We start from the raw sequence: 55,586 nt of genomic DNA on the forward strand, positions 1-55,586 counted from the left end.
TGTCGGGCACGTCGAGCCATGTCCTCGGCGGCCAGGTGGGCGACGTGTTCCTGCTCGCCGCCACCGACACCACCGGCGGCCTCGTGTTCGTGCTCGTCGACCGCGACCGTCTCGAGGTGACCGACCTCCCCAGCCACGATGTGGTGCGCCGCAACGCCGAGATCACCGTCGACGGCCTCGAACTCGCCGACGGTGATGTGCTGGAACTGGATTCGCGGCGCGTCCGCGACATCGCGGCGACGCTGTTTGCGGCCGAGGCCGCCGGTCTCGCGGACTGGGCCACCACGTCCGCCGCCGATTACGCGCGGGTGCGTCAGCAGTTCGGTCGGGTGATCGGCCAGTTCCAGGGCGTCAAACACAAGGCCGCCCGCATGCTCGCCCAGGCCGAGCAGGCCCGCGTCACCGCGTGGGACGCCGCCCGTGCGCTGGGCGAGGACGTCGACGCGGCCGAGGCCTCGCTGGCCGCGGCCGTCGCAGGCGCGGTGGCACCGGAGGCGGCGTTCCAGGTCACCAAGGACTGCATCCAGATCCTCGGCGGCATCGGCTACACGTGGGAGCACGACGCGCACCTGTACCTGCGCCGCGCGCAGTCGCTGCGGATCCTGCTGGGGTCGACGGCGTCGTGGAAGCGTCGGGTCGCACAGCTGACGGTCGAGGGTGCCCGCCGTGTCCTGAGCGTGGAGCTGCCGCCGGAGGCGGAGCAGATACGCGCCGACGTCCGCGCCGAGCTCGCCCCGGCCACCATTCTCGCGGGCGCCGAGCGCAAGGCGTACCTCGCCGAGAAGGGTTACACCTCACCGCATCTGCCCGCTCCGTGGGGCAAGAGCGCCGATGCCGTCACCCAGCTCGTGATCGCCGAGGAACTCCGCGGCGCCGACCTGGTGCCGCACGACATGATCATCGGCAACTGGGTGATCCCGACGCTGATCGCGCACGGCAACGCCGAGCAGATCGAGCGGCTCGTTCCGCCGTCGCTGCGCGGTGACATCGTGTGGTGTCAGTTGTTCTCGGAGCCGGGCGCGGGTTCCGACCTGGCCGGTCTGGCGACCAAGGCCACCAAGGTCGACGGAGGATGGAAGCTCACCGGCCAGAAGGTGTGGACCTCGATGGCCCGCGAGGCCGACTGGGGCATCTGCCTGGCCCGCACCGACGCCGACGTCCCCAAGCACAAGGGCCTGTCCTACTTCCTGATCGACATCAAGGGCAGCGGCCTCGACATCCGCCCGCTGCGCGAGATCACCGGCGAGGCCCTGTTCAACGAGGTGTTCTTCGACGACGTCTTCGTCCCCGACGAATGCCTGGTCGGCGAGCCCGGCGACGGCTGGAAGCTGGCCCGCACCACCCTCGCCAACGAACGGGTGTCCCTGTCGAACGACTCCTCCCTCGGCTCGGGTGGCGAGGCGCTGCTCGACCTGGCCGCCGAGATCCCGGGTGGGCTCGATGCCGAACAGATGACCGTTCTCGGCAAGGTGCTGTGCGACGCGCAGTCCGGTGGCCTGATGGGCCTGCGCACCACCCTGCGCTCCCTCACCGGCGCCCAGCCCGGCGCCGAATCGTCCATCGCGAAACTGCTCGGCGTCGAGCACATCCAACAGGTGTGGGAGGTCGCGATGGACTGGGCAGGCCCACGAGCCCTGCTCGGCGAGCAGGACCGGATGTCGAGCACGCAGATGTTCCTGAACTCGCAGTGCATGTCCATTGCGGGTGGTACCACCAATGTGCAGCTGAACATCATCGGCGAGCGAATCCTGGGTCTCCCCCGAGACCCCGAGCCCGGAAAGTAGCAACAGTTATGAATCGCACCTTCGTTGTCGGCGTCGGCATGACCAAGTTCGAGAAGATCGAGAGCCGCGACTGGGAGTACCCGGACATGGTGTCCGAGGCCGTTGGCGCCGCACTCGCGGACGCGGGCGTCTCGTACGACCAGGTGCAGCGCGCCGCGGTCGGCTACGTCTTCCAGCCGTCGTGCGCCGGCCAGCGGGCGCTGTACGAGACGGGGCTGACCGGAATCCCGATCGTCAACGTCCACAACAACTGCGCCACCGGCTCGAATGCGCTCATGATGGCGCGCGAGTGGGTGCAGGGCGGCATCGTCGACGTCGCGCTCGCAGTCGGTTTCGAGAAGATGACCAAGAAGTCGCTCGTCGGCGACGGCACCGTGCCGAAGGTCTCCACGCTCGACGATCACCTGAAGATCATGACGGCCAAGCACGAGTGGGGCCGCGGTCCCATGACGGCGCAGCTGTTCGGCAACGCCGCGCTCGAGCACATGGAGCGCTACGGCACCACCGTCGAGCAGATCGCGTCCGTGGCGGTGAAGAACCACAAGCACTCCGTGAACAACCCGTACGCACAGTTCCGCGACGAGTACACGCTCCAGCAGGTACTGGACGACAAGATGATCCATGCGCCGCTCACCCGCTCGCAGTGCTCGCCCACCTCGGACGGTGCGGGCGCCGCGATCGTCGTCAGCGAGCGCTTCGTGCGTGAGCACGGCCTCGAGGACCAGGCGATCGAGATCGTGGCGCAGGCGCTCACCACGGACACCGCGGAGGCGTTCGCCGAAAGGTCGATGATCGACGTGGTCGGCGCCCCGATGACGCGGGCCGCGGCCGAGCAGGTGTTCGCCGAGTCCGGTCTCACCATCGAGGACGTCGACGTCATCGAACTGCACGACTGCTTCGCGATCAACGAGATCATCACGTACGAGGGCCTCGGCCTGTGTGGTGCGGGCGAGGGCGGCAAGCTCGTCGAGTCCGGCGCCACCACGTACGGCGGCCAGTGGGTGGTCAACCCGTCCGGTGGTCTGATCTCGAAGGGGCATCCGCTGGGTGCCACCGGCCTGGCGCAGTGCGCCGAGCTGACCTGGCAGCTGCGCGGCAAGGCGGATGCCCGCCAGGTCGACGGCGCCCGGGTGGGCCTGCAGCACAACCTCGGTCTCGGTGGCGCGTGCGTGGTCACGCTGTACCGGGCCGGGACCATCTCGAAGGAGTCGTAGTCAGCATGCCGATCGATGTGGCGGCCGCGCTGGCCGCCGAACCCACCGTCCGCGAGGCCAACTGGACCGAGCGTGACGTGTTGCTCTACCACCTGGGCCTGGGTGCCGGCGTGAACTCGCTGGATCCGGCCGAGCTCGGCTGGGTCTACGAGAAGGGCCTGCGGGTCCTGCCGACGTTCGCAATGGTCGCGGGCCAGGGCATCTCGGCAGGCAACCTGAGGCCTGCCGGGATGAACATGCCGGGCATCGACATCGATCTTCGGAAGATCCTGCACGGTGGTCAGTCGCTGACGCTGCACGCTCCCATCCCGACGTCGGGCGCGGCGCGGGTCTCCTCGCGTGTCGCCGACGTGTGGGACAAGGGCAAGGCCGCGGTCGTCGTGCTCGAACAGTCCGCCACCGATCTGGACGGAAACCCGTTGTGGACCACGAGAATGCAGATCTGGGCTCGCGGTGAGGGCGGATTCGGCGGCAACGCAGGACCCGAGGTCACCACCGCGGTACCCGAGCGCGCGGCCGACCGGGTACTGGTCTCGCCGACCAGCACGCAGCAGGCCCTCGTGTACCGCCTCAGCGCGGACATGAACCCGCTGCACGCCGACCCGGCGTTCGCGCGGATGGCCGGCTTCGACCGGCCCATCCTGCACGGGCTCGCCTCGTACGGCATGGTCTGCAAGGCGATCGTCGACGGCGTCCTCGGCGGCGATCCCGCCCGGGTGCGGAGCTACTCGGTCCGGTTTGCCGGCTCGATCTACCCGGGTGAGACGATCGAGACCTCCGTCTGGCAGGACGGAGACCGGTTGACGCTGCTCGCGACCTGCCCCGAACGCGACGGAGGGCCGGTCCTCACCCACGCGACGATGGAGATCAACTGATGGACGCCGGTAATCACCCCACCGTCGAAAGTCATTCCGACGGTACGGTCCTGACGTCCGCGCCGCAGGACACCCCGGTGGACCGGGCCACTGCGGCGGCCCGGCGGGTGCTGGAGGCCCTGCTGCTGACCGATCGGGCCAACGCCAACCTCGAGCGGGTGGCCGAGGAGCTCAACGGTATCGCCGAACACCTCGAGCAGCACGCGCCCGAGGTCAGGGAGCGGATGGTGGACATGTGGAGCGGCGAGGGCGTGACCCGGCACGACCCGGTGACCGGGCCGGAGAACGCGATCGCCCCGCCGCTGGTGCTCGCCGGCATGGCGGACGGCTCGGTGCGGGGCGAGGTGACTTTGACGATCCCGTACCAGGGCCCACCCGGCTGCGTGCACGGCGGCGTGTCCGCACTGCTGCTCGACCACACGCTCGGCGTCGCCAACGCCTGGGCGGGCAAGGACGGCATGACCGCGCAGCTGAACGTGCGCTACCACCGCCCCACCCCGCTGTTCCGGCCGCTGACGGTGCAGGGGCGCCAGGAATCGGTCGACGGCCGCAAGATCCACACCGTCGGGAGCATCACCGCCGACGGCGAGGTGTGCGTGTCCGTCGAGGGCCTGTTCATCGACAAGAAGGTGCCGCGACCGCGGTAGTCGGCGGCGCCGCCCGTGAGTCCTTTTGGCCCCGCAGCGGACCGGAAGGACTCACGGGCGCCGAAGGCGCAATTAGCTGCCGGAGAGGCTGCCTGCGTCGATGCCGAGCAGGGTCAGGACCGCATTCGGCGCGCCCGGGGTGCCGAGGACCGTGCTGCCGAGTCCGAGCGCGGAGGAGCCGAGAGCGATCGGCGAGCCGACCAGGACGGGCTTGTAATCGAAGGCCGGCTTGCCCAGGTTGGTCGGGTTGATGCACACACCGAGCGCGACGTAGATGCCCGCTGGGAGACCGTTGACATGGTACGTCTTGCCCCGAGCCAGCGCGTTGGTCACGTCGAGCGACGGACCCCACTGGAACAGCGCCGGGTCGATCTGATCCAGCGGCGGGAGCTGGCCGCTCACCACGCCGGGCAGCAGCGGGATCGCCTTCTCGGCGTTCAGCAGCGCGGTCGTGCACACGGTGAGCAGGTGGTCGAGGCCGGCGTGCGGGTCCTGCAGGTTGATCGTGAGGTTGCTGCCGTCGAGGGTGGTGGTCATCGTCGGCTTCTGCACGGTGGGAGCGGCGGAGGCCGTTGCCGGCATCGCCAGCATGGTCACCGCCACGGCCGCGGTGGCCACCGCCCCGGCCAGCGTCCGCATCCGGCGGCCCCGTGATCTCGTCGTCGCTTCGTTGCCCATCTGCCCCATCCCTTCCGAGCGGAACCGCTCGATCAACCCGAGTCACGCACAACGCGGGTGAGGCTAGCGACGCGGACCGGTCCAGTCACAGAAATCTCCAGGACTGTGCCGATTCGACGCCGGAATCAGTCGATGCCGGGTTCGAGCGCGCCGGCCAGCAGCTGCGCCAAGTGCACGCCCGACCTGCCTGCCAGCTGTTCCGCTTGGGTGCGGCAGGAAAAACCGTCCGCGAGCAGCGCCGTGTCCGGGTCCGCCGCCCGCAGGGCGGGGAGCAGACCGTGCTCGGCCACCGCGACGGACACCTCGTAGTGCCCCTTCTCCATGCCGAAGTTCCCGGCCAGGCCGCAGCACCCGGCGACCTCCCGCACCTCGGCACCCGCCCGAGCCAGCAGCGCTCGATCGACCGCGAAGCTCATCACCGCGTGCTGGTGGCAGTGCGGCTGCGCGACGATCCGGACCCCGTCGAGGCCGGGCGGCGACCACGGGTTGCCTTCGGCATCGGTTGCGGTGGTGAGGAATTCGGCCAGGGTATGTGTGGACGCGGCGACGAGTGCCGATCGGGGATCGTCCGGGAGCAGCTGCAGCAGGTCGGACCGCAGCACCGCGGTGCACGACGGCTCGAGGCCGATGATGGGGCGACCCGCCTCGAGGTGTGGCTGCAACTGGTCCAGCGTGCCGAGCAATTGTCTTCGGGCGCCGTCCAATTGGCCGGTGCTGATCCACGTGAGCCCGCAGCAGGCCGACCGTCGGGTGATCAGCACCCGATAGCCGGCGTCCTCGAGCAGGGCGACCGCCGCCCGACCCACCGCGGGGGAGAAGGCCTCGGTGAAGGTGTCGATCCACAACAGCACCTCGCGGCCGGATCCCGCGGGCGCGGGCCGTCGCCGCCACCAGCGCCGGAAACTCTGGTCGGCGAACCGGGGGACCTCGCGCCGCGGGTCGAGGCCGGACATCCGCAGGCCGGTCCGGCGCAGCGGACCGATTGCGCTCGCCGCGTTGACGATCGACGGCAGCCGCCCGCCGATCCGCGACCACCGCGGCAGCATCCCGAGCACGTAGTGGGTGCGGGGGCGCGGCCGGCGCCGATACCGCCGATACAGCACCTCCGACTTGTACGCGGCCATGTCGACCCCGGCCGGGCAGTCCGAGCCGCAGGCCTTGCAGGACAGGCACAGGTCGAGGGACTCCTCCAGTTCCGGCGAGCCGAAGCCGCCCGTCACCAGCGACCCGTTGATCGTCTCCTGGAGCACCCGGGCACGGCCGCGGGTGCTGTCCTTCTCGTCACCGGTCGCGAGGTACGACGGGCACATGAAACCGCCCGAGCCCGAGGTGTCCGCGCGGCACTTGCCGATACCGACGCAGCGATGGGCCGCCATGCTCAGGTCGCCGCGGTCCTCGGCCAGCGCCAGGCCCCCGGCGAAGGGGACCGGCGGCGCCTGCGCCACCCGCAGGGCGGTGTCCACGGGCGCCGGGTCCACCAGCACGCCCGGGTTTAGGACGTTGCCCGGATCGAAGACCGCCTTGAAGCCGGCGAACGCGGACAGCGCCGATTTCGAGTACATCAGCGGAAGCAGTTCGGAGCGGGCGCGACCGTCGCCGTGCTCGCCGGACAGCGAGCCGCCGTGACCGGCGACAAGAGCGGCGGCGTCGAGGAGGAAGGACCGGAAGCGTTGCGGGGCACCGGCGATGGGCAGGTCCAGTCGCACGTGGACGCAGCCGTCACCGAAGTGCCCGTACAGCAGTCCGTCGACCCCGTGCCTGCCGGTCAGCTCCGCGAAGTCGCGCAGGTAGGCGCCGAGGCGATCCCTGGGGACCGCGGCGTCCTCCCAGCCGGGCCAGGCGGGTTGGCCGTCGACGGTCCGTCCGGCCAGCCCGACGCCGTCCGCGCGAATCCGCCACAGCGCGGCCGATTCCGGGCCGGTCGGCACGATGCGGCTGTCCACGGCGCCGGCGCCGCGGCTGATCTCGGCAGCCCTCGCCACTGCCTCCGCAGGTGTCGAGCCGTCGACCTCGACGAACAGCCAGCCGGCGCCGCGGGGCAGGTCGGGAACCGCGCCCGCGCCCTTGTGCCTGCGGACCACATCGACCAGCCGGGCATCGATGCCCTCGATCGCCAGCGGACGGCCGGTCAGCACCTCGGCGGCGGCGTCCGCGGCTGCCGGCATGTCGGGGTAGCCGAGGACCGCGAGCGCGGTGGCGGCCGGAATCGGCACGAGCCCGACCGTCGCGTCGAGGATCAGGCCACAGGTGCCCTCGGAGCCGACGAGGGCACGGGCGACGTGGTGCCCGCGCTCGGGAAGCAGGTGCTCGAGCCCGTACCCCGACCCCTGTCGCTCGAAGCGGCCCAGTTCGGTGCGGATCACCGCGAGGTTGTCGGCGACCAGACGGTCGAGTCCCGGCGCGGCAGAGAGGTCATCGGCCAGGCGCCGTTCCGCCCCGGTGCCGTCGAGCATCCGGAGGGCATGGACGTTGTCGCCGGTGCGACCCCACGCGACGGCCCGAGGTCCGCAGGCGTTGTTCCCGATCATCCCGCCGAGGGTGCAGCGGTCCTGGGTGGACGGGTCGGGGCCGAACCGCAATCCGTGCGCCGCGGCCGCCCGCTGGAGCGTGCTCAGCACCACCCCCGGCTGTACGACCGCGGTCCGCCGGTCGGGGTCGAGCGCCACGATGCGGTCGAGGTGTCGGCTGAAGTCGAGGACCAGCCCGGACCCGATCGCGTTGCCCGCCACCGAGGTTCCGGCCCCACGAGCGGTCACCGGAAGGCCGTGGGTGCGGCCGACGTCCAGGACCGCGGCCACGTCGTCCTCGGAGCGGGGAAACACCACCACGTCAGGTACGACACGGTAGTTGGAGGCATCGGTGCTGTACTCGGCTCGGCGCCGGGTGCTCGCGTCCACCTCGCCCGCGACCCGCGCCCGCAGCGCGACGAGCGCCGAGGTCAGATCGTCGGTACCGCTGATCTGCGACACGTGCCGATACTACGGCCCCCGAGCGGCCACCTGCCAGTTCCCGGAGACCCGGTCGAATGATCGAGGCAGGCACATTAATTCGATGCACCGTGCTGGGAGTCGAAATCGGAGAAGTCCGTCCAGCGCGCCGAGTGCCATGCAAGATGGCAGCCGCAGCTCTGCTGCTCCCCGTTGTCCAGGACCCAGAGCCCGGGCAACCCGACACGAAAGGTCATGCAGTGAGGACATCCCGCAAGAGCATCGCCCGTGCCGGCGCCGTCACCGGATTAGCCGCCGTCGCCCTGCTCGCGAACCCCGCGCTCGGTTCCGCCGCGGTCGCAGGTACCGCCGCCGTGCACACCGAGGGCCAGAGGGTCGTCGTGGATTTCGCCGGCATCAGCTCGCCGAGCCTGCTGGTGTGCTGGGTTCAGGTGAAAAACCCCATGGGGGACCTCCTGGAGGGTAATCCGGCCCCGCTGACCGGAAACCCGGGCGCGGGCACGTACCGGTCGCCTGCGCTCGCGGACGGGACCTATCGGGTCGAGGCGCTCTGCGCCGACGGGGACGGCCTGACCTTCCTCACTCCCTTCGGTGGGGAGCGGGTCGTTCTCGGCGAGGCTTCGGGCAGCAGCGGTAGCGCCTCGGGCAGTGCGGACTCCCCGTCAGGTAGCTGATCAGTCGCGCCGGCCGCTGCCGCGCGGCGAGCCGCGACTGCAATTCGACCAGCCGGTCGGTGCCGTCGCGGCTGCCGCGCGGTCCGGTTTCGAGCCTCCGGCGCTCTCGTGAGGAAACGGTGTGGTTCAACGAAATCTGTTGTTAAACAGTATATCTGGACGATTTGGACGAAAAGGTCCGATCGTTCGAGAACGAGGCATCGGATGGCGTGGCGAGGTGCATGATGTCAGCTGTCATGCCTGCTCGTGCTCCATCGGAACAGGCCCCTCGTCAATAAATGGACACACTGTGAAGACATCCCGCAAGAGCATTGCCCGCGTCGGTGCCGTCGTCGGATTCGCCGCTCTGGCCCTGTCCGTCAATCCCGCGCTCGGTTCCGCAACGGTGGCCGGTTACCTGCACGCATGGACGATGCCTAACGGCACCATCAAGGTGGAGCTCACCGAAGTCAGTTCTCCGACGCTGGTCGGATGCCATGTCGACGTGACCGAGCTCCTCGGAAGGTATTCGACCCGTGGCGAGGTGGTGGTGACCGGAAGCCCGGGCGTCGGCACGTACATCTCGCCGGTGCTCAACGGGGACTGGAAGTACAACGTCAGCGCGACCTGCGTCGATGCGGACGGTGCGACGGAACTCGCTGCCAGCCCGGACACCCCTCGGATGGGTTCTGCTGATTCGGTCGGCATGTATGTGGAGTCCGTCGGATCTCTGTTCGGCAGCTGATCGCCCGCCGAGCGTGCCGCATGGTCCCGGGGTCCGCTACCGCGCGGCCAGCCGCGACTGCAGTTCGGCCAGCGGGTCGGTGCCGTCGCGGCGGCCGCGCGGGCCTGCGGCCTCCGGCGTGATCATGCGGCCCTCGTCCGAGCGGGTCCACTCGCGCACGGCCCAGCGCTCCGTGATGGCCCAGCGACCCTCGCGCCGCTCCATCAGGTCGACGTAGCGTGACCCGCTGGTGAAGTCTCCGAAGTCGGGATGGCCCCAATGGGTCGCCGCAAAGTAGGACTCGCTGATCGCGCGGTCGCCGTGCAACTCGACGAGATGGTTGCCGATGGTGTGCATGGTGCCGCCGAACAGTGCGAGCTTCGGGCGCACCCAGGCGATGAACTCCTCGACCCCGCCGTCGAAACCGGTGTGGTGGTCGACGCCGTCCGGGTGGTAGGCGCCCCGCACCAGGTCGAAATCGAGTCGGTCGATGCCGCGGCAGTAGCGCATCACCACCTCGTAGATGGCCTGCTTGTCGAGGAGGTCATCGAGGGCCGATGATCCCGACCGGGTGGGTATGGATTCGTCCGTGCCTGTCACGCCATCCTCCTAGGGTTCGATCTTGCCGCGGGCCATCTTGCCGGTCGCGTTGCGCGGCAACGGGTCCGTTGTCAGCCGCCATCGCGTCGGTACCTTGAAATAGGACAGCCGCTCGGCCGCGAACCGGCGCAGCTCGTCCTCGTCGGCGGTGGCGCCCTCGGCGAGGACCACCACCGCGGCGACCTCCTGCCCGAGATCGGGGTGCGGCGCCCCGACCACCGCGCACTCGACGACATCGGGGTGCTCGTCGAGGGTCTGCTCGATCTCGGTGGGGTAGATGTTCTCGCCGCCGCGCAGGATCAGGTCGGAGCGCCGTCCGGTCAGCCGCAGCCTGCCGTCCTCGATCTTGCCGAAATCGCCTGTGCGCAACCAACGGTCGTCGGTGATCGCGGCGGCGGTGGCCTCGGGGTTCTCCCAGTAGCCGAGCATCACGAAGGGGCTGCGCACGCAGACCTCGCCCTCCACGCCGTCGGGCAGGCGCGTCCCGAGCGGATCCCGGATCTCCAGCGCGACCGTGATGATGGGGCGGCCAAGGGTGCCGGGGAACTGTTCGATGTCTATCGGGGTGGCGACGGCGATGGCCGTGCTGCACTCGGTGAGGCCGTAGCTGTCCACCAGGGCGTCGCGGGCGAACGGAACCTCGCGGCTCAGCCGCTCCTTGAACGCCACGGACGACGGCGCTGACGCCAGCGAGAACGAGGTCATGGACGAGGTGTCGTACTTGCGCACGTTCCCGTGGTCGATGAGCCGAGATGCCATGGTGGGCACGGCTCCCCAGTTGGTGACCTTCTCGCGCTCGATCATGCCGAGCACCCGGTCGGCGTCGAACGAGCCCTGGTACATGATCACGGCGCTGCCGGTGGCGAGTCGGGGGACCGCCAGGTTGTGCAGGCTGGCGATGTGGAACAGCGGTGACGTCAACAGGTAGCGGAGGTCGCTCGGCTCCCGGTATTCCTTGCCCGCGAAGGCCGCTGCCAGCGCGTCGCCGAACCGGTGATAGTCGACAACCGCCAGCAGGTTTCGCTGGGAATGCAAGGCACCCTTCGGTTTTCCGCTGGTTCCGCTCGTGTACAGGAGCACAGCCGGGTCGTCCTCGGTGACGTCGGTCCTTGGCAGTTCCGCGTCGGGGTGCGCGGCGATCAGCCGGGGCAGGTCCGTCTCCATGGTGATCACCGGGATGTCGGTGTCGACCTCGGTCATCAACGTGGCCCGCTTCGCGTCCACGATCAGTGCCTTGGGGGTGGAGAGCCGCAGCCCGTACTCGATCTCCCTCGGCACCCACCACGCGTTGAGCCCGACGGTGATGGCGCCGAGGGTCTGCGTGGCCCAGAAGGCGACCACCCACTCGATGGTGTTGGCGGCGAGAATCGCGACCCGGTCGCCTCTGCCGATTCCGTATTCGTCGCGCAGGGCCACGGCCAGCGACGCGACCGCGGCGGCGTGCTCGGCGAACGACATCCGGCGGTCCTCGGTGACCAGGTAGTCGCGGTCGCCGTAGGCGGCCGACGCGGACACCAGCTCGCCCACGGCCCAGCCCCGATTGACCATCACCGGCATCCGCGTGCCGAGCACCTCTTCCTCCGCGATCTCGAACGGTCCGCCGGGGCCCGTCAGCCGGGCCATGACGGCGGCGAGAAATTCCTGGGGATCGGTGGCAGTGGTCATCGAAGGTGCCTTTCTGCAGCTATTGAACTGCACGGAACATCTCACGGGAAGGGGTGGGTCCGAAGCGCATTTCCACTGACCGGGACTTCGGTCGTCGACCGAGAAGGGCCTGGATAGCGTCGGGGAACATCGCTGCACGAGGAGTGTCATGACCACCGATCTCGGTTCGCCCAAGATTTCCGCCCCGGATCCGCTCGCGCCCGCCAAGCTGGGCCCGCTGACGCTGCGCAACCGCGTCATCAAGGCCGCGACCTTCGAGGGCCTCACCCCCAAGGGCTTGGTCACCGACCAGCTGATCGACTTCCACCGCCGCCCGGCCGCGGGCGGCGTGGGGATGACGACGGTCGCGTACTGCGCGGTCGCCCCGGACGGACGCACCTCACCCGGCCAGATCCAGTGGACCGACGAGACGATGCCTGGCCTGCGCAGGCTCACCGACGCCGTGCACGCCGAGGGCGCGGCGGTGTCCGCGCAGATCGGCCACGCCGGACCCGTCGCGGCCTCGAAGTACATCGGCCACCCCGCGCTCGGGCCCTCGCGTCAGTTCCGGATGACCACTCAGAACTTCTCCAAGCCGGCGACCAAGGCGGACATCGCCCGGATCACCGAGGGACACGCCAACGCGGCCCGCCGCGCGGTGGAGGCCGGGTTCGACGCCGTCGAGATCCACTTCGGCCACAACTACCTGATCAGTTCCTTCCTCAGCCCGAAGGTCAACAAGCGCAAGGACGAGTACGGCGGGTCGCTGAAGAACCGGGCCCGGTTCGCGCTGGAGACGGCCCGCGCGGTGCGCGACGCCGTCGGCGACAAGATCGCCATCCTCGCGAAGCTCAACATGGACGACGGTGCGCCAGGCGGCTTCTGGCTGGACGAGTCGATCCGGGTGGCGAAGTGGCTGGAGGCGGACGGCTCCCTCGACGCCCTCGAGCTGACCGCGGGCAGCTCGCTGCTGAACCCGATGTACCTGTTCAAGGGCGACGCGCCGCTGCGCGAGTTCGCCGCCGTCATGCCGCAGCCGACCAAGCTCGGCATCCAGCTGGTCGGCAAGCACTTCCTCAAGGAGTACCCGTACACGGACGGCTACCTGCTCGAGGACGCCAAGCAGTTCCGTTCGCAGCTGACGATGCCGCTGGTGCTGCTCGGTGGCGTGACCAACAAGGCGGTGATGGACGAGGCGATGGCCGAGGGATTCCAGTTCGTCGCTGTCGGCCGCGCGCTGCTGCGCGACCCGGAGATGGTGAACAGGATCCGCGAGGACGAGGACACCAAGTCGCTGTGCAATCACTGCAACAAATGCATGTGTGCCATCTACGGTGGCACCCACTGCGTGCTGAACCCGAAGCCCGCGAACCCCCCGGTGCCCGCGTGACGAGAGCGGCAACCGATGCTGTGAGTACAGAGGTACCGAGTACAGGAGTCGAGTTGGAACGCGCCACGATCGCCGAGATGCTGCTGGACCGGCTGGGCGACGCGCACCTGGGCGTGCGCACCCACGAGCGGGACTGGACCTGGGACGAGACCGTTCGCGAGAGCGCGGCCCGCGGCGCCATGGCCGCCGCACTGCGCGTCGACGGCCCGTTCCACATCGGGGTGCTGCTCGAGAACACCCCTGAGTTCCTGTTCTGGCTCGGCGGCGCCGCCATGAGCGGGGCCACGATCGTCGGGATCAACCCGACCCGGCGTGGCGCGGAGCTCGAGGCCGAGGTCCGCTATGTCGACTGCCAGCTCATCGTCACCGACGCGGCGGGCATGGCACAGCTTCGCGGACTCGATCTCGGGCTGGCCGAGGACCGGTTCCTCCTCGTCGACGATCCGGCGTACGCGGAACGCGTTGCGGCGCATCGGGTCGCGAACCCCGTGTCGGCCGCGGCTGTCTCCGAGTCGACGCTGTTCCTGCTGTTGTTCACCTCCGGTACCACCGGCATGTCCAAGGCCGTGCGATGCAGCCAGGGCAGGCTCGCGCGGCTGGCGTACGCGAACACCGCGAAGTACGGGCACGTCCGCGAGGACGTGGACTACTGCTGCATGCCGCTGTTCCACGGCAACGCCCTGATGGCGTTGTGGGCACCCGCGCTGGCCAACGGCGCGACCGTGTGTCTGCCGCGGGCGCGCAAGTTCTCCGCGACCGGGTTCATGCCCGACGTGAAGTTCTTCGGCGCAACGTTCTTCACGTACGTCGGCAAGGCGCTGTCCTACCTGATGGCCACGCCCGAGCGGGCCGACGACATCGACAACGCCCTCGTCCGCGGATTCGGCACCGAGGCGTCTCCGGAGGACAAGTCGGAGTTCGTGCGCCGCTTCGGGGCCGAGCTGTTCGAGGGCTACGGCTCGTCGGAGGGTGCCGGCTCGGTCAAGCTCGACCCGGAGGCGCCCGAGGGCGCGCTCGGCCGGCCGGCACACGACGAGATCGCCGTCGTCGACCCGGACACCCGCGTCGAGTGCGCGCGGGCGAAGCTCGACGAGCACGGTCGCGTCCTCAACCCGGACGAAGCGATCGGCGAGATGATCGACAAGGGCGGCGCCAAGCGCTTCGAGGGCTACTACAAGAACGAACAGGCGATCGCCGACCGGATCAAACACGGTTGGTACTGGACCGGCGACCTCGGCTATATCGACGAGGCCGGGTTCATCTACTTCGCCGGCCGCAAGGGCGACTGGATCCGGGTCGACGGGGAGAACACCTCCGCGCTGATGATCGAGCGGGTCCTGCGCCGGCACCCGAAGGTCATCGCGACCGGCGTGTACGCGGTGCCGGATCCACGCTCGGGTGACCAGGTCATGGCCGCGATCGAGGTCGCCGACCACACCGACTTCGATCCGGCGGAGTTCGCCGAGTTCCTCGGCACCCAGGACGACCTGGGTACCAAGTCGGCGCCGCGATTCGTCCGGGTCTCGACGAACCTGCCGGTGACCGGGTCGAACAAGGTGCTCAAGCGCGAGCTGCAGGCAGAGCTCTGGCGCACCGACGAGCCGGTGTTCCGGTGGGAGAGACGCGGCGGTCCGAGCTACCGGCCGATGTCCGACGACGACAAGCAACGGCTGGAGGCCGAGTTCCGGGCAGCCGGGCGGCAGCGGTTCCTCGGTGTCTGATTCGACGACGATTCGTCGCGTGGCCTTCGTGACCGGCGCGAGCCGGGGGATCGGGCGCGAGATCGCCCTCGCCTTCGCCCGCGACGGATTCGATGTGGCCTTCACGGCACGCACCGTGCGGGAGGGTGACGGTCGGGTCGCTCCGCGCACGCACGGTGACCCGATCCCGGTTCCCGGCAGCCTCGCGACCACCGCTGCCGAGATCGAGGCCCTCGGGGTGCGGGCCATGCCGGTGCCGATGGACCTGCTCGACCTGCACTCGGTGACGGCCGCGGCCGATCGGGTGTTGGAGGAGTGGGGCGGGGTAGACGTGCTGGTCAACAACGCGTACGCGCAGACCGCAGGCAACATGGACCGGATCCTCGACATCGACCTGGCGGACGCCGAGACGATGGTGCGCGGCAACTTCCTGCACCAACTCGCGCTCGTCCAACGACTGCTGCCGCAGATGGTGGCGCGTGGATCGGGAGTGGTGATCGATCTGGTGTCCGGCTCGGCAAGCATGGACCCGCCCGCGGCGCCAGGCGAGGGTGGCTGGGGATTGTCGTACGCGGCGTCGAAGGCCGCGTTCGGCCGGCTCGCGGGCGCCGTGAACGCCGAGTACCGCGACAGCGGGATCCGCGCGTTCAACCTCAGTCCCGGGTTCGTGGTGACCGAGTCGGGTCAGGCGCGGGGTGGTACCGATGCGATAGTGGACAGCGGCTTCGATGCCGTCCCCGCAACGGTGCCCGCCCGTGCCGCGGTGTGGCTGGCGACCGATCCAGGAGCGGACAGGTTCATCGGCAAGGTGGTGTGGGCGCCGAAACTGGTCGACGCCCTGACGGTCTGACAACGACGGAAGGGCGTGACGTGAAGCTCGGTGTGGTCTTCCCGGTGGAACTGGGCATGGCAGGTGATCCGGACAAGGTGCTCGAGTTCGCAAGGGCGGCAGAGTCCCTCGGATTCGACGAGATCTCCGCGGTCGAGCATTCGGTGGTGATCGGCAACACCGACAGCGAGTACCCCTATTCGCCGACCGGCAAGTCGCACCTGCCGGACGACTGCCCGCTGCCCGATCCGCTCGAGTTGCTCTCGTTCGTCGCAGGCGCCACCACCACCCTCGGCCTGGCGACCGGGGTCCTGGTGTTGCCCAACCACAACCCCGTTGTGCTCGCCAAGCGGCTCGCGACGCTCGACCGGTTGTCGGGCGGTCGGCTGCGGATCTGCCTGGGTGTCGGCTGGATGCGTGAGGAGATCGAGGCCTGCGGGGGCCGGTTCGACCGCCGTGGGAAGGTCGCCGACGAGGCGATCGCGGTGATGCGCGCGTTGTGGGCAGGCGGGTCCGAGGGCGTCGACTTCGAGGGCGAGCACTACCGGTTCGAGCGGGCGTACTCGTTCCCGAAGCCCTTCCGCGAGTCCGGTGTGCCGCTGTACATCGGCGGCCACAGCAAGGCCGCCGCGCGGCGGGCGGGGCGGCTGGGCAACGGTTTTCAGCCACTCGGTCTCGGCGGTGCGGACCTCGACGCCGCGGTGGCGCTGATGCGCTCGTCCGCGGTCGAGGCGGGACGCGACCCGTCCGAGGTCGCGCTGGTGCTCGGCCACCTGCTGACGCGGGTGGACGGGTCGAAGATCGACTGGGCGTCCTCGCTCGGGTCGGATCGGATCCTGCTCTCCGCGTCGCGACACGCCACCACCTTCGATGCGGTGCTCGACGAGATGGCCGAGTGCTCGAAGCGGCTGGGCCTGGCCTGAGGGATGCCGGAACCGGGTGGCGGCAGCGGTCACCCGGTGCGGGGGCGGCGGCCGGACCGCCAGCCCGCCACGGCCGCGTCGGCGTCCACCCGGTGTACCGGCACCCGCGGCGCGCTCGGCGCGCGCAGGTAGTCGGCGATGCGGCGGTTCAGTTCCGCGACCACCTCTCGCACCTCGGCCTCCGTCGGCAGGTCCGCGACGGTGTCGGGCAGCCGCTCGACCTCGCGGCGCAGCTGCAGCGCGGGCGGCAACAGGGCCTCGGTGGACAGGCCCTCCGCCCGCAGCTTGTTCTTCACCCACCACAACTCGTCGTCGTCGGCGAGGTGCGGGATGGGCTTGCCTGCGCCGGGCAGGTTGTCGAAGTCGCCGCGTTCCTGGGCGACGCGGATCTGACGCTCCACCCACGACTCGAACGGGATATCCCACGGCTTGCGTTCGGTCATGTCTCCAGGATGCACCGAGTCGGGACGGGTCGGCCCCGGTCGTCGAGCCTGCGGGGCAGAGGGCGTCTCAGGAGTGCTCGGAGATCATCACCGCGCGGGTGCCCGGCTCGAGCGCCTGGAACACGTGGGCGACATCGCCCGGATAGGCGATGTAGTCGCCCGGGCCCAGTTCGACGGGTTCCTGGGTCACTCCGACCAGGGCCCGGCCTGCGCTGAGCACGACGTGCTCGATGACGCCGGGCGGGTGCGGCTGCGATTCGCGCGCGGGGCCGGGTTCGGCCGCGATCCGGTAGACGTCGCGGCGCGCGTTGGGCGGGCAGGACGCGACCAGAGTGGCCTGGTAGTCGGCCCGATCCGAGTGCAGCGCCGGGCCCTCGTCGGCGCGGATCACCTGGACCCGCGGTCGCGGCGGGTCCAGCAGTTGCGAGATCTGGATGTCGAGCGCGGTGCACAGTGCCCACAGCGTCTCCACGCTGGGATTACCCGTGCCCGCCTCGAGCTGGGACAGCGTCGACTTGGCCACCCCGGCGCGCCGGGCCACCTCGGTGAGCGAGAGCCCGGCCCGCTCGCGTTCCTGCCGCAGCGCGGACGCGATCGCGTCCAGCGGTGCCTTCCCCTCCGGTGCCATGCGTTCACTGTATCGGTCGTATCGTTCGACTTGACGAACACTTGACGGGTGTTCATTATAAAAGTCATGCGTTCGACATGGCGAACACTGGATCGCGGGCTCAGGGCAGACATCGCACTGGTGTGTCTCGCCGACGGGATCGTCGGCGTGTCCTACGGCGCCATCGCGGTCGGTCTCGGGTTCGCGCCGTGGCTACCCGTGCTGATGGCCGGGCTCGTCCTCGCAGGCGCCTCGGAATTCCTGTTCGTCGGCATCGTCGCAGCAGGCGGGAGCCCGCTCGCGGCGCTCGCCGCCGGCCTGCTCGTCAACGCGCGGCACCTGCCGTTCGGTCTGGCGGTCGGCGGCGTGACCGGCGGGGGCTGGCGACGGCTGCTGGGCAGCCACATCCTCAACGACGAGAGCGCGGTCTTCGCGCTCGGTCAGGACGACGCGGCGCGCAGACGCGCCGCCTACTGGCTGTGCGGCATCGGGATCCTGGTCTGCTGGCCCCTCGGGGCGCTCATCGGTGCGACCGCGGGCAGTGCCATCGGCGACACCGACGTCCTCGGGCTCGATGCCATGTTCCCCACTGTGCTACTGGCGCTGGTGATTCCGGCTCTGCGCGATCTGGCCACCGCTCGGGCCGCACTGATCGGAGCGGGCGTGGCGCTGGCCGCGACGCCGTTCCTGCCCGCGGGTATCCCGGTGCTGCTGGCGCTCGTGGGGCTCTGCGCCGGCGGCGCGCGAAGGGCGGCGGTCGGGTGAACGTGTCTGCGGTACTGATGGTTTCGGTTCTGGTGTTGGCGGCGGGAACGTTCGCCTTCCGATTCGCAGGCCCCGCGCTGCGGACCAGGGTGGTCGTGCCGGACCGGGTGGAGAAGCTGATGGGCACGGCGGCGGTGGTGTTGCTGGTGGCGGTCGCGGCCACGACGGCGCTGACGCAGGACCACGGCGCGGCCGGCATCGCACGACCGCTGGGCGTGCTGGTCGGCGGGGTGCTGGCCTGGCGCAAGGCGCCCTTCCTCGTGGCCGTGCTGGCCGCCGCGGCGACGGCGGCCGGTCTGCGCCTGCTCGGCGTGCCCTGATCGAGTGTCCCGGGAAGGATCGGCCCCGGAATCCAGGGCTGATCCTTCCCGGACCGAGGGATGGTCAGGCGCCCGGTACCGTCACGGGCCGGTCCTCGGCGAAGTCGACCGTCAGCTCGCGCCGGGCGACCAGCCATCGACCGTCCACCCGCCGGTAGGCGTCCCGGTAGCGGATGGCGAGGCTGTTATCGCGGAACCCGTCCTCGACGCGGTAGATGTGGTGCGCCTGGCAGTAGACCAGGCCGTCGGCGGCGTCGCCGTCCACGGTGAGCACCTGTTGCCCGACCGCGTGATGCGTCGAGTGCAGGTGCCCGACCGCTCCGAGGACCGTCGCGGCGATCTGCTCGGCGCCCGTGACGACGGGGCTCTGACCACGGCGAACGAGCGCGGTGGGCTGGACGAACTCGGCGTCGGGGGTGAACAGCGCGACGAGGGCCGCGGTGTCGCGGCCGTCGACCGCCGCCGCGTACCTTCCGACCAGATCGGCGAGATCGAGTCGGTCGGTGTGGTTTCGAGTGCTCATGCCCCGAGTATGCGACCCCGACTGCGGGTGCGGAGCTCGGCCGAGCCCGCTGAGCGGGAAAAGTGGTCCGGGATCCGGCTGCGGGGGCGCATGATCGGGGTCGAGAACTCTGTCTGGAGGAATGTTGGCCACACAACCGATTGTCGGGAGGTCGACGTCCGCCCGACTCGTGGTCATGGCCCTGGCCTCCTGCGGCATCGCGGTCTCGCTGATGCAGACGATCGTGATGCCGCTGCTGCCCGAGTTCCCGCGGCTGCTGAACACCTCCGCCTCGAACGCGGCTTGGCTGGTGACCGCGACCCTGATCGCGGGCGCGGTCTGTGCGCCGGTGCTCGGTCGGCTCGGTGACATGTTCGGCAAGCGCCGGATGCTGTTGATCGCGCTGGCCGTGATGGTGCTGGGCAGCGCGCTCGGTGCGGTGTCCGACGAGTTCGCGGTGGTGCTCGTCGCCAGGGCGCTGCAGGGCGCCGCGATGGGCGTCATCCCGCTCGGCATCAGCATCATGCGCGACGAGCTGCCTGCCGATCGGGTCGGCTCGGGCATCGCGCTGATGAGTTCGACCCTCGGCGCGGGCGGCGCCATCGGGCTGCCGCTGACCGGCGTGGTCGCGGAGCACCTGAGCTGGCATTGGCTCTTCGGCGGTGCCGCCGTGCTCGGCATCATCGAGATCGTCACCATCTGGCTGCTGGTGCCCGAGTCGCCGGTGCGGACCGGAGGGCGATTCGATCTGGTGGGGGCGGTCGGGTTGTCCGCGGCGCTGATCTGCCTGCTGCTCGCGGTGACCCAGGGCAACAACTGGGGCTGGTCCAGCGCGGTGATCCTCGGGCTGTTCGCGGGGTCGGCCGCCCTGTTCCTGCTCTGGGGCGTCTACGAGCTGCGGCTGGCCTCGGCCGGAGCCAAGCGGCCGCTGGTGGACCTGCGCGTCTCCGCCCGACGGCAGGTGCTGCTGACCAACATCGCCTCGATCCTGATCGGCTTCGCCATGTTCACCTCGTTCATGGTGAGCGCGCAGATCTTCCAGGCGCCGACCGCGACGGGGTACGGCTACGGGATGTCGCTGACACTCAGCGGGATCGCCCTGCTGCCCGGCGGCCTGATGATGATCGCGTTCTCGCCCGTGTCCGCGCACATCTCGCGGCGCAGGGGGCCGCGGACGACCTTCCTGCTGGGCGCCGGGATCCTGTTGGTCGCCAATCTCACCCGCGCACTGGTGCCGCACCAGCTGGGGGTGATCGTCGCGTGCATCGCCGTGACCGCGATCGGCGCCGCCTTCGCCTACGGGGCGGTCCCGGCGATGATCATGCGCGCCGTGCCGGTGTCCGAGACCGCGGCCGCGAACAGCCTCAACTCGCTGGCCCGATCCATCGGTACCTCCGCGTGCAGCGCGGTCGTCGCGGCGGTGACCACCGCGTCGATGATGCAGGTCGCGGGCGTGCAGTTCCCGACGGCCCGCGCCTACGCGCTGGTCTTCGGGATCGGATCGGCCGCTGCGCTGGTCGCGCTGCTCGTCGGGGTGTTCATCCCAGGTGACGAAGACGGCCCGCAGGATTTACCGCTGAGTGAGACTGAACCGGACCGGATCCGCGCCGCTCCGTAGCGTCCCATTCGCGGAGCGCACGTGATCCGCGCACGCCGCGAGATTGGGGAGAGCATCGATGGATCTGATGGAGTCTGCCGCGCAGACCGAGCTGCGCCGCGAGCTGCGCGCGTATTTCGCCACGCTGCTGCCGGAGCAGAAGCGCCGCACGGCCGGTGAGCAGGGTGTCGGCGGCGAAAACTTCCGCGAGATCGTCCGGCTGCTCGGCCGCGACGGCTGGCTCGGCATCGGGTGGCCGGTCGAGTACGGCGGGCAGGGCCGCTCCATCGAGGAGCAGTTCGTGTTCTTCGACGAGGTGCAGCGCGCCGGGCTGCCCTTCCCGTTCGTCACGGTGAACACCGTCGGACCGACGCTGATGAAGTACGGCACGCCGGAGCAGAAGGACCGGTTCCTGCCGGGGATCCTCGCAGGCGACATCGTCTTCGCGATCGGCTACACCGAGCCCGAGGCAGGCACCGACCTCGCCTCGCTCAAGACCCGCGCCGTCCTCGACGGCGAGGAGTGGGTGGTCGACGGCAACAAGATCTTCACCTCGGGCGCCAACACCGCCGATTTCGTGTGGCTCGCGTGCCGCACGGATCCGGAGGCGCCCAAGCACAAGGGCATCTCGATCCTGGTCGTCCCCACCGACGACCCCGGCTTCTCGTGGTCGCCGATCAACACCGTCGGCGGACTCATGGTCACCTCGACCTATTACAGCGGCATCCGCATTCCGCAGAAGGACGTCATCGGCGAGGTCAACGGCGGATGGCAGCTGATCGCCGCGCAGCTCAACCACGAGCGCATCGGTCTCGCCGCGATCGGTGGCCGCACCTATGGTCTGTGGCACCAGGTGCTGGACTGGGCCAAGGAGAACGGCGCCATCGAGATCCCGTGGGTGCAGCAGGAGTTCGCCCGCACGCACGCCAAGCTCGAGGCGATGCGGCTGCTGAACTGGAAGATGACGGCGGCCGTCGCGGCAGACACCCTGTCCGGTGCGGATGCCGGGGCCACCAAGGCGTACGGCACCGAGACCCACATCGACGTGTACCGCACGTTGCTCGGCATCCTCGGTGCCGCCGGCCGCATCCGGCCCGACTCGCCGGGTGCGTTGCTGGCCGGTCAGATCGAGCAGATCTCCCGCCAGGGCATGGTCAACACCTTCGGCGGTGGCGTCAACGAGGTGCTGCGCGACATGGTCGGCACCATGGGCCTCGGCCTCGTGCGTGAGAAGAGGGTCAAGTGAGCGAATTCCTCACCGAGCTGAGGGCATTCGAGGGTCGGGTCCTGACGCCGACGACGTGGGGTCCGGACGAGGTCAACACCCCGATGATCCGGCACTGGGTCCAGACGATGGGCGACTCCAGCCCCATCTACCTCGACGACGAGGCCGCCCGCGCCACCGGTCGCGACGGTGCTGTCGCCCCCGCGCTGATGGCGCAGGTGTGGACCATGCGCACCTTCACCGACAAGATGGCGAACAACGATCCGTCCCAGGTGTGGACCGACCTGATCGCCACGCTCGACGACGCCGGCTTCACCTCCGTCGTCGCGACCGACTCGGACTTCGAGTTCTTCGTGGAACTGCACCCCGGCGACCGGGTTTCGCTCACCGAGGTGATCGAGTCGATCTCCGAGGAGAAGACGACGGGCCTCGGCGTCGGCCACTTCGTCACGACGCTCAAGACGTATCGCAACGGTGACAATGAGGTCGTCGCGACGCAGCGGTGGCGCACCCTGCGGTTCAAGCCGAAGGCTGCCGAGAAGCCCAAGGGCCTGCGCCCGCGGCCGGCGCTCAACGCCGACAACGCCTTCTGGTTCGAGGCCGCCAAGGAGCACCGCCTGGTGATCCAGCGCTGCACCGCCTGCGGCACGCTGAGGCACCCCACCGGGCCGATGTGCGGACAGTGCCGTTCGCTCGACTGGGACACCGTCGACGCCTCGGGCCGCGGAACCGTCTACAGCTTTGTCGTCAACCACCACCCGCAGATCCCCGGTTTCGAGTACCCGCTCGTCGTGGCGACGATCGAACTCGAGGAGGGCACGCGACTGGTCGCGAACATGACCGGCGTCGCGCCGGAGGACGTCGAGATCGACATGCCGGTGGAACTGGACTGGATCGACGCCGACCCGGATCTGACGCTGCCCGCGTTCCGTCCGGCCGCACGGGAGGAGCACTGATGGACTTCAACTTCAGCGAAGAGCAAGAGGCGATTCGCAACCTCGCCGACGAGGTCTTCACCAGCAAGGCCGACATCGATCGGGTCAGGCAGGTCGAACTGAGCGACGAGCGCATCGACCGCGAGCTGTGGCGCGAACTCGCGACCACGGGCCTGCTCGGCATCGCCCTGCCCGAGGACCTCGGCGGCGGCGGCATGGGCCTGTCCGAGCTGTACGTACTGCTCGAGCAACAGGGGCGGCACGTCGCGCCCGTGCCGATCTGGCAGTCGGCCCTCGCGGCCCTCGCGGTCGCCGAGTTCGGCACCGACGAGCAGCGGACCGCGCTGGTCCCCGGTGTCGCCGGGGGCACCACCTTCCTGACGATCGGTCTCGAGGAGTTCGGGCCATACGTCGCGGGCGACCCCCGGACCACGGCCACCGAGGCCGGCGGCCGGTGGACCCTGACCGGCGCCAAGGCCGTCGTCCCGATCACGCACGTCGCGGACCGCGCGATCGTCTCGGCCACCACGCCGTCCGGTGCCGCGCTGTTCGTCGTCGACCTGACGGCCGCCGGTGTCACGGTGGAGCAGACGCAGTCCACCACCTGGGAGATCTGCGGCAACGTCACGCTCGAGTCGGCTCCCGCGGAGCTGCTCGGCCCCGCCGACGGCAGCACCGCCCAGTGGTTGCAGGGCCGCGTCGAGCTCGCGCTCGCCGCGATCCAGCTCGGTGTCGGCTCCGGTGCCGTGCAGCAGGCCGTCACGTACCTCAACGGCCGCATGCAGTTCGGGCGTCCGCTCGCGACGTTCCAGGCCGTCAATCATCAGCTGGCCGACTGCTACATCGACCTCGAGGCCATGCGGGTGACACTGTGGCAGGCGGCGTGGCGGATCGCGGAGGGCCAGGAGCTCGGCACGTCGGTGCTCGTCGCCAAGTGGTGGGCCACCGACGGCGGCCAGCGCGTGGTGCACCGCACCACCCACGTCCACGGCGGCATGGGCGTCGACACCGACTATCCGGTGCACCGGCACCTGCTGTGGGGCAAGCAGATCGGCGCCACCCTCGGCGGGTCCGCGTCCGATCTCGCCCGCCTCGGTGCGCAGCTCGCGGCGGGCGTCGAGGTGGTCGCATGACCGCCACCGCGCCCGCGCTGACCGGGCGCAGCTACGACGACATCGCGGTCGGGGAGGTGCTGCCCGAGCTGGCGATCCCGCTCACCCGCACGCTCATCGTGGCCACCGCGATCGCGACGCGCGACTTCCAGGACGTGCACCACGATCCCGAGCTGGCGCGCGAGCGCGGCTCGAAGGACGTGTTCATGAACATCCTCACCAGCAATGGTCTTGCGGGGCGGTTCGTCACCGACTGGGCGGGGCCGTTCGTGACGGTGCGCCGGGTGAAGATCCGCCTCGGTGCCCCCAACTACCCGGGCGACACGATGACCATGACCGGCGAGGTGGTCTCGGCCGAGAACGGCATCGTCGAGGTGAAGGTGCAGGGCGCCAACAGCCTCGGCACCCACCTGTCCGGCACCGTCACCGTCGCGTACCCCGCCGCCGAAGGGAGGGACGCCTGATGGCCGTCAGCCCACTCTCGGGTGCCGCCGCGATCGTCGGCATCGGTGCCACCGAGTTCTCGAAGGAGTCCGGCCGCTCCGAGCTGCAGCTCGCGTGCGAGGCCGTCACCGCGGCGCTCGCCGACGCGGGGATCGACCCGTCCGAGGTCGACGGTCTCGCCACCTACACGATGGAGACCAACGGCGAGATCCTCGTCGCCCGCAACTGCGGCCTCGGCGAGCTCAAGTTCTTCTCCCGGATCGGATACGGCGGCGGCGCGGCGTGCGCCACGGTGCAGCAGGCGGCGATGGCCGTCGCGACCGGTGTCGCCGACGTGGTGGTCTGCTACCGCGCGTTCAACGAGCGTTCCGGGGTTCGCTTCGGTCTCGGTCAGCACGATCGGCCCATGGACAGCACCGCCGACCGGGCCGCGTACGCATGGCTGACCCCGCAGGGTTTGGCGACTCCCGCCCAGTGGGTCGCGATGTTCGCCCGGCGGTATATGCACCAGTACGGTGCGACGAGTGAGGATTTCGGTCGGGTCGCTGTCGTGGCGCGCAAGCATGCCGCGAACAATCCCGCCGCATGGTTCTACGGCAAGCCCATCACGCTCGAGGACCACCAGAACTCCCGGTGGATCGCCGAGCCGTTGCACCTGCTCGACTGCTGTCAGGAGACCGACGGCGGCCAGGCCCTCGTCATCGTCTCGGCCGAGCGTGCCAGGGACCTGCGCCACAAGCCCGCGATCGTCAAGGGCGCCGCGCAAGGTTCGGGCAAGGACCAGCACATGATGACCAGCTACTACCGCCCCGACATCGCCGGCATCCCGGAGATGGGTCTGGTCGGTCGTCAGCTCTACGGTCAGAGCGGTCTGACGCCGGACGACATCAATGCCGCGATCCTCTACGACCACTTCACTCCTCTGGTGCTCCCGCAGCTCGAGGAACTCGGCTTCTGCCGCACCGGCGAGGCCAAGGACTTCATCCGCGAGGGCAATCTGGAGATCGGTGGACGGCTGCCGAGCAACACGCACGGCGGCCAGGTGGGTGAGGCGTACCTGCACGGCGTCAACGGCATTGCCGAGGCGGTCCGGTTGTTGCGGGGCACGTCCACCAACCAGCCCGAGGGTGTCGAGAACGTGATCGTCACGGCGGGAACCGCGGTTCCCACGAGCGGTCTGATCCTCGGCGCCGCCTGACCTGAAACATCTGGAAGGACCGAAGAATGACGGCAGTGGAGCAGAAGCCGGCCGGCGCCTGGCGCGGCGTGGACCTCGGCACCCGCACGGTGACCTACACCGAACGCGACGCGATCGTGTACGCGCTCGCGGTCGGGGCCGAGGCCACCGAGCTGGACCTGGTGTTCGAGGACCGGCTGCGCGTGCTGCCGACCTTCGCGCTGACCCTGGCCCAGTGGGCCCCCGACGAGCTGGGCTCGCGGGGCGCCTTCGACACCAAGACCGCGCTGCACGGGTCGCAGGAACTGACGGTGCTCAAGCCCCTGCCGCGCAGCGGCGAGCTGACCCTGACCGCCTCCGTCGGCGAGGTCTGGGACAAGGGCGCCGCGGCCGTGTTCGAGGTCAAGGTCGAGTGCGAGTACTTCGTGGCGACCTGGTCGCTGTTCGCGCCGGGTGCGGGCGGATTCGGCGGTGAGCGGGGTCCGTCCAAGCCCCCCGCGCCGGAGGGTGAGCCGAACCTGTCGGCGGAGCTGGCGACCTTCGAGACCCAGGCCGCGCTCTACCGGTTGACCGGCGATCTCCACCACATCCACATCGACCCGGCCGCCGCCGAGCGCATCGGCCAGCCGCGGCCGATCCTGCAGGGCCTGTGCACCCTCGCCGCGAGCACGCTGCCGCTGGCACGCGCGCTCGGCGCGCACCCCGCCGACCTGGTGGAGTTGTCGGGACGGTTCTCCGCGCCGGTGTTCCCCGGCCAGATCCTGCCCGTGCGCGGCTGGCGCGACGGCGACGCGGTCGAGTTCGAGGTCGGCGCGGACACCGTGGCCATCGCGGGCGCGCGCGCCCGGTTCGCGGGCTGACCGCGATGGCCGTCGCCAACCCCGCCGACTTCACAGGCAAGTCGGTCCTGATCACCGGGGGCACGAAGGGGATCGGTCGCGTCACCGCGGAGACGTTCCTCGCGGCGGGCGCGCAAGTCACCGTTTGCGCGCGAAGCGAACCCGAGACGGTGCCCGAGGCCGACGGTCGCCGGGCGGCGTTCCTGCCGGTGGACGTCCGTGACGCCGACGCGGTGCGCGCCATGGTCGAGAGCGCACATGCCGCGATGGGCGGGCTCGACGTGCTGATCAACAACGCGGGCGGCTCGCCCGATGCCGACGCGGCCGAGGTCTCGCCCCGATTTGTCGAGAAGATCGTCGCGTTGAACCTGTTGGCGCCCTTCTATGTTGCGCAGGCCGCGAACCGGCTGATGCAGGCGCAGGAGGAGGGTGGGTCGATCGTCAACATCGGCTCGGTCTCCGCACACGATCCGCAGCCCGGCACCGCCGCGTACTCGGCGGCCAAGGGTGGGCTGCTGGTGTTGACGAGGGCGCTGGCGCTCGAGTGGGCACCGAAGGTCCGGGTCAACCACATCACCACCGGGCTGATCCGCACCGAGGCCGCCGCGTCGGTGTACGGAGCGGACGGGGGAGCGGCGGTCACCCGCACGCTGCCGATCGGCCGGATGGCGGTGCCTGCGGACATCGCGGGCGCCTGCCTGTTCCTCGGTGGGTCACTGTCCTCGTACGTGAACGGGGCCGATATCGCCGTTCACGGCGGCGGCGAGTACCCGGCGCGCTACATTGCCACCCATCCCGAGCTCGGCTGAGCCACAAGCACTCTCACAGATCGGAGCACTGGCACATGGGGACTCTCGAGGGAAAGGTCGCGCTGATCACCGGCGCGGGTCAGGGAATCGGTCAGGGCATCGCGTTCGCCCTCGCCAAGGAGGGCGTCGCGATCGCGGTGGCCGGCCGGACCGAATCCAAGCTCGACACCACGGTCGCGGCCATCCGCGAGCTCGGTGGAACCGCGATCCCGGTGCGCTGTGACGTCTCCGACGGCGACGACATCACGGCGGCGGTGGACAAGACCGTCACCGAACTGGGCGGCATCGACATCCTGGTGAACAACGCCAACGACAGCAGGCCCGGCCCGCTACTCAAGGTCAAGGACGACGACTTCCAGCGCGCCTTCGCCTCCGGACCCCTCGCGACGCTCCGGTTGATGCAGGCCTGCCACCCGCACATGAAGGCGCGCGGCGGTGGCTCCGTCATCAACCTGGTGACCTCGGCGGCAGTCCGCTGGGACGCCAGCAACTACGGCGTGTACGGCGCCATCAAGGAGGGCATGCGGGTGCTCACCCGGGCCGCCGCAGGCGAGTGGGGCGCCGACGGGATCCGCGTGAACAACGTCGCCCCGCACGCGCTCACGCCCGCGCTGGAGTGGTGGATGGACAAGAACCCGGAGGAAGCCGCCGAGTTCGTCGCCGGCATCCCGCTCGGCCGCGTCGGCGAGCCGGAGGCGGACATCGGCAGGGCGGTGGTGTTCCTGGTCGGCGAGGACGCCCGCTACCTCACCGGCGCCACCATCCCGCTCGACGGCGGCCAATCCCGCTGGGGATAGTCGCCTCCGGCGCCCGTGAGTCCTTCTGGTCCCCCTCGGGGCCGGAAGGACTCACGGGGCGAAGTCGTCACTCTCAGTTTCCTGCCAGTTTCCCTGGGTAAATTCCCGCGGATGCGTGAACGCCTCCCCTCCCCGCCGCGGCACTGGCCGCTCGCCGTTGCCGCCCTGCTCCTCGCCGCCGGGATCCTTGCGGTGTTCGGCCCGTCCGAGGTCGCCACCAATCCGGTCTTCGGCGCCTCGACGTCGCTGTACCGGCAGGTGGACGCCGTCACCAGCACGTGGCCGAGCGAGATGGGCACCCTCACCGAGCTGGCGGCGGAGGTCCTGCTGCTCGCGCTCGCGGCGATGCTCGCGGCGGCGCTGTGGTGGGGCCGCGGCGACACGCACTCCCTTGCGGTCGGGCTCGCGGGCGGGGCGGGCGCCGCCGCCTCGGCACTGGCGACGCTGGCGGTCAAATCGGTGGTGACCGAGGAACGGCCGTGCACCGCCGTCCCCGGTGTACACGCCCTCGCGGAGTGTCCGCCGCTCGGCGACTGGTCCTTCCCCAGCAACCACTCCGGCATCGCCGCCGCGCTGGCGACCGCGGTGGTGCTCGCCAGCTATGCGGCGCGCCGGGTGTGGCTCTGCGTGCTCGCCGCGGCGACCGCGGTCGTGGTCGCGATGCTGCGCGTGGTCAGTGGCGTGCACTACCCGCACGACGTGGCGGCGGGCCTGGTGTTCGGGGCGTCGATCGCGGCGGCGGTCGCGATCGTGCTGACCCCGGTGACCGCGCAGCTGGTGCGGCGGGTCGGGCTCGGCGGCCGGGAGCCCGTGCGCGGCTAGCGAGTCCGTGGACTCGGCAACCACGCACGGGCGCGTCGCGCCTTTGCTACGCCGAGCATCTCGTCGACGTCGGTGATCTTGACGCGCGGGCGCCCTGAGGCGGCGCCCCTGGCGCGCTCGGCTGCATCGATCGCCTGCCAGCCGCGGTAGTCGATCCGGGCGGGCTGGCGCTGCGCGACCAGCTTGGTCAGGTCCTTGCGGCTGCCGACCGGTCGGCTCAGGCTGCCGGACTGGAAGTCCTCGAGCAGCCCCCGGACGGTTTCCTTGGCGCAGGCCTTGTTGGTCCCGATCACGCCCGACGGTCCACGCTTGATCCAGCCGGTGACGTAGACGCCGTCGACGGGCGCGCCCGCGGCGGACTCGAGCACCCGGCCGGCGTCGTTCGGGATGGTGCCGCGACGCTCGTCGAACGGGACGCCCGCGAGCGGCCGCCCGCGGTAGCCGATCGAGCGCAGCACCAGGGATGCCTCCAGCGTCTCGGAGTCCGCGGTCGGCCGGGCGCTCGGCGCGCCGTCGGCGCCTGCGACCAGCTCGTTGCGCGCCACGGTGACGGCCTCGACGCGGTCGGTGCCGAGCAGGGCCGTCGGCGAGGCCAGGTAGCGGAAGACGATCCGTTTGTGGCCGGGAGTGCTCGTGCGTTCGGCGAATTCGCGGGCGAGCTGCACCTTGAACTCGGTGGACGGCTCGTACTCGCCGCTCTCGAGCAGACGGGCGCTGAGCTCGTCGAGCTCGAGCTCGGCCGGGTCGATCACGACGTCGACATTCTCGAGCTCACCGAGGGCGAGGAATTCGGGGGTGGAATACGCGGCCTGGGCGGGCCCGCGGCGCCCGAGCAGCACCACCTCGCGGATGTTGCTGTGTCGCAGGGCCTCCAGCGCGTGATCGGCGATATCGGTCTCGGCGAGCTCGGCGACGTCCATGGTGAGCACGCGGGCCACGTCGATCGCGACGTTGCCGTTGCCGACGATCACCGCGCGCTCGCCCGACAGGTCGAAGTCACGATCGGCGTAGTCCGGGTGGCCGTTGTACCAGGCCACGAACTCGGTGGCGGCGTGGCTGCCGGGCAGGTCCTCGCCCGGGATGTCGAGTCTGCGGTCGCTGGAGGCGCCAACCGCGTAGATCACCGCGTGGTGGTTGGCCATCAGCTCGTCGTGGCTCAGGTGCTTGCCCACCTCGACGTTGAGGTGGAACTGGAAGCCGTCCTTGGCCGCCGTCCACTCGAACGCGTCGGTGATGACCTTGGTGCCGGGATGGTCGGGCGCGACCCCAGCGCGGATCAGCCCCCACGGGGTCGGCAGCTTCTCGAACACCTCGACCTCGACGTCCGAGTGCACGAGGAGCTGCTCGGCGGCATACGACGCGGCAGGCCCCGCGCCGACGATGGCGACGCGCAGGGTGCCGAGATCGAAGCGCTTGGCCTCGGTCGGTCGGAGGGGATTCCAGCCCTCCTGCAGCGGGTACTTCTCGTAGTAGTTCGCGTTGATCTCCGCGTATCGCGCGTCCGCCTCGGACAGCTGGTCCGAGGGGAAGATCGCGGCGACCGGGCAGGCGTCCACGCAGGCCCCGCAGTCGATGCACGTGTCCGGCTCGATGTACAGCATCTCGGTGGTCCGGAACTGCGCCTCGTCCGGCGTCGGGTGAATGCAGTTCACCGGACAGGTCGCAACGCAGGAGGCGTCGTTGCAGCACGCCTGGGTGATCACGTATGCCATGAGAGTCGTTCCTAGGTGCGGGAGCTGGGGCTGCGGGACGGATCGCCGGTCGCGCTCGGACCGACCGCGCGATCAGAGCAGGTTGACCCGCTTGTAGAGGCGCTTGGACGGACCGCCGACGAGGCCGGCGCTGTCGAGGAACTGCATGAGCTTGGTGCCCGACGTGCGGACCTTGTCCTTGTAGTGCGGGTTGGCCTTGGCCTCGGCGATGGCGCGCTCGGGCTCGAGGCCGGCGTTCGCGTAGACGTCCTTGCGGATCATCGACTTCATCACGAAGTAGACGACGACGGCGGTGTTGAGCCGCTCGATCTGCAGTCGGGTCCAGCTCGCGCCCTGCAGGCGGCGGCCGACCTCCTCGCGGGCGAAGCGGATGTGCCGGGCCTCCTCGAGGACGTGGATCTTGCTCACCGTGCGGGTGACGGGCTGCACGCGCTCGTCCTTCATGAAGTCGCGCTGCATCATGTCGAGGATCTCCTCGGCGGCCATCACGCTGGCGTACGCGTTGGCGCCCTTGAAGAAGCCGCCCCAGATCCGGCCGAGCCTGTGGATGACGGGGTGCGGGCCGTAGCTGGGCATGCCGAAGCGCTCGCCCGCCCGGGCGAACATCACCGAGTGGCGGCACTCGTCGGCGACCTCGGTGAGGGCGAACTGCACGTGGCGGGAGTGCTTGTCGCGGCCGTAGACGTCGCGCAGCAGCATCTGCATGAGCAGGATCTCGAACCACAGGCCGACGCTGGAGACGCTGGCCGCCTCGTGCTTGGTGAGCTCGACCTTCTGCTCGAGGGTCATCTCCTCCCACAGCGCGGTGCCGTAGAGGGTGCTCCATTCGGGGGTGAGGCCGTACTTGTCGTCCGGTACCGGGGCCTCCCAGTCGACCTCGATCATCGGGTCGTAGGACTTGCGGGCGGAGGACGCCAGCAACCGCTTCGCCGTTTCTTCGCGGTCGGAGATCGCGGGGCGCTGCAGCGGCATCGCGGTTGTCATGAGCAGTCCTCCATTTGTGTGACACCGAGTAACAGGTACTGCGCCTGTACATCTACCCCCATGGTGTGACAACTGTCACCGGACGGTCGTCCAGCGCATCGAGAGTTTGGCTTACCAAACTTCCTGATATGGTCTATCGAACTAGAGTGGTGGATGCACGAATCGACAGGGGGACGGCGTTGTCAGTGGAGGAGCTCGGCGCCGCGACGCCGGAGCGAGCGCCGAGGCGTACCGGCTCGGCCAAGGGCCGCCTCATCGCGCTGGCCGGGCCCGCATTCGTCGCCGCGATCGCGTACGTCGACCCGGGCAACGTCGCCTCGAACCTGACGGCGGGCGCCAAGTACGGCTATCTGCTGGTGTGGGTGCTGGTGCTGGCCAACGCGATGGCCGTGCTGGTGCAGTACCTCTCCGCGAAGCTGGGCCTGGTCACCGGGCGCTCACTCCCGGAGCTGCTCGGCGATCGACTCCGCCCCGCTCAGCGCAAGGCCTTCTGGGTCCAGGCCGAACTGGCCGCGGTCGCCACCGACCTCGCCGAGGTGATCGGCGGCGCGATCGCCCTCAACCTGCTGTTCGGGGTGCCGCTGCCGCTCGGCGGCCTCATCACCGGCGTCGTGTCGATGGCGATCCTCGCCACCCAGAGCCGCGGCCAGCGGACCTTCGAGTTCGTCGTGATGAGCATGCTCGCGATCATCACGCTCGGCTTCGTCAGCGGGCTGGCGTTCACCGACGTCTCGGGCGGCGAGGCGCTGGCAGGCCTGGTGCCGCGCTTCGAGGGCACCGAGACCGTGCTGCTGGCGGCGAGCATGCTCGGCGCCACCGTGATGCCGCACGCGATCTACCTGCACTCGGCGCTCGCGCGCGACCGGCACGGCCGCGACATCGAGCCGGGCAGGCTGCCCCGGTTGCTCAAGGCCACCAAGGTCGACGTCGTGGGCGCGCTGATCGTCGCAGGCTCGGTCAACATCGCGATGCTGTTGCTGGCCGCGTCCGCGCTGCGCGGGATCGAGGGCACTGACACCATCGCGGGCGCGCATGCGGCCATCTCCAGCGCCCTCGGCCCCGCGGTCGCGGTGATCTTCGCGATCGGCCTGCTCGCCTCGGGACTCGCGTCCACCTCGGTCGGCTGCGCCGCGGGGGCCGAGATCATGTCGGGCCTGCTGCACTTCCGGATCCCGATGCTGCTGCGCCGGATCCTGGTGCTGATCCCGGCGCTGGTCGTGCTCGCGATGGGCGCCGATCCGACGCTGTCACTGGTGATCAGTCAGGTGGTGCTGAGCTTCTGCATCCCGTTCGCGCTCGTGCCGTTGGTGCGGATGACCTCCGAGCGCGGGCTGATGGGCGAGCACCTCAACCGGCGCGGTACCACCGTCGCGGCGTGGGCGGCGACGGCCGTCATCGTCGCACTGAACCTCGCGCTGCTGGTGCTCACCGTCACCGGCGCCTGACGCCCACCCGCCAGGGAACGCGGCACCCACGGACCACGCTCACCCCCGGGGCCGCCGATCACTCGGGTTCGGCGGCCGCGACCAGCTCCGTCGGTGCCGCCTCGGCGTCGGTTCCGGCGGTCCGCCCGCGTCCCGGTGCCCAGACGCCGACGAGCACCGCCGACACCAGCATCACCGCGGCCAGGACATACGACGAGTGCGACATCCCGGCCATGAAGGCGTCGCGAGCGAAATCGGCGAGCTGCTCGCCTTGCGGGCCTGCACGTTTGGCGACCTCGAGCGCCGACGCGAGTGACGCCCCGACCGGATCCTTGGCGACCTCCGGCACCGCGGCGACCGCGGGCGCGATCTCGCGGCTGTAGGTGGCGGCGAGCAGGCTGCCCGCCACCGCGATACCGATCGCCGCGCCGACCTCGCGCGCGGTGTCGTTGACCGCGGAGGCGACGCCCTGCTTGTCATCCGGCGTGTTCTCCATGATCGAGGTGGTGGCGGGCGCCGAGCACAGACCGAGGCCGGCGCTGAACATCAGCAACGACACCACCGCCTGGCCGTACCCGCCGTCGATGTCCAGCCCACCGAGCAGGATCAGGCCCACCCCGGCCAGCGCGAGTCCGCACAGTGCCAGCGCGCGCTGGCCGACCCTCGGGATCAGCCACGGCGTGATCGCGGAGACCGCGACCATCGGAACGACCATGGGCGCCAGGGCGATTCCGGCCTGCAGCGGGCTGTAGCCGAGCACGAGCTGCATGTACTGGATGACCAGGAAGAACAATCCGAACGAGGCGAGGAACTGCAGGGTCAGTGAGGCCGCACCAGCGCCGAACCCGCGCACGCCGAACAGTCGGACGTCGAGCAGTGGATGCGCGCGTCGCATCTCGACGATCGCGAACGCGACAGCCGCGAGCAGTCCGCCGACCACCGCGAGCAGCACGACGGGATCGAGCCAGCCGCGGGCCGGACCCTCGAGCAGGCCGAGCACGACGAGTCCGACGGCCGTGACGGCGAGCACCGCGCCGAGCAGGTCGAACGGCGGCGAGTCCTCTTCTCGCGAGGAGGGCACCGTCCAGGCGATCGCGAACAGGGCGACCGCGGCCGCGGCGAACCCGACGAAGATCGACTGCCACTGCCATCTCTCGAGCAGCAGGCCGGACACCAACAGACCCGCGATGCCGCCGGACGCCGCGACGCCCGCCCAGATCGCGACGCCGCGGGACCGCTGCTCGGGCGGGAAGCTCGCGGTCAGCAGGGACAGGGTCGCGGGCATCACCAGTGCCGCGCCGATCCCCGCGATCGCCCGTGAGCCGATCAGCCACTGCGGGGAGTCGAGCCAGATCGGCAGCGCGGAGGCCGCCGCGAAGATCAGCAGCCCGACCAGCAGCACCCCGCGACGGCCGTACCGGTCGCCGAGTGCCCCGGCCGGCAGCAGCAGCGCGGCCAGCGTCAGGGTGTAGCCGTCGACGATCCAGGTCAGTTCGCTCTGGGTGGCGCCCGTGTCGAGCGCGAGGGCAGGCAGTGCCGAGTTCAGTCCGGCCGCCGCCGCGATGACCATCGCCACGGCCGAGCACACCACGGTGAGCGTCCATACTTCTCGTGCGGACATCTTGGTCCTGGTGGACTCGGTCGGACGGTTCATCAGCGCCTCCGGTGGAGAAAACAAGACTGTCAGTATCGTTTGAAGACCGACGGTTCCACAACCCCGCAGTCATTGGAGGTGGCATGGGTGACGAGCCCGCCGAGGCGGCCGAAACCGATTCCCGTGAGGACCCCCGCAAGGTCCGCTCGCGTGCGCGACTGCTCGATGCGGCCACCGCGCTGTTGGCCAAGGGCGGCACCGAGGCCGTCACCATCGACGCGGTGACCAGGGCGGCCAGGGTGGCCCGCGCGACGCTGTACCGGCATTTCGACAGCGGAACCGAACTGGTCGCGGCCGCGTTCGGTCGGCTGATCCCGCCTGCCGCAACGGTGCCGGAGGGCGGTGACCTGCGGGGGCAGCTCATCGCTCTGCTCACGGACCAGGCGCGGCTGATCGAGGCCGCACCGATGCAGCTGACCGCGCTGTGCTGGCTGGGGATGGGGCCCGGCCTCGACGAACGTGCCGCCAAGGAGGGGGCGGACGGTGCCGATCGCCCGGAGCTGCGGTCGTTGCGGAGCCAGATCGCCGAGCAGTACCGGACGCCGTTCGACCGGATCTTCGCGACCGCGGAGGCCAGGGCGCTGCTCGGGGACACCGACTACGAGCTGGCCCTGGCGCAGCTCCTCGGGCCGTTGGTGTTCACCAAACTCGCGACGCTCCGGCCGCTCGGTCCCGACGCCTGTGCGCGGATCGTCGACGACTTCCTCGCGGCCCGCGCATCGGCGGGACAATCCTCCCCCCTCTAAAGGCTGGGTGCCGACGCAGTCGCGGATCTATGATCGAAGGCACCCCACGGCTCGATCGTGAGGCCCAGCCGACAAAACCAGTCGATCATCAATGGTGAGATGGGGCCGAGACATGACGACGACAGACGTCCGGAGGGGACAGACGATGTTGAAAAGACTCGCAGTGCTATTCGCCATGGCGGCGGCCATGCTCGCCCTCGTCGGAGTCGGTCCAGCGGCGGCCGCCGGTCCAGCGGTGCTCGGAGGTGGATCCGGGATCATCGTCGGAGGTGAGGCCCTGTGCACGCTGACCACCATCGGGCACGACGGAGCGGGTCGACTGGTCGGTATCACGGCAGGACACTGCGGCGAGCCGGGCATGGCAATCGCGTCCTCGCACAACGAGGAAGCCGGCATCGTCGGCCACATGGTCAGCAAGAGCACCCAGTGGGACTACGCGGTGATCGAGTTCAACCCGGCCAAGGTGACCCCGGTCAACCGGGTCGGCGGCGTCACCATCACCGGCATCGGCGCGCCGGCCAACTTCCCGGACATCGTGTGCAAGGAGGGTCTGCGCACCGGCAACACCTGCGGCGTCACGTGGGGTGACCTGGTCCAGACCCACGAGACGTGGACCCAGATGTGCGTTATCGAGGGTGACTCCGGAAGCCCGGTTGTGCGGGGCACTACCCTGGTCGGCATGGTCAACGCCTACGTGGGATTCGCATGCATCGGACCGGAACTCGGCACCAATATCGATGTGATCATGGCCGACATCAACGCCCAGGGTGGCGTTGGCGCAGGCTATCGCCCGATCTAATCCGGAATGCCACCACGTAAGCGAAGCGGCGACGGCCTCACCGCACAGAATCTGATCGAGCTGACCGAGGCACTCGCCGCGGGGAAGCGCGCCACCGTCTATCTGATCGAACCCACACCGAGCCTGAACCTGGCCGCGGGCTGTTCCGCGCGCGTGCTCTCCGTGCAGGGCACCACGCTGATGCTGCGGCCGAAGGGCGTCAACGACGAGTTGCCGTTCGAGGCCGATGAGCTCCGGCTGACCCGGATCCCTGCGGCTGCGGCAAAGGCGAAGGGCGCCAAGGCTGCTCCCGCCAAGGCTGCACCGGCAAAGGTCATACCGGCGAAGGCTGCACCGGCGACAACGGCCCCCGTGAGGGCCGCAGCCCCGACGAAGACCGCGCAGCCCGCGGCACCCGCACCAACCCCGACCCGAGCGAAGGCGCCCGTGACCGCACCGAAGACCCCCGCATCGATGACGCTCGCGCCGAGGCCGGAATCAGCTCACCAGGACGGGCCGGCGGCCGCGCCCGCGAAACGTGCACGCCGGCCGAAGGATCCGACGAGCGTGAGCGTCACCCTGCACGCCGAGGCGGGCAACGAGTGGACGGTGACCGTGACCCACGGCGAGCGGCGCCCCGGCCGCGCGGCCCCCGTGTCGGCCGATGCGGTGGAGCGCGCGGTGCGCGAGCTCGGTGACCCCGCCGCCGAACAGGCGGTGGCATCGGTGCTCACCGCGGCCCGCGATGCCGCCGCCAAGCGGGTCGAGGAACTGAGCAGGCAGCTCGCCGAGGCGCAGAGCACGCTTGCTGCGCTCGGTGCCGACGGCGTCTGATCGAACCGGCGCCGATGGGCGCCTGACCGCAGCGGAGGTATCCGATGTCCGTGCCCCAGAGCGTCTCCCAGTTGTTCTCGCTCGACTCGCTGCTCGACGAGGAGGAGCTGGCGATCCGGGACACCGTCCGTAGGTTCGCCGCGGAGCGGATCCGGCCGCACGTCGCGGGATGGTTCGAGCAGTGCACGCTGCCCGCCCGCGAGCTCGCGGCGGAGCTGGGCGGGATGGGGCTGCTCGGCATGCACCTCGAGGGCTACGGCTGTGCAGGCACGAGCGCGACGGCCTACGGGCTGGCCTGCCTGGAGCTCGAGGCCGTCGACTCGGGCGTCAGGAGCCTGGTGTCCGTGCAGGGGTCGCTGGCGATGTTCGCCATCCACCGCTTCGGTTCGGAGGAGCAGAAGCAGCAGTGGTTGCCGCGGATGGCCGCGGGGGAGGCTCTCGGCTGCTTCGGGCTGACCGAACCCGACTTCGGCTCCAACCCCGCGGGGATGCGCACCTCCGCCAAGCGGGACCGCGGTGACTGGGTGCTCAGCGGCACCAAGATGTGGATCACGAACGGATCGGTCGCCGACGTCGCCGTGGTGTGGGCGCGCACCGACGACGGCATCCGCGGATTCCTGGTCCCCGCCGACAGCCCCGGCTTTTCGGCGCCCGAGATCAAACACAAGCTGTCCCTGCGGGCCTCGGTCACCGCGGAGCTCGTGCTCGAGGACGTGCGGCTCCCCGAATCGGCGATGCTGCCGGAGGCGCACGGGCTGTCGGGACCGCTCAGCTGCCTCGGCGAGGCCCGGTTCGGCATCGTCTTCGGTGCGCTCGGCGCCGCCCGCGACTGCCTGGAGACCGCGATCGACTACGCGGGCAGCCGCGAGGTCTTCGACAAGCCGCTGGCCGCGTTCCAGCTGACCCAGGCGAAGCTGGCCGACATGGCGCTCGAGCTCGGCAAGGGGCAGCTGCTGGCGCTGCACCTCGGGCGGCTCAAGGATCGCCACGAGTTGCGTGCGGAGCAGGTGAGCCTCGGCAAGCTCAACAGCGTCCGTGAGGCCATCGCCATCGCCCGCGAATGCCGGACCATCCTCGGTGCCAACGGCATCACCCTCGAGTACCCGGTGCTGCGGCACGCCAACAACCTGGAGTCGGTGCTCACCTACGAGGGCACCTCCGAGATGCACCAACTGGTGATCGGGCAGGCGCTGACGGGCGCGTCGGCGTTCCGGTAGCCGCGGCGGGCCTTGTGCTCGCCATCGCCGACGCGCAGGCTGAATCGGGGGGCCGTGACGCGAGCGGAGCCGGACATGGACACAGAGACGACCGAGATCGCACCGGATGTCTACCGATTCTCGACCTACGTCAGCGACGCCAACCTGGTCATGAACCAGTACCTGATCGACGGTGACGAACCCCTGCTGTTCCACATGGGCCAGCGCGCGCTGTTCTCGTTCACCTCCGCGGCGGTCGGCCGGGTGCTCCCACTCGAGCGGCTGCGGTGGATCACGTTCGGCCACGTCGAGGCCGACGAGTGCGGGTCGATGAACTCGTGGCTGGCGGCCGCGCCCAACGCGGAGGTCGCGCACGGCGCGCTGAGTTGTTTTGTCCAGGTCGACGATCTGGCGGACCGGCGGCCCCGACCGCTGCAGGACGGCGAGGTGATCGAGGTGGGCGCTCGGCGCGTGCGTCACATCGACACCCCGCACGTGCCGCACGGCTGGGACGCCTGCCTGGTGTACGAGGAGACGACGTCGACGCTGCTGTGCGGCGACCTGTTCACCGCGTTCGGCAGGCACCCCGCCGTCACCGACAGCGAGATCGTCGGTCCCGCGCTGGCGGGGGAGGAGTTGGGGCACGCGACGGCGCTGACCCCCGCCCTCGGCCCGACCATCCGGGGCCTGGCCGACCTCGCGCCCCGGACCCTCGGGCTCATGCACGGGCCCGCGTACACCGGGGATTGCGCAGGCGCGCTGCGGGAGCTGGCGGCGGCCTACGAGGAGCTGCTGGAGGCGGAGGGGGAGCGACTGCGCGGGTAGGGCGAACGCGGCAGTCCCCCGCTCGCCCGGTCAGGCGCTGAGTGCCTGGTCGACGGCCCGGTATCCGATGGGTTCGCCTCCGAGCGCGTCGAGCCGCGCGTGCAGCCCGGACCGCACGGCCGGCCATTCCGCGCGGAGCACCGAGTAGATCGCGGTGTCGCGCCACGCGCCGTCCGCTCTCCGCTTGTCCCGCCTGAGCACGCCCTCGAGCACGGCGCCGAGCCGCTCGATGGCCGAGCGCGAGCGGACGTTCGCGGCGTCCGCCTGGATCTTGACGCGGCCGAAGCCGCTCTCGAAGGCGAGCCCGAACAGCAGGAGCTTCGCCTCGGGATTGACCGCGCTGCCCCAGACCCGGGGGTCGTAGGCGGTCCAGCCGATGTGCGCGGATTCGGTGGCCTCGTCGAAGTCGCCGAGGGACGTGGTGCCGACGAGGGCGCCGTCGTGCGCGCCACCGCGGACCCGGACCCCGTAGACGTTGCAGCGGTCGAACTGCAGGTACTCCCTCGCCCAGGCCAGGAAGTCGTCCCGGTCGGGCCGGTAGCCCGCGCTGCCGCCGCCGAAACCGCCCGCGAACACCCGGGGGTCCGCGATCGCCGTACAGAGCTCGGGAAGGTCTGCGGGAGAAAGGGGTTCGAGACAGATGTACCGGCCGCGCAGGGGTGCGGCCGGGGGACGTACTGCTGGCATGGGCCGCAGTGTGCAGGTCCGAGGTGACGGGCCGGTGAATGCAGATTTGACGCTCGGCGACGGTCCGGCTCAGGCGTCGTGTGCCCGCCGCAGCGCGTACGCCTTGAGACGGCTGAACCCACGCACACGCAGCGACCGCAGCGACCTGAGCTCGAGATCGTCCTCGCCCTCCAGCGCCGCGGCGAGCGTGGCGTCGACCAGCACGGCCCCGGGCCGGGCCGAACTGGTCAGGCGCGCAGCGATGTTCACCACGGACCCGTACACATCACCGAACCGCAGCAGGACTGGGCCCATGGCCAGGCCGACCCGGAGGGCGGGCAGGTCAACGGTGGCGAGGGCGGCATCCTGCAGCGCGAGCGCGATCCGCGCGGCGTCGGCGGGGTCCTCGACCGCGAACATCACCTCGTCACCGAGGTTCTTGATCACCCAACCGCGCCCCTGGTTGATCACCGTCATCGCGGTCGACTCGAAGTCCTCGAGCAGGCGGGTCAGTTCATCGATGTCGATGCGCCGGGTCAGGCTGGTGTAGCCGACCATGTCCGCGAATCCGATCACCAGGGTGCGGCTGTCGGTGCCGTCGCCCGCGCTGTCGAGGAACCGTGCGGCGTTGGAGGCGAGGTGCCTGCGCCACACGTACGACTGCAGCTTCTCCAGCGCAGGCAGCATCTGTTCGGCGACCAGGGTCGCCTGTGCCGCGACGGCGAGGACGTCGGCCTGATCGGATCCGCCCGCCTGCTTCACCCGGTCGAGGATGTGGCTGTTGAGCAGCCCGAGCTGCCACTCCGCCAGCCGCGCGAAGGACTGACCAAGCGCGCGGGTGACCGGCACCTCGAGCTCGGCGTCGATGATTCCCATGTCGACCAGCGAGGTGATGGTGCGCAGGGCGTCGACGTCCACATCGGTGAACATCGGCGTGTCCGGGTTCGAGTCCACCGCGAAACCCATCGCCACCCACAGCCGTTGTGCGCGTTCGAGGGGCACGCCTGCCGCCGCGGTCGCCTGCGCGCGCGTGTACTTGACGTCGCCGCCGAGCAGGTTCCGCTCCACCTCGGCCTGGATCAGTGCGAATTCGGGCGGGGTGGGGCGGCCGTTCGCGGTGTCCTCAGCCACACACGGCTCCGCGCGACGCCGAGCCGACCAGCTTCGAGTACTTGGCCAGCACGCCCCTGGTGTAGCGAGGCGGCAGCGCCGACCAGCCCTCCGCCCGCCGCGTCAGCTCGGCCTCCTCGACCATCACGTCCAGCCTGCCCGACGCCACGTCGAGCCGGATCTGGTCGCCGTCGCGCACGAACGCGATCGGGCCACCGTCGACGGCCTCGGGCGCCACGTGCCCGACGCACAGCCCGGTGGTGCCGCCGGAGAAGCGGCCGTCGGTGAGCAGCAGGACGTCCTTGCCGAGGCCCGCGCCCTTGATGGCCGCGGTGATCGCGAGCATCTCCCGCATGCCGGGCCCGCCCTTGGGTCCCTCGTACCTGATCACGACGGCGTCGCCCGAGGTGATGGTGCCATCCTCGAGCGCATCGAGTGCGGCCCGTTCACGATCGAAAACCCTTGCCGTGCCGGTGAACACGTCGGACTCGAAGCCGGCCGACTTGACCACCGCGCCACCGGGCGCCAGCGACCCGCGCAGGATCGTGATGCCGCCGGTCGGGTGGATCGGTGCGCTCATCGCCCGAACCACCTTGCCGTCGGGGTCGGGCGGGGCGATCTCGGCGAGGTTCTCCGCCACCGTGCGCCCGGTGACGGTCAGGCAGTCGCCGTTCAGCAGACCCGCGTCGAGCAGGGCCTTCATCATCACCGGCACGCCGCCGATGCGATCGATGTCCGTCATCACGTGCTTGCCAAAGGGTTTCACGTCGGCCAGGTGCGGGACGCGGGCGCCGACGCGGGCGAAATCGTCCAGGCTCAGGTCGACGCTCGCCTCGTGTGCGATCGCGAGCAGGTGCAGGACCGCGTTGGTGGACCCGCCGAAGGCCATCACCACCGCGATAGCGTTCTCCAGCGACTCCTTCGTGATGATGTCCGAGGTGGTGATCCCGCGTCGGAGCAGTTCGACCACGGCCTCGCCGCTGCGCCGGGCGTAGCCGTCTCGCCGCCGGTCGGTGGCGGGCGGTGCCGCGCTGCCGGGCAGCGACATGCCCATCGCCTCGGCCGCGCTGGCCATCGTGTTGGCCGTGTACATCCCGCCGCAGGCGCCTTCGCCGGGACAGATGGCCCGCTCGATGGCGTCCACGTCCTCGCGGCTCATCAGCCCGCGCGAGCACGCGCCGACCGCCTCGAACGCGTCGATGATCGTCACCTCGCGCTCGCTGCCGTCGGACAGCTTCGCGATGCCGGGCAGGATCGTGCCTGCGTAGAGGAAGACGCTGGCCAGGTCGAGCCGCGCGGCGGCCATCAGCATCCCGGGCAGCGACTTGTCGCAGCCCGCGAGCAGGACCGAGCCGTCGAGCCGCTCGGCCTGCATCACCGTCTCGACGCTGTCGGCGATGACCTCGCGGGAGACCAGCGAGAAGTGCATGCCCTCGTGGCCCATCGAGATGCCGTCCGAGACCGAGATGGTGCCGAACTCGAGGGGATAGCCGCCGCCCGCGAACACGCCGTCCTTGCATGCCTTGGCTAGCCGGTCGAGCGAGAGGTTGCATGGAGTGATCTCGTTCCACGAGGACGCCACCCCGATCTGCGACTTGCCCCAGTCGGCGTCGCCCATGCCGACCGCCCGCAGCATGCCGCGCGCGGCCGTCTTCTCGAGGCCGTCGGTGACGTCGCGGCTGCGGGGCTTGATGTCGGGGGCGTTCGGGTCAGTGGGCACGCTCATCATCATCCTCCGGTCGGTCCGGTGTTGGCACGGAACGGGCATCGCGTCCCGTCAGGGCCAGCAGGCGCACCTGCAGCGGCGCGTCGTCCGGCACCGCGACGTGAGGTGCGAACAGCCCACTGGCACTCAGCATCTCGCGCTGTGCCTCGGCCTCTTCCCAGACCGCGGCGACCAGCTCGGGGTCGATGCCCTCGTCGAGGCCTGCCGCCCTGGCCAGGTCCCAGCTGTGCACGGTCACGTCGAACACCTGCTCGCGCAGGTACCGCTCGAGGGGCACGGTGCCGTACGAGAGGTGCACCTCGGTGGCGGGCGGAGCCACGGCCCACGCCGCGGTCGCCAGCCCCGAGTAACGCCGCCACTCCGCGACGAGGTCGTCGCCGAGCGGGTGCACGTGCGCCTGCGCCTTCGCGACGGTGAGCCCACCGACCAGCGGCGGCACCCACTGCTGCTCGGTGATCACGTGCCGCACCAATTGCTCGGTGTCCCAGTCGGTGTCGGGGGTCGGGGCGGACCAGTCGGTGACCGCCTCGATGCGGGTCCCGAACTCGACGTGGGAGCGGCGTTGCAGTTCCAGCCATCCCAGCGCCATGTCAGGCTCCTCGGGTTCTCACTGTCCGGCCGGTGGCTGGATCACGCTGAAGACCGCCCCCTGTGGGTCCGAGACCACGGCCATCCGGCCGACCTCGGGCACGTCGAACGGCTCGGCCAGGACCTTGCCGCCGGACGCCCTGATCGCCGCGACGGTGTCGTCGGCGTTCTCGGTGGCGAAGTACACGTGCCAGTGGGCGGGGATGCCCGGCACCCGGGGCCGGGCGCAGCCGCCGACCTGATCCTCACCGACCTGGAGCACCGTGTACTGGCCGCCCGCCATGTCCGTGGTCGTCCCGGTGAGGCCGAGCACGGCCTCGTAGAACGGGAGCGCCTCGTCGGGTGCGGCGGTGATCAGCTCGTTCCAGATCAGCGTGCCCGCCTCGTTGACCAGTCCCGCGCCGATGTGGGTGCCTGCCTGCCACAGGCCGACCGCGGCGCCGACCGGGTCGACGACGAACGCCATCCGGCCCGACGGGTCGATGTCGAAGGGGCCGGCCAACACCCGGCCGCCCGCGGAGGTCACCCGTGCGGTGGCCGCGTCGACATCGTCGACCGCAAGGTAGGTGTTCCACACCGGCGGCAGGTCCTCGGGCACATCGGGCGGCATCGCGGAGGCCGCGGCGACGTACTCGCCGCGCAGCTTCGCCATCGAGTAGATGCCGCCCTCGGCTGTCGGCATGTCCTCGAACTCCCAGCCGAAGAGCCCGGCGTAGAACACCTTCGCGGCCTCGGGGTCGGTGGTGGACAGGTCGACCCAGCTCGGGGTTCCCTGCTTGTAGCTCGAACGGGTGGGCATTGCTGCTCCTCTCGGTCGGTGCGGGGTGCGACGCCCCACGGACCACGGTTCCAGCACCCGCGACGTTTGGGAAGACCGAACGGTGTCAGAGTGCCCGGCACGACTCCTGCAGCTGGGCCACCAGTGCCTGGTTCGCGTCGACCGCGCCGCCGCCGACGAGGGCGATCGTCAGCTGTACGACCGATGCCACCACCGGGTCGCCGTCGGTCGTGTACCGCTCGAGCTGGTCGGTGACCACCGGGGCGAGCGCGGACCGCACGTCGGCGTTCATGCCCTCCCATCCGGCGTACAGCTCGCAGGCCGCGGCTGCGGCCGCCATGCCGTTCTCGGCGCTCAACACATCGCGGGCGGCGACGGAGTGGTCGACGGCTTGTTGTGCGCGCGCCGACAGCTGTGACGCGGCGTCCGTCACGTCGGCTGTGCTGCATGCGGACAACGCGACCAGGCAGGTGGCGGTCACGGCGAGGGTCGGGATTCGGCGGTGACGAGGCATCGGGTGTGGACTCTTTTCTGGTCGGACCGGACTGGGGTGCGATCGTGCTCGCGATCACGGCGTCGCGAATCCTCCACGATCGGCGGCCGCCCGGATGAACCGGGCGTGCGTCACGGCCTCCGGGCCGGCTGCACCGCGGGAGCCGAGATGTCGCAGTGCGGGCGGCATGCCACGGATTCCTCGTCGATCACGACGGGGACCCCCGCTGGGATCATCGCCGCGGCCAGCGCCGCGCCGAGCACCAGCAGGCCCGCGCAGATCAGCATCGCGACGTCGAATCCGTGCGAGAAGGTCTCCGGATCGGCGAAGCCCGTGCCCGCGATCCCGGCCAGCCCCGGCAGCGCCGCGACCGCGAGCAGCTGGCTGCTGCGCGCGACCGCGTTGTTCACCCCCGACGCGATCCCGGCCCTGTCGGTCGACACCGAGGTGAGCACCGCGGCGGTCAGCGGCGCCACCAGCGCCGACAGTCCGAGCCCGAACACCAGGACGCCGGGCAGCACGTCGGTCAGGTACGCGGCGCCTGGGCCGATCCGCAGCATCAGCAGCAGGCCCGTCGCGGCGAGCAGCGGCCCGACCGTCATCAACAGGCGCGGCCCGTGATGCTGGGCGAAGCGGCCCGCCCGCGAGGAGAGCACCAGCATCAGGCCGGTGATGGGCAGGGTGGCGAGGCCGGAGGCCAACGGCGAGTAGCCGGCCGCGAGCTGGAGCTCCAGCACGAGCAGGAAGAACACCCCGCCGAGGGCGGCGTACACCGCCAGGGTCACCAGGTTCGCGGCGACGAACACCCGCGAGCGGAACAGCGCGGGCGGGACCAGCGGATTGTCGGAGCGCCGCTCGACGACGACGAACGCCGCGAACAGCAGCAGCCCGAGGACGACGGCGGCCCACTGCCCGCCGATCAGGCCGTAGGTCAGCGCGCCGAGGGCGAGGGCGGCGAGCGCGGCGCCCAGCACGTCGAGCCGGCCGTGGGCGTGCGGGTCGCGGCTCTCCGGCACGTGCCGCGCGGCCACCCACACCACCGCGGCCGCGAGCGGGAGGTTGATCAGGAACACCACCCGCCAGCTCGACACCTCCACGATCCAGCCGCCGAGCAGCGGACCGACCGCGCCAGCGACACCGCCGAGGCCGGACCACAGCCCGATCGCCGCGCCGCGGTCGTCGGGGTCGATGGCGGCGGACAGCAGCGCGAGGCTGCCCGGGGTCAGCAGGGCGGCCCCGACTCCCTGCAGGATCCGGGCCAGCACCAACAGTTCGATGCTCGGAGCCAGCCCGCACAGCAGCGAGGAGGCGGCGAACCAGACGGTGCCCCAGATGAACATCTTGCGTCTGCCGAGGCGGTCGCCGAGCGCGCCCGCCAACAGGATCAGGGAGGCCAGGGTGAGGGTGTACCCGCTCAGCACCCACTGCAGGCCGGCGACGTCGGTGTCGAGGTCCTCGCCGATCCGCGGCAACGCGATGTTGACGACGGTCGCGTCGAGCATGGCCAGCGCGGAGCCGAGGACCGTCGCGAGCACCACCCAGCGGCCCTTGGTCGAGCGCAGGCGGACCGTCGCACCCAGCGCGTCCATGCGCCGAACGCTACCCCGCTAGATCGTGATCCACGTGGCGTGTGCGCGGCCGAGTTCGCGGCCGTCCGACCCGTACGCGGTGGTCGCCGTCCACACCTTGCGACGTTCGGTGCCGAGGAGCTCGCCGAGGACGACGCAGTCCTCGTCGGGTTCGGGCAGCGCCGAGACCAGTCCGGTGATCGAGCCGAGCACCATCGGCATCTTGTCGTGCGCGGTCCACGCGCCGGGGCAGTCGAGTGCGGCCCACACGAACTCCGCCTGCCCGGCGACGTCGGGTTCGACGTGCCAGACGCACGCGGAGCGCCCGTCGTCGAGGGGCCCCGAGAACAGCCGCAGGCCGTCGCCACGATCGCGGGCGCTGCCGCACACGAAGCAGCGCGGGAACGGGTGAGCGAGGTGGCCGGGGAACCGCTCGGCCGCTGCTCGCGCGGCGGACAGGTCGACCGCGAGCACCCGCGGCAACTCCTCCTCGGCGGCGGCGAGCCTGGCCTCCACGATGGCGCCGTCGGCGTCCTGCGCGACGGACCGACCGTCCGCGGTGGCCACCTCCATCGGGGTGTCGAGCGGCGGCGGGCGGCGCAGTGAGACGGTGACCGGTCCCGGGTCGAGGGTGGCGGCGAGCAGGCCGGCGACGTAGCCGCCGTTGCCGGAGTTGTCCGGGCCGTTGAATCGGCCGGGTATCAGCAGAGCCATCGTTGCCTCCCTCGGGCGGCTGCGCCGCCTGTGAGTCCTTCTGGTCCCCATGCGGGCCAGAAGGACTCACAGGCGCGAAGCGCCTACTTGCTGTAGTCGTAGAAGCCGCGGCCCGACTTCTTGCCGAGACGACCGGCCTCGACCATCCGGCGCAGCAGCGCGGGCGGGGCGTAGTGCGGCTCGGCGAACTCGGCGTACAGCGACTCCGCCGCGGCCAGCGTGACGTCGAGGCCGACGGTGTCGAGCAGCGTGAGCGGGCCCATCGGGTAGCCGCAGCCGCCCTTCATCGCAGCGTCGATGTCCTCGGCGGTGGCGTAGCCGGACTCGAGCATCCGGATTGCCGACGTGAGGTACGGGATGAGCAGCGCGTTGACGATGAAGCCCGAGCGGTCCCCGGCCTGCACGGTGGTCTTGCGCAGGGTGTCCTTGGCGTAGTCGGTGACGGCCTTGGCGGCCTCGGGGGAGGTCACCAGCGTGGAGATGATCTCCACCAGCGGCATCACCGGCACCGGGTTGAAGAAGTGCACGCCGACGACCTGCTCGGGGCGCTGGGTGGCACCCGCGACCTTGATGACCGGGATCGAGGAGGTGTTGGTCGCCAGGATGCCGGACGGCTTGACGATCTTGTCGAGCTTGCCGAAGATCTCGTACTTCAGCGACTCGATCTCGGGGGCTGCCTCGATGACCAGGTCGCGGTCCGCGAACTCCTCGATGTCGAGGGTCACGCGCACCCGCGCGATCGCGGCGTCCGCCTCCTCCTGGGTGATCTTGCCCTTGGCGACGCCACGGCCGATCGACGTCGCGATCCTGGCCTGGGCGGCGTCCGCGAATTCCTGCTTGGTCTCCAGGACGAGAACCGAGCTCCCGGCCTTGGCGCACACCTCTGCGATGCCGGCACCCATGGTGCCGCCACCGATCACTCCGACTAGCTCCACTGTCATCTCCAAACGCGTGTCGGTCGTCTTGTCTCGAGGGTCATTCTGCTACCCGCGGGTAGCGGCCTCGGCGCCGGACCGCAGCTGGTACTTGAGGATCTTCCCGGTCGGGGTGCGCGGCAGGTCCGCGGCGAAGGCGATGTCCCTTGGCACCTTGTAGCCGGCCAGCAGGCCGCGGGTGTGCGCGACGAGCTGGTCCACCGTCGCCTCGGCGCCGGGCCTGAGCAGCACGAATGCCTTGGGGCGCTCACCCCACTTCTCGTCGGGCACCCCCACCACCGCGACGTCGGCGACCGCAGGGTGCGAGACGATGGCCTGCTCCACCTCGACGGTGGAGATGTTCTCGCCGCCGGAGATGATGATGTCCTTGGCCCGGTCCTTGAGCTGGATGTAGCCGTCCGGGTGCATGACGCCGAGGTCGCCGGTGTGGAACCAGCCGCCCGCGAAGGCCTCCGCGGTGGCCTCGGGGTCCCGGTAGTAGCCGAGCATCACGTTGTTGCCGCGCAGCACGATCTCGCCCATCGTCTCGCCGTCGGCAGGCACGTCGCGCATCTGCGGATCGACGATGCGTGCCGTCTCGGCCTGCAGCATGCCGACGCCCTGCCGCGAGATCAGCACCGCGCGTTCCTCGGGCGAGCACTTGTCCCAGGACTCCTGGTATTCGCAGATCGTGTACGGCCCGTACACCTCGGTGAGGCCGTAGACGTGGACGACGGTCGCGCCGAGCGTCTCGAGCTGCCCGATCACCGTCGGGGACGGGGGAGCCCCCGCGGTGGTGATCCGCAGCGGGGTCGCGAGGGGGTGCGCCTGCGGCGCGTCGGCGATGGTCGAGCACACGGTCGGTGCACCGCACAGGTTGGTGATGCCGAGCGTGTCGATGGCATCCCAGATGGCGTCGGCCCGCACCGCGCGCAGGCACACGTGGGTGCCGCCTGCCGCGGTGACGGCCCAGGGCGTGCACCAGCCGTTGCAGTGGAACATCGGGAGCGTCCACAGGTACTTGGTGTCACCGGTGAACCCGTTGTGGAAGGTCTCGCCGAAGGAGTTCAAGTACGCCCCGCGGTGGGAGTACATGACGCCCTTGGGTTTTCCCGTGGTTCCCGAGGTGTAGTTGATCGCGATGGTCCGCTGCTCGTCGTCGACGCCCCACACCAGCGGCTCCGCCCGCACGCCGTCTACGGTGCGCAGGAAGTCGTCGTAGAGGGCGGTGGCGACGCCGGTCACCGGGTCGGCGAGGGTGATGGTGGAGTCGGGGATCTCGACGATCTCGTGCACCGACGAGACCCGGTCACGGACGGTGGTGACCGAGCCGAGGAACTCCGAGTCGACGAACAGGATGCGGGTGCCGGAGTGCTCGAGGATGTATTCGAGCTCGGGCCCGGCCAGCCGCGAGTTCAGCGCGATCAGCACACCCCCGGCCAGCGGCACCGCGAAATGCGCCATCAGCAGTTCCGGGGTGTTCGGCGAGAGGTAGGCGACCCGGTCGCCGGGATCGATCCGCCCGCGCAGCGCGTGCGCGAGCTGCTCGACCTCCGCCGCGAACTCCCGGTAGGTGTAGTGCCGGTGGCCGTGGATGATCGCGGTGCGGTCGGGGAAGACCGCCGCCGAGCGTTCCAGGAAGCGCAGCGGGCTGAGCTCGGAGTGGTTGGCGGTCGGGGTGGTGGGCATGCGGCTACCTCGTGTGACGGGGCTTACAGACGGTTGCCGACGACGCTATGGCCCACTCGCGGGCGGCCGCTACCCTACGAAGTGGGTATGTGCTGATGAACGACGTGATGAGACCGAGCGACGAGGACGCGCTGCGCGGTGAGCTGCGGCTCCTGCGCGGTCGCACGCCCTTCCCCGTCCTGTTCGCAGGCGCCGTCGAGAACGGCCGGATGCGACTGTCCGGGTTCGCGGGCACCCGCAGCGCGGTGTTGCGAGGGCTGGTGATCGACGCCCGCTGTGGGCTGGGCGGCCGCGCCATGGCCGAGCAGCGTCCCGAGGCCGCCGCCGACTACTTCAACTCCAGCCACATCACCCACGACTACGACGTCCAGGTCGCCAGGGAGGGCATCGAGTCCCTGCTCGCGGTGCCGGTCGTGGTGCGCGGCGCGACGCGGGCGGCGATCTACGGAGGCCTGCGGTCGAGACAACCGATCGGCGACGTGATGGCGGGCGAGGTGATGCGGTCCGCGAACCGGCTGGCGCGGGAGATCGAGATCCGCGACGAGGTGGACCGCCGCGTCGCGATGCTCGCCAACGCAGGCGCGGGGCCGGGGGCGCCCGGACGCGGTGCGGCGGCATCCGAACGGATCATCGAGAGCTACCTCGCGCTGCGCGACCTCGCGGGAAGGGTCGCCGACGAGTCGCTCGTCACGCAGTTGCGCGCGGTCGAGGAGACGCTGCGGTCGCTGACCGCAGGCGGTGCGGATCCGTCGGTGACGCTGTCCGCGCGCGAGTTCGACGTGCTCTCGTATGTCGCGCTCGGTTGCCGCAACGCGGAGATCGCCGATCGCCTCTCGCTCAGTGTCGAGACGGTGAAGACCTACATGCGCAACCTGATGGCCAAGCTCGAGGTGGGCAGCCGCCACGAGGCCGTGGTCGAGGCCAGGCGCCGGGGGCTGCTGCCCTGACGAGTGCCCTCCGATCCGTGAGGCGCGCTTTTGCGATGAACCGTTCTGCCCCGGGCACGAGAGTATCTCCGTTCTTGACAGAAACTGTCACATTCGTAGATGCTGTCAATTAGCGATGTCATTGCAGATGTCGCTCGGCGAGCTCAGGTGGGTTCCTGTGCGGGAGGAAGGCGTTGTCGATGTCGCTACGTGAGAGGCAGCGCCTCCAGGTCCGTGCGGACCTTCAGCGCGCCGCGTTCGAGCTGTTCGCCAGGGACGGCTTCGATGCCGTGACCACCGAACAGATCGCGGCGGCCGCGGGGGTGTCGCCGAGTACGTACTTCCGCCACGTGCGCAGCAAGGAGGACCTGCTGCTGGAGCCGGTGCACGAAGGTGGTGCCGGCATCGTGGCGCTCGTGGAACAGCGGCCGGAATCCGAGCCTGCCGACGTGGCGCTGGCGCGGGCGATCCTGACCCGCTCGACCACCCTCGGCGCGTCGGAGATCGATCGGTGGCGCGCGGCCTTCCGGACCGCGCCCCACCTGATGGATCGCGTCACGCTGATCGCGCCCGAGCACCGGGCCAGGCTCGTCGAGCTCGTCGCACAGCGAATGGGACGCGATCCCGAGGTCGACAGTCGCCCAGGTCTTCTCGTGCATCTGATGCTCGCCGCCGCGGAATTCGGTTACCGCCAGTGGATTCGCAGTCCACGCAACCGCGGGGCATCGCTCCCGGTCTGCGTCGAGGGGGCGCTCGATGCGGTGCTGCACCCCCGATGGGGCATGGCGGACGGCAATGAGAGCAAGGGAGTCGAAAGCTGATGACTCGCAAGATGATTCCGACGAACAACTACCCGGGGGTGGCGAAATGACACAGTCGACCGAGAACGCATTCGACAGCGAGGACAATGTCGTCGATCTGGTCGTGGTGGGATCGGGTGCGGCGGGGATGGCCGCGGCCATCACCGCGGCGAGGCACGGGCTCACCACGGTGATCGTGGAGAAGTCGCAGTTCTGGGGCGGCTCGTCCGCCCGGTCGGGCGGCGGGGTGTGGATACCGGGCAATTCGGTGTTGCGCAGCCAGGCGCCCGCCGACGATCGCGAGGAGGCGAGCGCGTACCTGACGAGCATCGTCGGGGAGGACGCCGACGCGGATCGCATTGCCGCGTATGTGGATCGCGGGCCCGAGGCCCTTGACTTCCTGATCGACAACTCGGCGCTCGACCTCGAATGGGTGCGGGACTACTCCGACTACTTCCCGGAGGCGCCGGGAGGCCGGGCAACCGGGCGTTCGTGCGAGCCCGCTCCGTTCGATGCGCGCGCCCTGGCGGACGAGGACCTGGCCACGCTGCACCCGCCCTACATGAAGGCGCCTCTCAACGTCGTCGTCCAGCAGTCCGACTATCGGTGGCTCAGCACCGGGCTGCGAAGCTGGCGTGGGCCCGCGCGGATGCTGAAGGTGGGTGCTCGGTCGATGCTGGCCAAGGCGCGCAGGCAGAAGTTGCTCGGGCTCGGCCCGGCCCTGATGTCGCAGTTGATGATCGGCGTGCGCGACGCGGGCGTGCCCGTGCGGCTCGACACGGCGATGACGGACCTGATCACGGACGGAGACCGGGTGGCCGGTGTGGTCGTCGAGCACGGCGGCACCCGATCGCGCCTGCTCGCTCGCCGCGGGGTCGTGCTGGCGTGTGGCGGGTTCGACAACAACGGCGCGATGCGGGAGAAGTATCACCGGGCACCCAGCAGTCCGGAATGGACCCTGGGCGCCCCCACCAACACCGGCGACGGGATTACCGCCGCGCTCGAGTCGGGGGCGGCGATCTCCTACATGGACGACGCCTGGTGGGCCCCGTCCATCCCGCTGCCGAAGGGGCCGTGGTTCGCCCTCGCCGAGCGGTCGCTGCCGCGCAGCCTCATGGTCAACGACCGGGGGCAGCGGTTCATGAACGAGTCCCTTCCGTATGTCGAAGCGACCCACGCGATGTTCGGCGGTCCGTACGGGCAGGGCGACGGTCCGGCCGAGAACCTCCCGGCGTGGCTGATCTTCGACCAGACCTACCGGAATCGGTATCTGTTCGCCGGTGTCCCCGCCCGCAGGCCGCTGCCGCGATCCTGGCTGCGATCGGGCGCGATCGTCACCGCCGGGACCATCGCCGAGTTGGCGCTCGAGATCGGCGTGCCCGAGCAGGCCCTCACGGAGACGATCGAGCGGTTCAACGCCCACGCGCGCACGGGCACCGACCCCGACTTCCACCGCGGGGAGAGCAGATACGACCACTACTACGGCGACATCACCAACAAGCCCAATCCCAGTCTCGGTGAGCTGACCAAGGCGCCGTTCTACGCCGCGAAGATGGTGCCGGGAGACCTGGGCACCAAGGGCGGCGTCAACACCGACAGCGCCGGCCGGGCGCTGCGCGAGGACGGGTCGATCATCGAGGGGCTCTATGCGGCGGGCAATACCAGTTCGCCCGTCATGGGCCACACCTACGCCGGTCCAGGCGCGACCATCGGACCCGCGATCGTGTTCGGCTACCTCGCGGCACTCGACGCGGCCGGTCGCGCGCCAGGGAGCACGGCCTAGCTGTCGGCTCCGGCGCCGGAGTGCAGGTTCTTCGCGGTGGGTGAGGTCGGCACCTGCTTGGCATCCGGGTAGGTGCGCAGGACCCGGTCGGCCGTGCCGGAGGTGGTCACGGTGAACCAGTAGTGCTCGTTCTTGTAGTGGTGCTGGCGGTGGTTGAGCCAGATCGCATGGTAGATACGGGACTTCGGACGGTAGTCGCTGTGGATCAGGTAGTGCGTCCACTCGTAGACGAGTCCGATCGCGCCGATCACGGTGAGGAAGGTCAGGGCGAGGCCCGGTCGCGGGAACGCGAGTGCCGCCAGCACGGCCAGCGTCGGGATCAGCCAGACCAGGGTCTGCCAGGGGATGAAGATCAGTGGCACGTCGCGCGGGTCCGCATGGTGTTCGCGGTGGCTCCTGGCGAGCAGGGAGTCGAGCGTCACGCCCGCGACGGTCTTCGGTCGCCAGTGCAGGATGCAGACGTGGATGGTCCACTCGACGAACGGGAACGCGGCCAGCATGACGACCGGCAGCACGGCGTCGCTCAGTTGCCAGTCGCCGACCACGAGGCGGCCGACCAGGGCGGCCACCAGAATCGCCGAGATCATCCAGGGGGAGGGGTGTCGCCAGAATTCCGTTGCGGCGGTGCGCAGATCGACGGGCTTCCTGCCGCGTGCGGGTCGTGTGGCCGTACTCATCTCGTTCCCTCCAGGCTGTCGATGATGGTGCTGATCGCGGTGGTGCCCAGTTCCAGGAGCTCGACGGCCAGGCGCTCCGCGGCCTCCTCGTCCCGCGCGGCGATGGCGTCGGCGAGGTGGATGTACGCATCCGTTCGGCCGACTTCGGCTTTCATCACCTCGCCGAGGGCGGCCATCGTGGGTTCGTAGGCCTGACGCAGGCTGTTGAAGATCAGGCGGAAGGCGATGGAGTCGGCGCCGTCTACGACGCACTCCCAGAAGGCCAGTGCGTGTCGCTGCATGGCGACGGGGTCGGTGTCCGTGTCGAGTGCGTGCACCGCATCCCGCATCTGTGCGACGAGCCCGGCCCCCGACCGGGCGGCCGCCAACCGGGCGACCTGGGCGCCGATCATGGTGCGGGCCTCGAGGACGCTGCGCACCACGGCCCAGTCGGGCTGCCCGCCTCGGATGAGGAGCCTAGGCAGCAGTTCGGGGCCGCCGTGGCGCCGGAAGTCCTTGACCGAGGTCGAATCTCCCTGCCGCACCTCGACGAGGCCGGAGTGCGCCAGCTTCTGCAGTGCCTCCCGGATTGCGGGTCGCGAGACCCCGAGCGCCTCCGCCAGGTGGCGCTCGCTCGGGAGCGAATCACCCGCGGCGAGCTCGCCGCCGAGGACGCGGGCGGTGATCTGTTCGAACACGGCACCTGACGCGGACTGCCGCACGATCGGCTCGAAGGTCATGTGACCGACGCTAGGCCGCAATTGGTCAGTGGTCAAGTGGTAAGACCAGTTACCAAACGCCGGTGTCCCGGGCCTCGCGGCGGTTCCGTCAATGCCCTAAACTAAGCGCTCGCTTAGAATCACTCAGAAGGAGAACGTGATGGGGATCCTGGACAGGTTCAGGCTGGACAACAAGGTCGTCGCCGTGACCGGGGCCTCGTCGGGATTGGGTGTGGCCTTCGCGGTCGCCTGCGCGGAGGCGGGCGCCGACGTCGTGCTCGCGGCCCGTCGCGTCGACAAGCTCGAGCAGACGGCCGAGCTGGTGCGCAACACCGGCCGAGAGGCGCTGTGTGTGTCGACCGATGTCGCCGATCCGGATCAGGCCCAGCACATGATCGATGCCGCCATGGAGCGCTTCGGTCGGGTGGACGTGCTGGTGAACAACGCCGGGATCGGCACGGCGCACCCCGCGACCCGGGAGACCCCGGAGCAGTTCCGGCAGGTGATCGACATCAACCTCAACGGCGCCTACTGGGCGGCGCAGGCCTGTGGCCGGGTGATGGCGCCGGGTTCGGCCATCATCAACATCTCCAGCGTCCTCGGTCTGACCACCGCGGGGTTGCCGCAGGCCGCATACGCCGCGAGCAAGGCGGGGCTGATCGGACTGACCCGCGACCTGGCCCAGCAGTGGGGCACCAGAAGGGGCATCCGGGTGAACGCGATCGCGCCCGGCTTCTTCAAGTCGGAGATGACCGATTCCTACCAGGACGGCTACCTCGACAGCATGGGGCCGCGGTTGGTCCTCGGCCGGATCGGTGACCCGGAGGAACTCGCGGCCACCCTCGTCTGGCTCGCCTCGGACGCGGCCGCCTATGTCACCGGGCAGACCATCCCGGTCGACGGCGGACTCACGATCACCTGATCGGCCCGCCGCGCGGTGCCGGGGTCGCACCGCATCACCGCTGCGGAACGATGTCGCGCAGGTCGTCGTGGGTCATCTGGGTCCGCACCCGGCCGTCGTGACCGAGTTCGACGCGTCCGACGTGCGCGCCGTCCTCGGACAGGATGGTGGCCGCGGTCGCGCGCCCCTCGGGCAGGACACGGGCGGTCACCGTCCCGCCCGTGGCCTCGTCCAGGACGTCGATCACGGTGGAGTGCAGTTGTGACACCAGGGCTTCCGGTCCGTCACGCAGTCCGCCGTCGTCGAGGAGGATCACCTTGGCGCCGCGCCTCCTGGCCGATTCCACGGCGCGACTGACACCTTCGTCGGACGCGAGCACCGGGGCGCGGAGGGTGTCGC

General features: G+C 70.2%; 55 protein-coding genes (1 of these 55 cut by a window edge). 32 read left to right on the plus strand and 23 right to left on the minus strand.

Translation table 11 applies throughout. The features are described from left to right. The 4 genes from BR31_RS30350 to BR31_RS0126725 all read left to right on the plus strand — a co-directional run. Positions 1 to 1,784, plus strand: a 1,784-nt coding sequence (locus BR31_RS30350; RefSeq protein WP_037178504.1) for an acyl-CoA dehydrogenase family protein, incomplete at its 5' end; no start/stop codon positions are given. An 8-nt stretch (positions 1,785 to 1,792) separates the two neighbouring features. Continuing rightward, positions 1,793 to 2,998 carry a lipid-transfer protein gene (locus BR31_RS0126715; RefSeq protein WP_027503623.1) on the plus strand — a complete coding sequence of 402 codons (1,206 nt, stop codon included), beginning with the start codon at positions 1,793 to 1,795 and terminating at the stop codon, positions 2,996 to 2,998. A 5-nt stretch (positions 2,999 to 3,003) separates the two neighbouring features. Next, a complete protein-coding gene (locus BR31_RS0126720) occupies positions 3,004 to 3,873 on the plus strand; it encodes a MaoC/PaaZ C-terminal domain-containing protein (RefSeq protein WP_027503624.1) in 870 nt (289 codons plus the stop codon). Next, positions 3,873 to 4,520 (plus strand): PaaI family thioesterase, encoded by a 648-nt coding sequence (locus BR31_RS0126725; protein ID WP_027503625.1) that lies wholly within the window; start codon positions 3,873 to 3,875, stop codon positions 4,518 to 4,520. Before BR31_RS0126720 ends, BR31_RS0126725 begins: the two co-directional genes overlap by 1 nt. 72 nt (positions 4,521 to 4,592) lie before the next feature. Here BR31_RS0126725 and BR31_RS0126730 read toward each other — a convergent pair whose 3' ends face one another. Together BR31_RS0126730 and BR31_RS0126735 are read right to left on the minus strand one after the other, a co-directional pair. Continuing rightward, positions 4,593 to 5,198 (minus strand): hypothetical protein, encoded by a 606-nt coding sequence (locus BR31_RS0126730; protein ID WP_156042641.1) that lies wholly within the window; start codon positions 5,196 to 5,198, stop codon positions 4,593 to 4,595. A 125-nt stretch (positions 5,199 to 5,323) separates the two neighbouring features. Beyond that, a complete protein-coding gene (locus tag BR31_RS0126735) occupies positions 5,324 to 8,158 on the minus strand; it encodes an FAD-binding and (Fe-S)-binding domain-containing protein (protein WP_051637779.1) in 2,835 nt (944 codons plus the stop codon). A gap of 227 nt (positions 8,159 to 8,385) precedes the next feature. Here BR31_RS0126735 and BR31_RS0126740 point away from each other — a divergent pair, with 227 nt between their 5' ends. Both BR31_RS0126740 and BR31_RS0126745 read left to right on the plus strand, forming a co-directional pair. Further along, complete coding sequence (locus BR31_RS0126740; protein ID WP_027503628.1) at positions 8,386 to 8,820, plus strand: hypothetical protein; 435 nt, start codon at positions 8,386 to 8,388, stop codon at positions 8,818 to 8,820. A 289-nt stretch (positions 8,821 to 9,109) separates the two neighbouring features. Further along, a complete protein-coding gene (locus BR31_RS0126745; RefSeq protein WP_027503629.1) occupies positions 9,110 to 9,544 on the plus strand; it encodes a hypothetical protein in 435 nt (144 codons plus the stop codon). Between the two features lie 36 nt (positions 9,545 to 9,580). On the opposite strand, the gene BR31_RS0126750 is transcribed toward BR31_RS0126745, so the two are convergent. Further along, positions 9,581 to 10,033, minus strand: coding sequence for a nuclear transport factor 2 family protein (locus BR31_RS0126750; RefSeq protein WP_051637780.1), 453 nt, complete (start codon positions 10,031 to 10,033; stop codon positions 9,581 to 9,583). A gap of 99 nt (positions 10,034 to 10,132) precedes the next feature. Next, positions 10,133 to 11,788, minus strand: a complete 1,656-nt coding sequence (locus tag BR31_RS0126755) for a steroid-24-oyl-CoA synthetase (protein WP_027503631.1) — start codon at positions 11,786 to 11,788, stop codon at positions 10,133 to 10,135. Positions 11,789 to 11,936: 148 nt separating this feature from the next. Here BR31_RS0126755 and BR31_RS30355 point away from each other — a divergent pair, with 148 nt between their 5' ends. The 4 genes from BR31_RS30355 (at position 11,937) to BR31_RS0126775 (ending at position 16,609) form a co-directional block, all read left to right on the plus strand. Next, positions 11,937 to 13,157: an NADH:flavin oxidoreductase gene (locus BR31_RS30355; protein WP_051637771.1), complete on the plus strand. Its 1,221-nt coding sequence runs from the start codon at positions 11,937 to 11,939 to the stop codon at positions 13,155 to 13,157. A gap of 77 nt (positions 13,158 to 13,234) precedes the next feature. Continuing rightward, positions 13,235 to 14,878: a steroid-22-oyl-CoA synthetase gene (locus tag BR31_RS0126765; protein ID WP_037178578.1), complete on the plus strand. Its 1,644-nt coding sequence runs from the start codon at positions 13,235 to 13,237 to the stop codon at positions 14,876 to 14,878. 10 nt (positions 14,879 to 14,888) lie between these two features. After that, entirely contained in the window at positions 14,889 to 15,707 is an 819-nt protein-coding gene (locus BR31_RS0126770; RefSeq protein WP_037178579.1) for an SDR family NAD(P)-dependent oxidoreductase, read from the plus strand. Positions 15,708 to 15,727: 20 nt separating this feature from the next. Further along, positions 15,728 to 16,609 carry an LLM class F420-dependent oxidoreductase gene (locus tag BR31_RS0126775; RefSeq protein ID WP_027503634.1) on the plus strand — a complete coding sequence of 294 codons (882 nt, stop codon included), beginning with the start codon at positions 15,728 to 15,730 and terminating at the stop codon, positions 16,607 to 16,609. 29 nt (positions 16,610 to 16,638) lie between these two features. On the opposite strand, the gene BR31_RS30360 is transcribed toward BR31_RS0126775, so the two are convergent. Continuing rightward, positions 16,639 to 17,052 carry a DnaJ family domain-containing protein gene (locus BR31_RS30360; protein ID WP_037178529.1) on the minus strand — a complete coding sequence of 138 codons (414 nt, stop codon included), beginning with the start codon at positions 17,050 to 17,052 and terminating at the stop codon, positions 16,639 to 16,641. A gap of 67 nt (positions 17,053 to 17,119) precedes the next feature. After that, positions 17,120 to 17,680 carry a helix-turn-helix domain-containing protein gene (locus tag BR31_RS0126785; RefSeq protein ID WP_027503635.1) on the minus strand — a complete coding sequence of 187 codons (561 nt, stop codon included), beginning with the start codon at positions 17,678 to 17,680 and terminating at the stop codon, positions 17,120 to 17,122. Positions 17,681 to 17,746: 66 nt separating this feature from the next. On the opposite strand from BR31_RS0126785, the gene BR31_RS0126790 reads away from it, so the two are divergent. Next, on the plus strand, positions 17,747 to 18,424 hold the full coding sequence (locus BR31_RS0126790; RefSeq protein WP_027503636.1) for an AzlC family ABC transporter permease: 678 nt from the start codon (positions 17,747 to 17,749) through the stop codon (positions 18,422 to 18,424). 17 nt (positions 18,425 to 18,441) lie between these two features. Then, positions 18,442 to 18,744 (plus strand): AzlD domain-containing protein, encoded by a 303-nt coding sequence (locus BR31_RS0126795; protein WP_037178581.1) that lies wholly within the window; start codon positions 18,442 to 18,444, stop codon positions 18,742 to 18,744. A 64-nt stretch (positions 18,745 to 18,808) separates the two neighbouring features. On the opposite strand, the gene BR31_RS0126800 is transcribed toward BR31_RS0126795, so the two are convergent. Then, positions 18,809 to 19,267 carry a nuclear transport factor 2 family protein gene (locus BR31_RS0126800; RefSeq protein ID WP_027503638.1) on the minus strand — a complete coding sequence of 153 codons (459 nt, stop codon included), beginning with the start codon at positions 19,265 to 19,267 and terminating at the stop codon, positions 18,809 to 18,811. 175 nt (positions 19,268 to 19,442) lie between these two features. On the opposite strand from BR31_RS0126800, the gene BR31_RS30365 reads away from it, so the two are divergent. From BR31_RS30365 to BR31_RS30370, 10 genes are all read left to right on the plus strand, one after another. Further along, on the plus strand, positions 19,443 to 20,864 hold the full coding sequence (locus BR31_RS30365; protein ID WP_231496713.1) for an MFS transporter: 1,422 nt from the start codon (positions 19,443 to 19,445) through the stop codon (positions 20,862 to 20,864). A 58-nt stretch (positions 20,865 to 20,922) separates the two neighbouring features. Continuing rightward, on the plus strand, positions 20,923 to 22,089 hold the full coding sequence (locus BR31_RS0126810) for an acyl-CoA dehydrogenase family protein (protein WP_027503639.1): 1,167 nt from the start codon (positions 20,923 to 20,925) through the stop codon (positions 22,087 to 22,089). Next, positions 22,086 to 23,024 (plus strand): bifunctional MaoC family dehydratase N-terminal/OB-fold nucleic acid binding domain-containing protein, encoded by a 939-nt coding sequence (locus BR31_RS0126815; RefSeq protein WP_027503640.1) that lies wholly within the window; start codon positions 22,086 to 22,088, stop codon positions 23,022 to 23,024. Before BR31_RS0126810 ends, BR31_RS0126815 begins: the two co-directional genes overlap by 4 nt. Next, positions 23,024 to 24,136, plus strand: a complete 1,113-nt coding sequence (locus tag BR31_RS0126820; protein WP_027503641.1) for an acyl-CoA dehydrogenase family protein — start codon at positions 23,024 to 23,026, stop codon at positions 24,134 to 24,136. Before BR31_RS0126815 ends, BR31_RS0126820 begins: the two co-directional genes overlap by 1 nt. Continuing rightward, positions 24,133 to 24,579 (plus strand): MaoC family dehydratase, encoded by a 447-nt coding sequence (locus tag BR31_RS0126825; protein WP_027503642.1) that lies wholly within the window; start codon positions 24,133 to 24,135, stop codon positions 24,577 to 24,579. Before BR31_RS0126820 ends, BR31_RS0126825 begins: the two co-directional genes overlap by 4 nt. Then, a complete protein-coding gene (locus BR31_RS0126830; protein ID WP_027503643.1) occupies positions 24,579 to 25,757 on the plus strand; it encodes a lipid-transfer protein in 1,179 nt (392 codons plus the stop codon). Before BR31_RS0126825 ends, BR31_RS0126830 begins: the two co-directional genes overlap by 1 nt. Before the next feature lie 26 nt (positions 25,758 to 25,783). After that, entirely contained in the window at positions 25,784 to 26,596 is an 813-nt protein-coding gene (locus BR31_RS0126835) for a MaoC/PaaZ C-terminal domain-containing protein (protein WP_027503644.1), read from the plus strand. A gap of 5 nt (positions 26,597 to 26,601) precedes the next feature. Beyond that, positions 26,602 to 27,384: an SDR family oxidoreductase gene (locus tag BR31_RS0126840; RefSeq protein ID WP_027503645.1), complete on the plus strand. Its 783-nt coding sequence runs from the start codon at positions 26,602 to 26,604 to the stop codon at positions 27,382 to 27,384. Positions 27,385 to 27,419: 35 nt separating this feature from the next. Beyond that, a complete protein-coding gene (locus BR31_RS0126845; RefSeq protein WP_027503646.1) occupies positions 27,420 to 28,181 on the plus strand; it encodes an SDR family NAD(P)-dependent oxidoreductase in 762 nt (253 codons plus the stop codon). Positions 28,182 to 28,292: 111 nt separating this feature from the next. Next, on the plus strand, positions 28,293 to 29,003 hold the full coding sequence (locus tag BR31_RS30370) for a phosphatase PAP2 family protein (RefSeq protein WP_051637772.1): 711 nt from the start codon (positions 28,293 to 28,295) through the stop codon (positions 29,001 to 29,003). Here BR31_RS30370 and BR31_RS0126855 read toward each other — a convergent pair. Then, positions 29,000 to 30,715, minus strand: coding sequence for an FAD-dependent oxidoreductase (locus BR31_RS0126855; protein ID WP_027503647.1), 1,716 nt, complete (start codon positions 30,713 to 30,715; stop codon positions 29,000 to 29,002). The two genes, BR31_RS30370 and BR31_RS0126855, sit on opposite strands and share 4 nt — an antisense overlap. A 72-nt stretch (positions 30,716 to 30,787) precedes the next feature. Then, positions 30,788 to 31,699, minus strand: coding sequence for an AurF N-oxygenase family protein (locus BR31_RS0126860; protein ID WP_027503648.1), 912 nt, complete (start codon positions 31,697 to 31,699; stop codon positions 30,788 to 30,790). A 179-nt stretch (positions 31,700 to 31,878) separates the two neighbouring features. On the opposite strand from BR31_RS0126860, the gene BR31_RS0126865 reads away from it, so the two are divergent. Then, positions 31,879 to 33,144 (plus strand): Nramp family divalent metal transporter, encoded by a 1,266-nt coding sequence (locus BR31_RS0126865; protein WP_027503649.1) that lies wholly within the window; start codon positions 31,879 to 31,881, stop codon positions 33,142 to 33,144. A gap of 58 nt (positions 33,145 to 33,202) precedes the next feature. On the opposite strand, the gene BR31_RS0126870 is transcribed toward BR31_RS0126865, so the two are convergent. Continuing rightward, complete coding sequence (locus BR31_RS0126870) at positions 33,203 to 34,777, minus strand: MFS transporter (RefSeq protein WP_027503650.1); 1,575 nt, start codon at positions 34,775 to 34,777, stop codon at positions 33,203 to 33,205. Between the two features lie 83 nt (positions 34,778 to 34,860). On the opposite strand from BR31_RS0126870, the gene BR31_RS0126875 reads away from it, so the two are divergent. The 5 genes from BR31_RS0126875 to BR31_RS0126895 all read left to right on the plus strand — a co-directional run bounded on the left by BR31_RS0126875 (position 34,861) and on the right by BR31_RS0126895 (position 39,156). Continuing rightward, positions 34,861 to 35,523, plus strand: coding sequence for a TetR/AcrR family transcriptional regulator (locus tag BR31_RS0126875; RefSeq protein WP_027503651.1), 663 nt, complete (start codon positions 34,861 to 34,863; stop codon positions 35,521 to 35,523). 145 nt (positions 35,524 to 35,668) lie between these two features. After that, a complete protein-coding gene (locus BR31_RS0126880) occupies positions 35,669 to 36,322 on the plus strand; it encodes a chymotrypsin family serine protease (RefSeq protein WP_027503652.1) in 654 nt (217 codons plus the stop codon). Between the two features lie 6 nt (positions 36,323 to 36,328). Beyond that, the gene (locus tag BR31_RS0126885; protein WP_027503653.1) at positions 36,329 to 37,135 is read left to right on the plus strand and encodes a hypothetical protein; all 807 of its coding nucleotides are present in this window, start codon (positions 36,329 to 36,331) and stop codon (positions 37,133 to 37,135) included. A 44-nt stretch (positions 37,136 to 37,179) separates the two neighbouring features. Beyond that, a complete protein-coding gene (locus BR31_RS0126890; protein ID WP_027503654.1) occupies positions 37,180 to 38,352 on the plus strand; it encodes an acyl-CoA dehydrogenase family protein in 1,173 nt (390 codons plus the stop codon). Between the two features lie 75 nt (positions 38,353 to 38,427). Further along, positions 38,428 to 39,156 (plus strand): MBL fold metallo-hydrolase, encoded by a 729-nt coding sequence (locus tag BR31_RS0126895; protein ID WP_027503655.1) that lies wholly within the window; start codon positions 38,428 to 38,430, stop codon positions 39,154 to 39,156. Between the two features lie 30 nt (positions 39,157 to 39,186). On the opposite strand, the gene BR31_RS0126900 is transcribed toward BR31_RS0126895, so the two are convergent. From BR31_RS0126900 to BR31_RS0126945, 10 genes are all read right to left on the minus strand, one after another. Further along, on the minus strand, positions 39,187 to 39,843 hold the full coding sequence (locus tag BR31_RS0126900; RefSeq protein WP_027503656.1) for a GNAT family N-acetyltransferase: 657 nt from the start codon (positions 39,841 to 39,843) through the stop codon (positions 39,187 to 39,189). Positions 39,844 to 39,912: 69 nt separating this feature from the next. Then, entirely contained in the window at positions 39,913 to 40,953 is a 1,041-nt protein-coding gene (locus BR31_RS0126905; RefSeq protein WP_051637773.1) for an adenylate/guanylate cyclase domain-containing protein, read from the minus strand. Then, positions 40,946 to 42,661 carry a dihydroxy-acid dehydratase gene (ilvD, locus tag BR31_RS0126910; RefSeq protein ID WP_027503658.1) on the minus strand — a complete coding sequence of 572 codons (1,716 nt, stop codon included), beginning with the start codon at positions 42,659 to 42,661 and terminating at the stop codon, positions 40,946 to 40,948. The genes BR31_RS0126905 and ilvD overlap by 8 nt, the downstream gene beginning before the upstream one ends. Beyond that, positions 42,642 to 43,247, minus strand: coding sequence for a TIGR03086 family metal-binding protein (locus BR31_RS30375; RefSeq protein ID WP_051637774.1), 606 nt, complete (start codon positions 43,245 to 43,247; stop codon positions 42,642 to 42,644). The genes ilvD and BR31_RS30375 overlap by 20 nt, the downstream gene beginning before the upstream one ends. Positions 43,248 to 43,265: 18 nt before the next feature. Next, positions 43,266 to 44,045, minus strand: a complete 780-nt coding sequence (locus BR31_RS0126920; protein ID WP_027503659.1) for a VOC family protein — start codon at positions 44,043 to 44,045, stop codon at positions 43,266 to 43,268. 85 nt (positions 44,046 to 44,130) lie between these two features. Continuing rightward, positions 44,131 to 44,538 (minus strand): hypothetical protein, encoded by a 408-nt coding sequence (locus BR31_RS0126925; protein ID WP_156042642.1) that lies wholly within the window; start codon positions 44,536 to 44,538, stop codon positions 44,131 to 44,133. Between the two features lie 110 nt (positions 44,539 to 44,648). Further along, a complete protein-coding gene (locus BR31_RS0126930) occupies positions 44,649 to 46,106 on the minus strand; it encodes an MFS transporter (protein WP_037178534.1) in 1,458 nt (485 codons plus the stop codon). A gap of 18 nt (positions 46,107 to 46,124) precedes the next feature. After that, the gene (locus BR31_RS0126935; RefSeq protein ID WP_037178536.1) at positions 46,125 to 46,799 is read right to left on the minus strand and encodes a hypothetical protein; all 675 of its coding nucleotides are present in this window, start codon (positions 46,797 to 46,799) and stop codon (positions 46,125 to 46,127) included. A gap of 83 nt (positions 46,800 to 46,882) precedes the next feature. Next, entirely contained in the window at positions 46,883 to 47,734 is an 852-nt protein-coding gene (locus BR31_RS0126940) for a 3-hydroxybutyryl-CoA dehydrogenase (RefSeq protein WP_027503663.1), read from the minus strand. 48 nt (positions 47,735 to 47,782) lie between these two features. After that, positions 47,783 to 49,402: an AMP-binding protein gene (locus BR31_RS0126945; protein ID WP_027503664.1), complete on the minus strand. Its 1,620-nt coding sequence runs from the start codon at positions 49,400 to 49,402 to the stop codon at positions 47,783 to 47,785. Positions 49,403 to 49,497: 95 nt separating this feature from the next. Here BR31_RS0126945 and BR31_RS0126950 point away from each other — a divergent pair, with 95 nt between their 5' ends. From BR31_RS0126950 to kstD, 3 genes are all read left to right on the plus strand, one after another. Next, positions 49,498 to 50,349 (plus strand): helix-turn-helix transcriptional regulator, encoded by an 852-nt coding sequence (locus BR31_RS0126950; RefSeq protein ID WP_027503665.1) that lies wholly within the window; start codon positions 49,498 to 49,500, stop codon positions 50,347 to 50,349. A 179-nt stretch (positions 50,350 to 50,528) separates the two neighbouring features. After that, positions 50,529 to 51,149: a TetR/AcrR family transcriptional regulator gene (locus tag BR31_RS0126955; protein WP_027503666.1), complete on the plus strand. Its 621-nt coding sequence runs from the start codon at positions 50,529 to 50,531 to the stop codon at positions 51,147 to 51,149. 46 nt (positions 51,150 to 51,195) lie between these two features. Beyond that, entirely contained in the window at positions 51,196 to 52,911 is a 1,716-nt protein-coding gene (kstD, locus tag BR31_RS0126960; protein ID WP_027503667.1) for a 3-oxosteroid 1-dehydrogenase, read from the plus strand. Here kstD and BR31_RS0126965 read toward each other — a convergent pair. Next, complete coding sequence (locus BR31_RS0126965; protein WP_027503668.1) at positions 52,908 to 53,588, minus strand: sterol desaturase family protein; 681 nt, start codon at positions 53,586 to 53,588, stop codon at positions 52,908 to 52,910. The two genes, kstD and BR31_RS0126965, sit on opposite strands and share 4 nt — an antisense overlap. After that, on the minus strand, positions 53,585 to 54,307 hold the full coding sequence (locus BR31_RS0126970) for a FadR/GntR family transcriptional regulator (RefSeq protein WP_027503669.1): 723 nt from the start codon (positions 54,305 to 54,307) through the stop codon (positions 53,585 to 53,587). Before BR31_RS0126970 ends, BR31_RS0126965 begins: the two co-directional genes overlap by 4 nt. A 139-nt stretch (positions 54,308 to 54,446) precedes the next feature. Between BR31_RS0126970 and BR31_RS0126975 the strand changes: the two genes are divergently transcribed. Then, a complete protein-coding gene (locus BR31_RS0126975; RefSeq protein ID WP_027503670.1) occupies positions 54,447 to 55,208 on the plus strand; it encodes an SDR family NAD(P)-dependent oxidoreductase in 762 nt (253 codons plus the stop codon). Between the two features lie 34 nt (positions 55,209 to 55,242). On the opposite strand, the gene BR31_RS30380 is transcribed toward BR31_RS0126975, so the two are convergent. After that, a protein-coding gene (locus BR31_RS30380; protein ID WP_156042643.1) for a hypothetical protein crosses the window boundary here: on the minus strand, positions 55,243 to 55,586 show its final stretch. Its footprint extends 724 nt past the window's final position; only the last 344 of its 1,068 coding nucleotides appear in the window; its start codon lies beyond the right edge, outside the window; it ends in the stop codon at positions 55,243 to 55,245.

It is taken from the genome of Rhodococcus sp. UNC363MFTsu5.1 (assembly GCF_000686785.1).
Classification (GTDB): Bacteria; Actinomycetota; Actinomycetes; order Mycobacteriales; family Mycobacteriaceae; genus Rhodococcus_G; species Rhodococcus_G maanshanensis.

Excerpts from the sequence above, each read along its gene's own strand:
- BR31_RS0126925 (WP_156042642.1), bottom strand. The coding sequence starts at position 44,538 with ATGCCTCGTCACCGCCGAATCCCGACCCTCGCCGTGACCGCCACCTGC.
- BR31_RS0126860 (WP_027503648.1), bottom strand. The coding sequence starts at position 31,699 with ATGACAACCGCGATGCCGCTGCAGCGCCCCGCGATCTCCGACCGCGAA.
- BR31_RS0126800 (WP_027503638.1), bottom strand. The coding sequence starts at position 19,267 with ATGAGCACTCGAAACCACACCGACCGACTCGATCTCGCCGATCTGGTC.
- kstD (WP_027503667.1), top strand. The coding sequence starts at position 51,196 with ATGACACAGTCGACCGAGAACGCATTCGACAGCGAGGACAATGTCGTC.
- BR31_RS0126845 (WP_027503646.1), top strand. The coding sequence starts at position 27,420 with ATGGGGACTCTCGAGGGAAAGGTCGCGCTGATCACCGGCGCGGGTCAG.
- BR31_RS0126715 (WP_027503623.1), top strand. The coding sequence starts at position 1,793 with ATGAATCGCACCTTCGTTGTCGGCGTCGGCATGACCAAGTTCGAGAAG.
- BR31_RS0126955 (WP_027503666.1), top strand. The coding sequence starts at position 50,529 with ATGTCGCTACGTGAGAGGCAGCGCCTCCAGGTCCGTGCGGACCTTCAG.
- BR31_RS0126840 (WP_027503645.1), top strand. The coding sequence starts at position 26,602 with ATGGCCGTCGCCAACCCCGCCGACTTCACAGGCAAGTCGGTCCTGATC.
- BR31_RS0126950 (WP_027503665.1), top strand. The coding sequence starts at position 49,498 with ATGAACGACGTGATGAGACCGAGCGACGAGGACGCGCTGCGCGGTGAG.
- BR31_RS0126970 (WP_027503669.1), bottom strand. The coding sequence starts at position 54,307 with ATGACCTTCGAGCCGATCGTGCGGCAGTCCGCGTCAGGTGCCGTGTTC.
- BR31_RS30375 (WP_051637774.1), bottom strand. The coding sequence starts at position 43,247 with ATGGCGCTGGGATGGCTGGAACTGCAACGCCGCTCCCACGTCGAGTTC.
- BR31_RS0126825 (WP_027503642.1), top strand. The coding sequence starts at position 24,133 with ATGACCGCCACCGCGCCCGCGCTGACCGGGCGCAGCTACGACGACATC.
- BR31_RS0126785 (WP_027503635.1), bottom strand. The coding sequence starts at position 17,680 with ATGGCACCGGAGGGGAAGGCACCGCTGGACGCGATCGCGTCCGCGCTG.
- BR31_RS0126900 (WP_027503656.1), bottom strand. The coding sequence starts at position 39,843 with ATGCCAGCAGTACGTCCCCCGGCCGCACCCCTGCGCGGCCGGTACATC.
- BR31_RS0126920 (WP_027503659.1), bottom strand. The coding sequence starts at position 44,045 with ATGCCCACCCGTTCGAGCTACAAGCAGGGAACCCCGAGCTGGGTCGAC.
- BR31_RS0126820 (WP_027503641.1), top strand. The coding sequence starts at position 23,024 with ATGGACTTCAACTTCAGCGAAGAGCAAGAGGCGATTCGCAACCTCGCC.
- BR31_RS30365 (WP_231496713.1), top strand. The coding sequence starts at position 19,443 with ATGGCCCTGGCCTCCTGCGGCATCGCGGTCTCGCTGATGCAGACGATC.
- BR31_RS0126965 (WP_027503668.1), bottom strand. The coding sequence starts at position 53,588 with ATGAGTACGGCCACACGACCCGCACGCGGCAGGAAGCCCGTCGATCTG.
- BR31_RS0126880 (WP_027503652.1), top strand. The coding sequence starts at position 35,669 with ATGTTGAAAAGACTCGCAGTGCTATTCGCCATGGCGGCGGCCATGCTC.
- BR31_RS0126855 (WP_027503647.1), bottom strand. The coding sequence starts at position 30,715 with ATGGCATACGTGATCACCCAGGCGTGCTGCAACGACGCCTCCTGCGTT.
- BR31_RS0126890 (WP_027503654.1), top strand. The coding sequence starts at position 37,180 with ATGTCCGTGCCCCAGAGCGTCTCCCAGTTGTTCTCGCTCGACTCGCTG.
- BR31_RS0126930 (WP_037178534.1), bottom strand. The coding sequence starts at position 46,106 with ATGGACGCGCTGGGTGCGACGGTCCGCCTGCGCTCGACCAAGGGCCGC.
- BR31_RS0126895 (WP_027503655.1), top strand. The coding sequence starts at position 38,428 with ATGGACACAGAGACGACCGAGATCGCACCGGATGTCTACCGATTCTCG.
- BR31_RS0126725 (WP_027503625.1), top strand. The coding sequence starts at position 3,873 with ATGGACGCCGGTAATCACCCCACCGTCGAAAGTCATTCCGACGGTACG.
- BR31_RS0126975 (WP_027503670.1), top strand. The coding sequence starts at position 54,447 with ATGGGGATCCTGGACAGGTTCAGGCTGGACAACAAGGTCGTCGCCGTG.
- BR31_RS0126870 (WP_027503650.1), bottom strand. The coding sequence starts at position 34,777 with ATGAACCGTCCGACCGAGTCCACCAGGACCAAGATGTCCGCACGAGAA.
- BR31_RS0126765 (WP_037178578.1), top strand. The coding sequence starts at position 13,235 with ATGCTGCTGGACCGGCTGGGCGACGCGCACCTGGGCGTGCGCACCCAC.
- BR31_RS0126875 (WP_027503651.1), top strand. The coding sequence starts at position 34,861 with ATGGGTGACGAGCCCGCCGAGGCGGCCGAAACCGATTCCCGTGAGGAC.
- BR31_RS0126750 (WP_051637780.1), bottom strand. The coding sequence starts at position 10,033 with ATGCGCTACTGCCGCGGCATCGACCGACTCGATTTCGACCTGGTGCGG.
- BR31_RS0126835 (WP_027503644.1), top strand. The coding sequence starts at position 25,784 with ATGACGGCAGTGGAGCAGAAGCCGGCCGGCGCCTGGCGCGGCGTGGAC.
- BR31_RS0126720 (WP_027503624.1), top strand. The coding sequence starts at position 3,004 with ATGCCGATCGATGTGGCGGCCGCGCTGGCCGCCGAACCCACCGTCCGC.
- BR31_RS0126935 (WP_037178536.1), bottom strand. The coding sequence starts at position 46,799 with ATGGCTCTGCTGATACCCGGCCGATTCAACGGCCCGGACAACTCCGGC.
- BR31_RS0126810 (WP_027503639.1), top strand. The coding sequence starts at position 20,923 with ATGGATCTGATGGAGTCTGCCGCGCAGACCGAGCTGCGCCGCGAGCTG.
- BR31_RS30370 (WP_051637772.1), top strand. The coding sequence starts at position 28,293 with ATGCGTGAACGCCTCCCCTCCCCGCCGCGGCACTGGCCGCTCGCCGTT.
- BR31_RS0126755 (WP_027503631.1), bottom strand. The coding sequence starts at position 11,788 with ATGACCACTGCCACCGATCCCCAGGAATTTCTCGCCGCCGTCATGGCC.
- ilvD (WP_027503658.1), bottom strand. The coding sequence starts at position 42,661 with ATGATGAGCGTGCCCACTGACCCGAACGCCCCCGACATCAAGCCCCGC.
- BR31_RS0126945 (WP_027503664.1), bottom strand. The coding sequence starts at position 49,402 with ATGCCCACCACCCCGACCGCCAACCACTCCGAGCTCAGCCCGCTGCGC.
- BR31_RS0126790 (WP_027503636.1), top strand. The coding sequence starts at position 17,747 with ATGCGTTCGACATGGCGAACACTGGATCGCGGGCTCAGGGCAGACATC.
- BR31_RS30360 (WP_037178529.1), bottom strand. The coding sequence starts at position 17,052 with ATGACCGAACGCAAGCCGTGGGATATCCCGTTCGAGTCGTGGGTGGAG.
- BR31_RS30355 (WP_051637771.1), top strand. The coding sequence starts at position 11,937 with ATGACCACCGATCTCGGTTCGCCCAAGATTTCCGCCCCGGATCCGCTC.
- BR31_RS0126830 (WP_027503643.1), top strand. The coding sequence starts at position 24,579 with ATGGCCGTCAGCCCACTCTCGGGTGCCGCCGCGATCGTCGGCATCGGT.
- BR31_RS0126885 (WP_027503653.1), top strand. The coding sequence starts at position 36,329 with ATGCCACCACGTAAGCGAAGCGGCGACGGCCTCACCGCACAGAATCTG.
- BR31_RS0126795 (WP_037178581.1), top strand. The coding sequence starts at position 18,442 with ATGGTTTCGGTTCTGGTGTTGGCGGCGGGAACGTTCGCCTTCCGATTC.
- BR31_RS0126730 (WP_156042641.1), bottom strand. The coding sequence starts at position 5,198 with ATGGGCAACGAAGCGACGACGAGATCACGGGGCCGCCGGATGCGGACG.